Below are 57,029 nucleotides of genomic sequence, written 5' to 3' on the forward strand. Positions count from 1 at the left end.
TGGGCGGATTGCGTTACATCACAGGCGATCCGGACAGTCTGCCCAGCCGGACCGGCATCTCGATCGGCGATTCGCTCGCGGCGGTCTTCGCCACGATCGGCGCATTGGTGGCCCTGCACGGCGTGCAGCGCACCGGCCGCGGCCAGGTGGTCGACTCGGCCATCTACGAAGCCGTGCTCGCCCTGATGGAATCAGTTGTCCCGGAGTACGAACTGACCGGTTACCAGCGCGAGCGCACGGGATCGATTCTCCCGAACATCGCGCCCAGCAATGTCTACCCGACCGCGGACGACAGCAGCATCTTGATCGCGGCCAATCAGGACACGGTCTTCGGACGACTCGTCGACGCGATGGGTCGCCCCGAACTCGCATCCGATCCCCGGTACGTCAACCACACCGAACGTGGGATCCGGCAGACCGAACTCGATGATCTGATCGCCGAGTGGACGCGCACACAGGATTCCGAGAGCCTGCTGGTGCTACTCGAAGAAAAGGGCGTGCCGGCCGGACGGATTTATCAGGCCCGGGACATGATGACCGATCCGCACTTCATTGCCCGCGAGGCGATCGTGAAGGTCCAGCACAAGCTGTTCGGCGAGTTCCCGCTGCAGAACGTGGCTCCGAAATTGTCGTCGACGCCGGGCTCGATCAGGTGGCTCGGCCCGGAACTCGGCGAGCACACGGCCGAAATCCTGACTTCTGCGCTCAACCGGACACCCCAGGAGATCGCGGAGCTACGGAGTTCAGGCGCCATCTGAGGCCGGTTCCCACCCGGATGTAACACAGACGCAACCACGTCTCGATTTTGTATGCAAGACTAATTAAGTAGTTCCCTGCTGCGACATTCCACCGCGAAAAGTCCGCATACACGGGATCGTAGAGAGGACCGATTTACATGCCTGAATGGAAGCAGAATACTGCGGCCGAATTGAGCGCCGAATCGCTGGCGGCACTGATACGCAACGAGATCCCCGCGATCCGTATCGAAGACTTCGCCACCGCAGAGGAATGCGTGGCGTTCTCCGAGGCCGTTCACACCTCCCCCGACCTCAAGTCGTACAGTGTGGCCACACCGACCCACTATCTCGGACTGGTCATGTACGAATACCGCCAGGACGGTGGCCGCAAAGCCGAATTCTTCGACGCCGTGCCTGCCGCCGTTGCCGCCCAGGAAAGGCTCTACACGCAGTCGGTCGATGTGCCGGAGCGCTTCCGTTCGATGCTCGGCGCATACCACCCGCAGGGCGAGATCCGCGTGCCCAGCGAGCCCGGATTCGGTGACTACTGCCCCGTCGTCGTGCGCATCGCCTCCAATGGCGTGCACCTGCACGCCGACTACGCCCCGTACAACTCGCCGGACTGGGCCATCGGTGAGATCGAGGATCAGATCACCTGGAACCTCTACACCCAGTGCCCCTCGGCAGGCGGTGAGACCACCGTCTACAACAGTCCCTGGATTCCGGCCGAGGGTGAAGATCCCGCCCGCGGATTGCCCAGTGGCGACGTCGAAACCGACAGCTCGATCCAGAGTTTCACTTTCGCACCGAAGGTCGGCGAGGTGGTTCTGTTCAACCCCCGCAACCCCCACAAGATCTCGGCCGGCGAAACCGCCGGTGAGGGTCGGGTGTCCATCGGATCGTTCCTCGGCACCAAGGGCAACGACCTCCTGATGTGGTCCTGACCCGCCTGCCCGGTTCGCCGACCAAGAACCACAGTCAAAAGTACGACAGCCAAAAGTACGACAGCCCAGCACTATTGAAGGAGAAACCTCATGGCAATTGACATCGAAGATCGGATGATCAAGCCCAGCGGACGCCTGTTCACCAAGAACTCCGACATCCCGTCGGATCCGGTCAGCCTGATCGAGGATACCGTCGAAGAGGGTGAATTGACCGTCCGCGCACTGATGGTCGGCCAGGACATGATCTTCGTCGAGGCGTTCAAGGGCAAGGGCATGATCGACCCGATGCACCAGCACGACGATCACGAGTCCATCGGATACTGCCTACGCGGCAAGCTTCGACTGGTCATCGGCGGCGAAGAGTTCATCGCCGAAGCCGGTGACACCTGGTTGCACCCACGCGGAGTGCCGCACATGAGCGAAGCTCTCGAGGACACCATCCAACTCGAGATCAAGTCCCCTCCCCGCAAGACCTGGTACACCGACGCCGAGCTCGCAGAGCGCGCCAAGCGATAGCCAACAGGCCAGCCGGAACGCCTCCCCCCCAGGTGTTTTCGGCGGCCAACAGCGCCCCGGCATCCGCCGGGGCGCTGTTGTGTTTCTCCGATACCCGCAGGCGCTTCTCTCGTACCGCAGTCGCCACGAAGTCGGCCCGACCTGATGCAGCCACAAAAGAGCGGGGCCCTTCGAATGCCTGCATCCGAAGGGCCCCGCCGTGATGACGCCTACGCGTCAGATGTTGTTACGCAGCACCATTGGTGGCACCTGAACCGGCCAGGGGGCCGATGGTCTCACCGGTGATGTACTTCGAATCCGGCGACACCAGGAACGCAATGGTGCGCGAGACGTCGACAGGCTCGATCCACGGCACGCCCATCGGGTTGATGACGTAGGCGGATTCGATCTGCTCGATGGTCGGATTCTCGACACCCGGAAGGAACAGTGCCTCACACGATGCGTTACGGATCATGTCGGTATTGACGTTCGTCGGGGTGACGGCGTTGACCGTGACACCACTCTGGGCCATTTCCATCGCAGCAGACTTCACCAGACCGATGACGCCCCACTTGGCAGCACAGTAGTGACCGAGGTTGTTGAATCCGATGTGCCCGCCGCCGGACGAGGTGGCGACAACGCGTCCGTAGCCGGCCTTGGCCATGTGTGGCAGAACCGCACGGAACGAGTTGAATACACCTGTCAGGTTGATGTCGACCGTCTCGCCCCAGACCTCTCCCGACATCTCTGCGATCGGCACCGCCGTCATGATGCCCGCATTGGCGAGCAGGATGTCGATCTTGCCCCACTTCTCGACAACCTCATCAGCAAATGCGATGAGTCCGTCCAGATCTCGCACATCGATCTGTCGCGCCAGGACCTTGCGCCCCAATCCTTCGATGAGGCGGACGGTCTCATCGAGATCAGCCTGCGTGGCCATTGCGTACGGGGTGGTCGCGTTGTCCTTGAGCGAATCGGTGATGACGATGTCAGCACCCTGTTCGGCGAGGTGAACCGCGTGCGAGCGGCCCTGTCCGCGCGCACCACCGGTGATGAAAGCGACCTGTCCGTCAAACTTACCCATGTTCAATCCTGTTCTCATTGGTGATCTTTTCGGTCAAAAATGTTGGGGCCGTGCTGGTCACTGGATTGCCGCCGCGCCTGCGGTTGCCACCTTGATGTCATCTTCGGTCGTTCCACCGCTCACCCCGATGGCCCCAACGAGCGTTCCGTCCACCAGGAGCGGAAGTCCACCACCGAAAGGCGTGAAGCCCGGAACGGCCGTGATCGATCCGGCGAACGATGGACTCGCGGCGCCGGCGTCCTCCCACATCGATGTCGGCTGTCCCATGCCAACAGCCGTGTAAGCCTTGCCTTTTGCCATCGGTTCGGCCATCAGCGGGCTGCCGTCCATCTTGATGAACGCGATGGTCTGACCGGCATGATCGATGACGCTCACAGCCATCGGGACAGTGATCTCGACGGCCTTGGCCCGAGCCGCCGCCAAGACGGCGTCCGCATCTTCCAAGGTCAAGACCGTTCTCTGCATCGCCATGGCTGCTCCTTCTCCTCGCGGGGCGACGACGATCTCCGGCGGATCTGGCGATCCACTTCGAGTGCTCGTGTCGTACACCGATCCGCTGTGCTTCATGTGATCGAACTGCACACAATTATGACTGCGCGGTCGTAGAAGGTCAACCATTATGTATACAACCCTATTTAGATCATTAGCGCAGCTCAGGAGCACAAACGACTGTACAGCAGACCAGATCCGCCGGAATATTTCCGTAAACTCCCTGTAAACACGCGTGCTTACCGCTATTGTTTCGACACAGAACTACCGTAGCTTTCGTTAACAAGCGGCAACACCGCATCTCACGATGTACACAGAATCAGTTTTGGCACACCACACTTTGTGTGCAATCCCCAAAGGAGTCTCATGGTTGACGTGCTCGGCTGGCGCAACGTTTTCGGGGTTCTGGCCCCCTCGACGAATACTGTCGTAGAGCCGGACTACTACCGCATGACGGTGCCGGGAGTGACCCCGCATGTCGCACGGATCCATATCCGGAATCAGACGCTGACAAGCAACGATGACTTCGAAGGTCTGCTCGATCAGATCCGCGCGGAGATCAATGCCGCGTGTGAGCGTGTGCTGACCTGCGATCCCGACTACCTGGTGATGGGCATGTCGGCCGAAACCTTCTGGGGCGGAATCGAAGGCAACCGACTGTTCACCGAACAGATCGAGACCTTCTCCGGCAAGAAACTGGCCACCGGTGCCGACGCCGTGCGCCGTGCGCTCGACCTGTTCGGTGCCCGGCGGCTCGGAGTAATCACTCCCTACCAGCCGATCGCCGATGACATGGTGCGACTGTTCCTCACCGAAGCCGGATACGACGTCGTCAATCTCAAGGGCCTCCAATGCCCGTCCGCGGTCGACATCGCCAGGGTCTCCGAAGATACGCTGCGGCGGAGCATCCTCGAGGTCGACGGCCCTGACATCGACGCCATCGTGCAGGTCGGCACCAACCTGTCGATGGTCGGTCTCGCCGACGAGGCCGAGCGTTGGCTCGGCAAGCCGGTCATCGCCATCAACGCCGCCACCTGGTGGCATGCGCTGCGCACCAACGGGATCACCGATCAGGTCCGTGGTTCCGGAACTCTGCTCCGCGAGCACTGATTCGGACACCCTGCGCTCCGACTTCTCCGTTCCATATCTTCTGCTCCACGGGCCAGTTCCGCGAGCAGAACCAGCATCAGCCCCCACCCCCATACCAATCAGGAGGACTTCGTGAAGAAGACCGCTTCGTGGATGATCACAGCGCTCGCTGTGGGATCCCTACTTGCCGGATGTACCAGTGCCACCGACGACAGCAGCAACGGCGGCTCGTCGGACAAGGCAGCCGGCAACACCGAGTGCACGACTGCCACAACCGATCTGGTGGCCTCGGCCAAAGAGCCTGCACCGCTGGTTGTCCCCCAGTCGACCCTGGATCTCGCCGCCGCCAAGGGCAAGAGCATCTGGATGATCAACGTGGTGACCAACGAGTTCACCACCGCCGCCACCAATGGCTTCAACGAGGCTGCCGCGGCAGCCGGGGTCAAGACCACGATCTTCGACGGTCAGGGTCAGACCAACAAGTTCAACGAGGGTGTCTCGCAGGCAATCGCCCAGAAAGCAGACGCAATCGTTCTGCTCGGTGTCGAGCCCGCACTGTTGGCCGGCGCGCTCGCCGATGCCAAGAACGCCGGGATCCCGGTGATCAACGCGCTCTCCGGTGACGCCAGTGCACCGCTGGCAAATGGTGTGTTCTCCAACATCAGCGCCGACTACACCGCAGACGGCGCCTCGCTCGCCGCGTGGACGTTGGCCGACTCGGGCTGCACCGCGACAACGGTTCTCGCACAGCCGACAGCCATCGAGATCTACGAGAACATGGCCAACGGAGCCAAGGGCGTCTACGACGAGTACTGCCCGGACGACTGCAAGCTGACCGCCCTGGACATCGACCTGGCCAACGCCGCGACCGATCTGCCCCAGAAAGTGCAGACCGAGATGACCCGCGACGCGAACACCGACTACATCTTCACCGCATGGGATTCCGGCGTCACCTTCGTCGAGCCGACCGTCGCGATGAAGAACCCGAACGCAAAGATCCTTGGCCGAGACGGGATCGCCTCGAGCCTCGACGCCATCCGCTCGGGCAAGGGCCAGGACGTCACCGTGGCTGCACCGCCGGAGGCATGGCTCGGCTGGACGATGCTCGACGACGCGATCCGGGCCATCACCGGCGCGCAGCCGTCCGGAATCGTGATCCCCACCCGACTCATCGACAGCACCAACGCCGGTGACTCGAATGACGCGGTGAACCCGAACTACACCGATTTCCAGGCCGCCTTCACCGAGGCCTGGGCGAAGTAACCGTCGCCCTGCGGGCATGGACATGCCCGCGGCCACACACACCGGAGAAATCATGACTAATGACCTTGGTGCCGTCGTCGCCCCGTCCACGGGCAACGCGGCAACTCCCGACAAGCCGGAGAAGCCGGCCACCAACCACAAAGTTCGACAGAGTACGTCGATCGTCGAGCGCTATGCGCTGGTCGGTCTGTTGGTGCTGGCGTTTGCGATCTGCGCGCTGTTCCTGCCCGAGTTCAGGTCCACGGGCATCGTTTCGGCGATGATCAACTCGCAGGCCATCATCCTGTTGTTGGCACTGGCCGCCACCCTCGCACTACGGACCGGGGACTTCGACCTCGCAATCCCGGGTGTGATGGTGACCAGTGCGTGTGTGGTCGCGGTCATGTCGACCAACGGATATTCACCGGCGGTCGTCATCCTGGTCGCCCTCGCCGTCGGCGTGGCGGTGGGATTGATCAACGCCCTGCTGGTCGTCAAGGTCGGCGTCGATTCGTTCATCACCACCCTCGGAATGTTCACCGCACTGTCCGGAATCGGCTATGCCATCACCGATTCCAAGATCGTCACCGGTGTCCCGGACTTCTATGTGGAGCTGTCACGGGCAAAGCTGATGGGCCTGCCGATGACCACCTGGTACGCCTGGATCTTCGTGGCGGTCCTGTGGTTCGTCTACCAGCGCACCCCGGTCGGCCGCTACATGCTGTTCATCGGCGGCAACCGGGACGCCGCACTGCTCGCCGGTATCTCCGTGGCCCGCATCCGCACCGTGACCTATGTGGTGTCGGGTCTGGTCGGCGCCATCATCGGGATCATCCTGGTGGGCAACCTCGGAGCCATCGATCCGGGCATCGGCAACCAGTATCTGCTGGCGCCCTTTGCCGCGACGTTCCTCGGCGCCACCGCGATCACCGTCGGCCGCTTCAACCCGATCGGCACAATGGTCGCGGTGTACCTGCTGGTCGTCGGTATCACCGGCCTGCAACTCGCCGGAGCGGCATCTTGGGTCAGCCCGCTGTTCAACGGCCTGGCCCTGATGATCGCGGTCGCACTGGCCAAGCTGGTCGGCAAGCGGCGGGGCGCAGCGAAATGAGCACCAGCCCGGCACTCGAGATCGAGGATCTGTCAAAACAGTTCGACGGAAACTACGCATTGCACCCGCTGACCTGGCAGGTGCAGCGTGGCGAGGTGCACGCGCTGGTCGGTCAAAATGGAAGCGGCAAGTCCACTTTGATCAAGTGCCTGGCCGGCTACTACCGGCCCGAGACCGGCCGGGTGAAGCTGTTCGGCAAGGAGTTGGACCTCCCGGTCCACAACCCCGCCGACCACGGCATCGCCGTCATCCATCAGGACCTCGGGCTGGCACCGGAAATGACGGTGCTGGAGAACATCGGGGTGGCAACGGATTACGGTGCACGCACCCTCGGCTGGGTGCAGGACCGTAAAGAGGCCAAGGCCTGTCGCGAGATCGCCGAACGCATCGGCATCGAGTTGCCGTTGCACACGATGGTCTCCGATCTCAGTCCCGCACAGCGCGCACTTGTCGGACTGGTGCGTGCGGTGCGGGCTCTCGGTGACGGGCACGAAGGTCACCTGTTCATCCTCGACGAACCGACGGCCTCGCTCTCACACAGCGAAGCCGCCCAGGTCACCGCGATGATGCGCAACGTTGCCGACCTCGGTTCAAGTGTCATCTTCGTCAGTCACCGCCTCGGTGAGGTTCTCGACGAATGCGACAACGTGACCGTGCTGCGCGACGGTGAGCGGGTATTGACCCGGTCCACCGAGGGACTGACCCGTTCAGACCTGGTCGCAGACATCCTCGGACGTCGGTTGACGGAGTATTACCCCGATCCGCCGGCGAAGGCGCAAAAGCCCACACCTCAGCTGGTTCTCGACCGCGTCAGCGGCGGAGTCGTCCGCGACCTGTCGGTGACCGTCCAGAGCGGCGAGATCGTCGGATTCACCGGCCTGGCCGGGATGGGCCACGAGGAACTGCCCCTGCTGCTCGCCGGCAAACTCGCACGGACTGCGGGAACAGTCATGGTGAACGGGACCGCCGTGCCGGCGAACAAGCCCCGTGCGGCAATCGCGGCCGGACTGGCATTGGTTCCAGGAAACCGTCATCGCGACGGTGTCTGGCTCGACGCATCAACCGTGGAGAACGCGACGCTCCCGGCACTGGGCAAGTACACCAGGTTCGGTCTCCTGACCAACTGGCGCAAGGAACGCGAAGATGCGCTGGAACTCGTACAGAACTCCGGTATGGTTCCGGCACAGCCGCATTGGCAGGTTCGACAGTTCAGCGGCGGCAACCAGCAGAAGCTGGTGTTGGCCAAATGGTTGCAGATGAACCCGTCGGTACTCCTACTCGACGAACCCACTCAGGGCGTCGATGCCGGGGCCTCCCGCCAGTTGCTCGATCGGGTTGCCGATCTTGCTGCCGGCGGCGCATCGGTGGTGGTCTTCTCCGGTGACCATGAACAACTCGCGGCGATCTGTCACCGCGTGATGGTCCTGCACGACGGCCAGATCGTGGCCGAACTCCCGCAGGCCGAACTGAGCGAACAGTCGCTGCTCGAGGCGTGCGAGCGGGCGGTCGAGGTTTCGGCATGACCGAGACCGCAGGCCTCGACAAGCAGCAGGACTACGAGAAGGCAGGGTTCGGCGGCTCCCTCGGCTGGGGCCGCCGCCCGGCACTGGTGATGATCGACATGCTGGAAGCCTATTTCCGGCCGGGATCACCCCTGTGCCTACCTGATCCAGCCCTCATCGAGCGGGCTTCGGCATTGCTGGAGGCCGCCAGAGCCGCCGGCGTCCTCGTCGTCCACACCAGAGTCGAATACGGCCCCGGGCTCGTGGACGGAGGGTTGTTCACCAAGAAGGTCGGTGCCCTGAGATTTCTCGAGGCCGGTCATCCGGATGGTTTGGGCGCCTTTGTACCGCAGCTGATGCCGATCGCCGGCGAAACCGTCGTCGTCAAACAGTATGCGTCGGCCTTCTTCGGAACCTCGCTGGCGTCGACGCTCACCGCCAATGGTGTTGACACGGTTCTCATCTCCGGGGTGTCCACCTCGGGATGTGTGCGCGCCAGCGCCACCGACGCGATGCAGCACGGGTTCATACCGAAGGTGGTCAACGAGGCCTGCGGTGACCGGAGCCAGGAAATCCATGATTCCAACCTCTTCGATGTCGGCGCGAAGTATGCCGACGTCATCGACCTGGAGACAGCAACGGCGGCCCTGCGCCTGCCGTGATCGCCTCGACGCCCGAGCTTTCCGGATATCCCGCGGGAGCTCGGGCGTCTGCTGTGTCCGGGCAGCAATCCCTCACGCCGCGTCGTGGGCACGCAACCGATAGGCCTCAAGAAGACGGACACCGGTGTCCGCATCGTCGACCACCACGATCTGCCGACCACCATCAATGCGGTCGACGAGGATCCCGTCGCCGGACTTGAGAACAAAACCTTTGGCGCCCTTCAGGTCCCCGCGGAACCCGAAGCGATAACCGTATCCACCGAAGTCCTTGAGCGCGCTGACCTTCACCGCGCGCACCGCGGCGATCTCCGATGCCGGTGTGGTCATCCTGGGCCAACCGGCGACACTCCGGACCGTCAGGCCCTGCGGACCGACAGTGACACGCATTCCGTACAGCAGCACCGCGACCAGAGCCACGATCGCGGCCAGGACCACGAACAACCATTGACCGGACAGCAACGCGACGGCGACACACATCACCACTCCGGACACCATGAGCACCAACGGTATTCCGCCACTGAGGACCGCTCTGGTCCACACGACACGCTCAGTGGGCTCGATGGCCATCGGAATGGTCGAAGACGTCACAGTCGCCGGAGACGTCCATTTCGGTACCAGCCGATGCAACAGCACACCACTGACGGCACCGATTGCCAACGCCAACACCAGAGACCACCATGGCAGCCCCACCGACGTGGCGTCGACTACACCGAGTTGCTGACCGGTTGCCGATAATGCCAGCGCGGGGATGAACGCAGCCAGCGCCGCGACGCCACTGATTATGGAGACGCACAGCGTGTATTCCCGGCAGAGACCGGCTGCCACCGCCGCCGACACCGTCAGGACGATCCCACCGACAACAAGCGACCACGTCAGACCGGACACCGACATGAATCCGTCGGGTTCACCGCCGGGTCCCCAATGTGTTGCGACCTGATCCGGCAGCTCATCTCGCCACACGGCCAACAGGATCGCCGATACGAGTGTGGCGACAAGTGGAATGGCCACCGCCACAACCATCAACCGCACCCTCGGTCGCTTCGTTTCGATCTCGGACGAGCCCATTGTCAGTAACCTTCCCGAATCATCGCTGCCAGATCTTCGCCGCCCAGGCCCAGCTTTCGTGCGGCCGCATGCACCGCCTCGATCGCCGATCTCAGGTCGGCTTCATCCGGCACCGCGGTCTGCGCCACGACCGCACCTCGGCCCCGACGGAGTTCGACCAAACCCTGATCACGCAACTCCTGATAACCGCGCAACACGGTGTGCACATTCACTCCAAGCGACTCGGCCAGCTCTCGCGCTCCCGGAAGCCTTTCCCCCGCAACCACTTCGCCGCGGACAATAGCACCCCGGATCGCCGCCGCGAGTTGCTCATAGAGCGCTTGCGGCGCTGTCGGATCGACGCGTATCAGCACAAGCCGATCATATAGTTCTAGTTAAACTAGAACAAGTCACGCTAGGAATCGGCGGTACGGGCGTGGAAGAACTCTCGAACGTCGGCGGCAAAGAGGTCGGGCACTTCCATGGCCGCAAAGTGCCCACCCCGCCCGAACTCCGACCAGTGCCTGATGTCGTAGAGCCGCTCGGCAAGCGGCCGCACCGGCAGTGTGATGTCGTGCGCGAACACCGCCACACCCGTCGGCACCGGGCACGGCTCGACCCGCCGGGGCGCGTCGTGGTGGAGCCGCGCGGATGACGCAGCGGTGCCGGTCAACCAGTACAGCGAGATATTGGTGAGCATCCGATCGATATCGACCCTCGAATCCGGGTCGGTCCACTCCTCGAACCTCTCGGCAATCCAGGCCAGCTGCCCTACCGGGGAATCGGTCAATGCGTAGCCGATGGTCTGAGGCGTCAACGCCTGCAGCGCCTGAAACGGCGGACGTTGTGCCATCAATTGCCGGACCCTTTCCAGCCGGGCACGGTCCGAGTCGGACAGCGCGATGGCGCCTTCCGGATCCGGCGGGGTCGGCAGGTAATTGACATGAACCCCGACGACCCGCTCCGGTGCCATTGCGCCGAGCGCCAGCGAGATCCCTGACCCGAAGTCGCCACCCTGCGCGCCGAAACGGTCATACCCCAGACGACGCATGAGCTCCGCCCAGGCTCGGGCGATCCGGGCGACGTCCCAGCCGCGTTCGTGGGTCGGCCCAGAGAAGCCGAAACCCGGAATCGACGGGACGACGAGATCAAAGTCGCGCGAGAGCGGCTCGATCACGTCACGAAATTCGAGAAACGAGCCAGGCCACCCATGGGTGAGAATCAGCGCCGGCGCGTCCGGCGTCGACGACCGGACATGAATGAAATGTATGTTCTGGCCGTCGATCTCGGTGGTGAAGTGCGGAAACTCGTTGAGCTTGGCTTCTTCCTTCCGCCAGTCGAAGTCCACGCGCCAGTGATCGGCCAACTCTCGAAGGCGCGGCATCGAGAAGCCGTAGTCCCAGCCCGCGTCGGCCACCTCGTTGGGCCATCGGGACCGAAGCAGCCGATCCTCCAGATCGTCGAGGTCGGCCTGGGGGATGTCGATACGAAAGGTCTTGATCATCCTCGTACTCCCTGAACATCAAGTTTTGGTCAGTAAACGTTTGGACGCCAAACGTTTGTGCTCCAAACGGTATCCTAGACCGTTGGTGCTGTCCAACGATTCGACTAGACTTTTCCCATGGAGAACCCGTCCGAGGACACGGCCGCGCCATGGAAAGCTCTACCGAGCTGGTTGCTCACCCGGACTGCGGACCATGCGCACCATCTGGTGTCGGAGGGATTCAACGCCGTTGAGGCCCGTGGATACCACTACCGACTGCTCGCGACGCTGGAGGGCGTGGGACCGTCCAGCCAGGCCACGTTGAGCCGCCGAAGCGGTATTCACGTCAGCGACCTGGTTGCGACGATCAACGAACTCGCCGAACGCGGCCACGTCGAGCGGACTCCGGACATGACGGACCGGCGACGCAACATCATCTCGTTGACCCCCTCGGGCAAACGGCAGTTGCACCGTCTCGAGAAGCGGCTGTCGAAGACACAGGACGAGTTACTGGCACCGCTCACGGCGGACGAGCGAGATCAGTTGACGGAGTTACTGTCCCGGCTGCTGAGTTATCACAACAGCGTCACCGGAGCCCCCGGAGAAGACTGGCAGGGCTCCTAGGTACGACTGGCCACAAGTCGACACTCCCCCGGGTGCCCGCCGATCACCGACCGTTCTCGCCGACGAACTCGCTCAGCGGGCGTCCTGTTGCCCACGGCATGCGCGGCCTGGAGCAACCGCTCCAGAACATCGGTGGGTACGGTCGCATCGGCGGCGAAGATGCGCATGTCACGGCGCTCGGCCATGACGCGATAGACCGCGGCCCGTTCGGCTTCGGTGAACGCGTGGTCGGCGATCACAGGCCGAACGCTTCGTGAAGGAGCGGAATGAACGCCCGCACCGCCGGACTCGTCGGCGTCGACCACACCGCCGACAACTGCGCCGGGACATCGACACCCACGATCGGCATCACCTGCACCCGTCCACGATCGTCCGCACCCATCGACTCGCTCAGGATCCCGATTCCCAGTCCCCTGGCCGCACACTCCGATACCGCTTCCCCGGCGCTGGCCTCGATCACCACCATCGGCGAGAACGTGGCCGCAGCGCAGGCGACGTCGAGAACCGCCCGGACACCGGTCCCCACCGGCATCGCCACCAATGCCTCACCGGCAAGATCGGTCACCATCATGCGCTTTCGATCCGCAAGGTGATGGCCAGGCGGCACCAGCGCCACCAGTCCCTCACTGACGATCACGGATGCCTCCAGCTCATCGTCGACCGGACCCGCGGTGCCGACGATCGCGACGTCCAGCCTCCCGGCGCGGACGTCGTCGATCAACTCGTTCGAGTTTGCCTCTTGCACAGCGATTTCGATGCCCGCGTAGGACGTCCGGAACTTCTCGATCGCAGCGAACAGGGGTGTGATCGTGCAGCCGACAACCATCCCGATCACCAACCTGCCCCGCAACAGTCCGCTCACGTCGTCGACCGCCCGGCCCACTTCACCGGCCGCCGCGAGAGCGGTCCGAGCCGGGCCGAGGGCAGCCTCACCCGCGGGGGTGAGCCTTGCGACGCGACTCGACCGATCGAACAGTTGCGCGCCGAGTTCTCGTTCGAGTTGCCGGATCTGGGCACTCACCCCGGACTGGCTGATCCGGACCCGCTCGGCCGCACGCGTGAAGTTGGCTTCCTCGGCCACCGCGACGAAGTACTCCAACTGCCTCAGTTCCATAAGCTCTGATTCTAGTATGTGTCAGAACAATGTATTGGACTTCTTGTGCAGGTGGAGCGAGGCTGGGATCACACCTACGGAAGGATGAACAATGTCACCCCGAGAGACCGCGCGTCGTCCCGAAGACCTGACCCGACTGTTCGTGGAACGATCGAATGCCGGCGACGCCGAGGGTGTCGCCCTGCTCTATGAAGAGGATGCGGTGATGGCGTACCCACCTGGCGAGCAGACTGTGGGACGGGCAGCGATCCGAGAACTGTGGACTCAGGTGCTGTCACATCAACCCCGTTTCCAGGCGGAAGAACCTCTGCCGACGCTGGTCAGCGGCGATATCGCCTTGACTTCGACCCCGCCGCGAGACGGTGCCGGGGCCCGCGCCCAGGTGGCGCGCAAGCAACCCGACGGCAGCTGGCTACGAGTGCTCGACCAACCCGAGTTCGTACCCGTGAGGTCATGACAGCGCAGGGCTGACCCGTCGAAACCCGCACGGGAGGCCCCGGTAGCGTTGTGTTCATGTTGCGCACCACCATCGAGATCGAGGCCGGACACGGCGTTGCGGAAGCCTATGTAACCCGACCAGCTGAGAATTCTCATCCCGGCGTCCTCTTGTATATGGATGCTTTCGGTCTTCGCCCGCGCATCTACGAGATGGCTGACCGAATCGCCGGTTGGGGTTTTGTCGTCATGGCCCCCAACGCGTTCTACCGCCATGGCACCATCGAAGATCTCGCGGTCCAGGGCGATCTGAGCGATCCCACCTACCGTGATGAGTTCATGGCCGGCGCGATGGGTCGAGTTCGATCGCTGGGCTCGGGTCTGGCCACCGCGGACGTCGGAGAGTACGTTGATCGACTGCTCGAGCTCCCGGAGGTCAGCGGTGACGGGATCGGTGTCACCGGGTATTGCATGGGTGCGGCTCTGGCATTGCGTACCGCCGGCGCACGACCGGAACAAGTCAAGGCAGCTGCCGGATTCCACGGGGGCAATCTTGTGACGGACGCCGTCGACAGCCCACATACCGTGGCCAAGAACGCGCGAGCGCGCCTGTACCTCGGACATGCCGACAACGATCGGTCGATGCCCGCCGAGAAGATCGAGATCCTGGAACGGGCTTTCGACGCTGCCGGGTTGCTGTACACCTCCGAGGTGTATCCAGAAGCGCCGCACGGCTTCACGATGTCCGACCTACCGTCCTATCGTCGCGATGCCGACGAACGTCACTTCAGCACCCTCGAAAGCCTCTTCCGGGAGAACCTCACTCCCTGACCGTCAGCCGGTCGACACCCCGACCCCTGTCAGGCCCCTGCGATTTCACAAATTCGCAGGGGCCTGCCGCTATTCGTATCCGAATCACCGCAGCGGGACGCTCGCGATCACGAAACATGTGTTCGAGTTGATGACTATTCGACCCGGTCAGGATTGATGAAGTCCGCGTCGGGCCCTGATTCCGGATCGAGTTCGGATTTGGAGTTGTCGTGATCGCGGGAGAGTTTTTGTCGGTGTTGTGCGAGTGAGTCCTGGCGGTCGGCCAGGACTTTCTGCCAGGCTGCTGCGAGGGTTTCATTGACATGCTGGGCCCGGTTGACCCGCGGTTTTCTTTCCGGATCCACCGACGCCGGCGGTATCCACCCGACCCGGCCTGCATCGGGGCCTTCGGTGATCATGATCGTCTGCCACTGATGCGGTCCGTCACCGATGAGTTTGTGGTGCGGCGGGCAGGCTGATCCCATCATGTTGATGTCGGTCAGGCCCCCGTTGATCCAGGCAAGTAGGTGATGGGCCTCGACCCAGGTCGCCGGATTGGTACAGCCAGGATGCGAGCAGCCTCGATCCCGGACGAACAACGCCAACCGTTGACCTTTTTGGGCGGTCCGTTTGGTCCGGCCGAGATACAACACCTCAGCGGAGTGGTCAGCGAAGACGGCCAGATATTTGTCCGACCGGGCGGCCAGATTCAGGGCCTCGTTGACCGGAATGTCCACTCCCGACGCCGTTCTGGCGATCCCCGCACACTCGTCAAGCTGCTGCTTGGTCATCGTGACGATCAACTGGGCCGGCAAACCACGATGCGACTTGCCCAGCAGATTGCACTCCAGAATGGTTTTCAGGATCGCCTTGAGCGCGTCGTGGAATTGTTGGCCCTTCGAACGGGTATCACGCTCAGCAGCAGCCTTGATCAGCTCTTTGTCCTGTTTCGGGTCATCACTGGCTCCGGTCGGCGAGTTGGGGTCGGCCGGGTTGTTCATCCCCGGCGCCGCCCACACATCCATCACCGTCCTCAACAGGGCCAGGGTTTCCGGGTCCAGGGTGCCGGTGATCTTGGCCATCAGATCCACCCCCTGAACCCCGATACCCATCGACCGTTTACGGGCCCGATCGGAATCATCAGTCAATCGGCCATCAGGGTCGACCCGGGCCAACACCGCGCGACCGGCGGCGGTCAGCTGGGTGGGATCTTGGCCGACGGCCTCTTCGGTCATCCAATGATCGACCACGTCATAGACTGCCGGATCAGAGGCCGACGGGATCTGCTTACGCACATCCAACATGACATCCATATGCGCCGCCCCGATCAAACCGCGTGACCAGGCCTGCTCGGCGGCAGGGCATTTCGGCGCCAACTCCTCCCCCTGCAACGTGTGAAACCGGCCGACCGCCTCCAGGGCCCGGATCCGGGACATGGTTTGCCCTTTGGTCAGCCGCAACTCGCTACGGGTGAAACCGAACAGTGACGAATACCCGGCTTCGGTAAACGATGACCGATCCGAGACCCGCAACAGGTGACGCAACCCGGTGAACTCGACCTTACGGGCGATCCGTTCATGCACCCGCACAAGCTCATTGACTTCCGCGCCAGACATATCGGAATCAGCGCAGTCCGCGATATCGGCAACGAGCAACTCCAACTCGAGGTACTTGCGCACCAGTACCGGAACCGGCGAGGAATCAACCGAAGAGTCAACAGGTGGATCGTCAGACATCATGCCCCCCAGCACATCTGATCAAAACGCTTACGATCAGAATACACCGGAAATCTTAATCTGTCGAATGTTTGTTCGAGCAACGGGTTTAGGTGTCCTGCTTTGACAAACCACCTGTGGGACAACGCCTTGCGCGTGTCGGACACGCGGTCCGATCCGTTACCCGAGCGCTGGTGCAGAATGATCAGATGCCAACGTTGCTGCACATCGATTCGTCCGCCAATCCGAAGACGTCGGTCTCCCGCGAGCTGACCGGACTCTTTGCCACCACGTGGCTCGGACGCGGAGAAGAACGGACGGTCACGTACCGAGATCTGCATGCACAGCCGGTGCCGCACATTTCCGATGCCGGATTGCATTACGCCCCGCGACTCCGGGTTGATATCGAGGATGTCGCGCCGGAAGCAGAAGCGCTGCAGGCTGAACTGATCGCGGAGATATCCGCCGCGGATGCGGTGGTCATCGGCGCACCGATGTACAACTGGTCGATTCCCTCGACGCTCAAGGCCTGGGTCGACCACATCCACGTTCTTGGGACCACCGCGCCGTACGACACTGCCGATCAGCCATTCGCCGGGATTCCCGTGGTGGTCATCTCATCACGTGGCCTGACATACGGACCCGGGTCGAACGACGAAGGTCTTGACCACACCGTTCCCCCGCTCATGCAGGTCCTCGGTGTGGCTCTGGGTATGAAAGTCGAGGTGGTGACGTCGGATCTCACTCTCGTCGGACGGATCCCGGCTCTGGATCCGTTCACCGAACAGGCCACCACCTCTGCGGCCGCCGCCCGTGACAGAGTTGTCGAGATCGCACAACAGATTTGAGTGGCGGCCAGCCATAAATCGCCTACGGAGCCGGCGCAGCAACCTCATGACGGGCGTTCGTCACCGGGCAGGACTTTTGGTGTCGCTACCCGGTGACGGCTCCTACTTGATGTCGGCCATGGTTTTGCCGACATCAGCGAGTGTCATCGCCTTGCCGTAGTCATTCTGATACTTGAAGGCCGGAATGTTACAGCGATACGGACCATTGTCAGGTTTGAAGTCCGCGGCCATCCAGCCGTCCGGCGTCACCTGCTCGACGTTGAAACAGGGTGACGGCGCAGCGCCCGGCGTCAGATCGATCGGCGCGGTGAGGCCACCACCCGTCCACGCCGTTTCTTTGACGGCTGCCTCATAGGTACAGGTACGCGTCAGATCATCCCCACAGCTTGCCGCCGACTTGGCGAACAGCAGCCACGAAGAGAATGCTTTAATCGATGGCAACGTCAATTCTGCGTCGGGCGCATAGCGGTTGTAGAGGTCATGGATCTGCTGCATCGCCGGCACCTCGTCTGCACTCTCCAACGGCGCAACTCCGCCGAGTTCCACTACATTATTCTGTTCGCCGGCCGACGTACCCAATGCCTCGATGAACGAATCGTTGTACGCATTGTTACCCGGGTTGATCCAATCCAACTTGTAATCCATGTCGGTAAGCGAACTTTCGAGCTTTGCCAACTGCTCGGGCACCCCATAGAAGAACAGACCCTTCACGCCCTTGTTCTTGATGGCTTGGGCATAGGGCGTCCAGTCGGCAATCCCTGTCGGAGGATATGAATCGCGATAGATGATGGTGCCCCCGGCTGCCGTGAGAGCTTCCTCCGACTGGTCACCCGTCGTTTTCACAACCGGAGAATCCCCACTGATGATCCCGATCGCGCCGGCAGATTCAGGGTAGGCATCTTGAATGAGCCACTGGCCCATGCCGTAGAACGGGTCATACCCGGCGACCCGACTCGGCGAAGCGCTGACCTCCAGGTCCGACCCTACAGACTGTGGTTGAGCCACCTGAGCCGGGAAGCTGGGCAACCCGCACGCAAGACGTTCCTTGACGCCCAGCCCATCGAAGGCATGACCTCCGCCGACCAGGGCGAAGTCCTCACGGCAAGCCGTCACCATTTGCTGACGCACTTGCAACAAATTCGAATCGCGGGTGGTCGCGACGATTTTGCGCCCATTGATTCCACCCTGTTCATTGCACCAGGACGTGAAAACCTTTGCTGCATCCGGGAATTCGGAGACCTTTGTGAAACCGATGTCCGATGCCACACCGACATGAATCTCGGTCTCGGTAACTCCCTGCGCAGGAGAACCTTTCGGTGATCCCGTGTCACAGATCTCACCCAGGTCACCGAATACGGCCGTCGAGGTCCCTCCGGATGCGGACGTACCACCGGCGTCGTTCTTTTCACCACCATCACGGCTACTACAGCCGACGACGATCAGCGCAACGGCCACCAATGCGATGCCCGAAAGGTGTGATTTCAACTTGCTCCTCCTGTGTCGAAATAGCACATTTGCAAGGATGTGCCACTGAATCTGTAACCCAACCGCGGAGTTCCTGCGCCGCGCCGCCAGTGGATCAGCCAGAACGTGCGGCGTTTACCGTCGCCGCCCGCTCACGGAATAGGTGTGAAGTCGAAGTGCAACACGGCCAGACCGCGCACGATGTAGGTCGGCTCGCAGGAGGACTGGCGGACCTCGGCCCCTTCTTCGAGGCCGGTCACCGTCATCGCGTCATGACCCGACGCGTGCCGAACGGACATTTCGACCGCAAATGGTCGTAGTAGGGGTATGGGCCATCGACGATCCAAGTGTCGGTGAAGTAGTTGATCGAATCGAAGTCGCTCATGAAACTCCTGGGATCATTGGGTTCGCCTGATGGAACATTCCCCAGCAGTCGAGTGCGCTGCGACGCCGGTCGATCGCATCACGAAGAAGGCTCCGCCCCTCCTGACCTGCACATATGGTGCGAGGTGTGACGAGCATAACTCCGAGTATCGACTATGTACACGAAACCGGATATTTAAAGTTTTAGGTAACCATCAGCCGGCACCACCGGCCCGCCATGCGTGGCGACCAGCCCTGACCAGTGATCAGCGAGGCAGCATTCCATACAGAAACAGCGTGACCGCGTGCTGAAGGCGCAGTTCCTCTTCCTCAGGTGAGCGGAAAACCCCGAAGTCGGCAAGCCGACCGGGGAGGACCACAACGATGGCAAGAAACTGCTCCGCCGCCAGTTCGACATCACCGATCACGAGGCCTTCTCGATCGCGGTGAAGACGCAGCGCGTCGGCGACTGCTTGATGCTGCGCCGACCAAGCCATGGATTCCGGCTTGACATCGAACTCCGGAAACCGTGACCTCTCGTACATGGCCAACCGCATGAGCTGCGTGGTCTTCGGGTCCACGGCGCGGGCGATCGCCGCGCGACCGATCGCGATGAGCGACGCAGCGACGTCGTCACCCTCGGGTTCGCGGACCACGTCCTGCTCGTCAAGACGCGAAAGCGCCCAGGGAATCACCGTCACAAAGAGCTCATGCTTGTCCGCATAGCGGGCATAGAGCGTTCGCTTGGTTATCCCCGCAGCTCGCGCGATCGCTTCCATCGTGGTGCCGTCGTACCCGTGCTCCAGAAAGGTCGCAACTGCCGCCTCGCGCAACTGCCGGTCCAGCTCCTTGGCCTCGGCATGGGTCGGCCGTCCTCGACGTGTTGTCATCGGTCCCAAAATAGCGCGGTTGCGACTTCGACGTGCATCGACACGTCGGTGTCCGAATTGGCCCGAGACCTGATTTTCCAAATAAGTATACGGCTCTGGTGCCAATACGGTTAAGTGCAGTCCACCAGCAATCCATGACCAAAGGGGAATCAGATGGCCACACCTCTCGATACGGGGTCAGCCCTGACGAGGTTGACGAGCATGGTGGATGTTGAGGAATGCTACGACGTTCCCGCACCCGAGTTGCTGCCACTCCAGTTGGAGGCAGCGAACGACTTGTTTCAGGATCGACTCGGACGAATCCGATTGCTGCAGAACCGTGCCGACGAGGCAGGCATCACCGAGGTGAAGACGCGGGAAGACCTTGTTCCTCTTTTGTTCGCACACACCGCATACAAGAGTTATCCCGAAGGCTGGCTTGTCGAACAGAAGTGGGACAGGCTCGGAAGATGGCTCGAGACAATCTCTACCAATCCGGTGAAAAATGTTGATCTGGAGGATGTTTCCGATATCGACGAGTGGCTCGGTAGGTTGGAACAAGCCGGGCATTTTCTGTGCTGTTCCAGTGGAACCACCGGTAAGTCGGCGATGATGAACTCCTCAAAAGCGGATCTCGATTGGAACAGGCGTGAGGCGATTCGCTCGTTCGCCTGGGGTTCGGGATCGACGCCGGGCGACGGCCGCAAGCTGTATGGCCTGGCTCCGACGGCGACAGCGCCGCGCAATCTCACGATCCGCGATGCGCTCATCGAGGGGTTCACGTCCCCGGACTCCGAGCCCTTCCTATATCCGGTCCCGCCGATCACGATCGGCCAGATCACCAGCATGGTGACCTTGCGCAAAGCCATGGCAGACGGCAACGCACGGCCCGCGGACATGGCCAGGTTCGAGGCGACGTCCGCCGCGCGTCAGCAGATCATGGAACAGGCGTTGACCATCTCTGCCGAAGCCCTCGTGGCCGGCCGCAACGAGAAGATGCTCCTATCCGGGATGTTTGCCTCCCTCTATCCGATCGCGGTGGCAGTACGCGAAATGGGATTCTGTGGCAGCGACTTTCACCCGGAGAACACCATCTACATCGGCGGCGGGCTAAAGGGTGCGAACCTGCCGCCCGACTACTTCGAGTACATCGTGGAGACGTTCAACCTGGCGCCTGAGCGCGTGTTCCAGATGTATGGCATGCAAGAGATCAACGCTGCCATGCCACGTTGCCAAGCCAAGCGCTATCACGTCCCGCCGTGGTTGATGCTGCTACTCCTCGATGAGACGGGTGAAAACCTCCTTCCCCCGTCCACCGGGGAAATCGAAGGGCGCGCAGCGTTTTTCGACCTGTCCCTCGACGGCCGCTGGAACGGGGTCATCTCAGGCGACAAAATCGTCGCAGACTACAACCCCTGCGCCTGCGGGAACCGCAGCCCCTCCATCCGAGACAACATCGGCCGATACTCCGATCTGCCCGGCGGCGACAAGATCAGCTGCTCGGGCACCACCGACGCCTATGTTCGGGGGATCTCATGAGTGTCGACCTCAATGCGGCGCCGACCGACCGCGAACCCGCTGTTGCCGCACCCTTTTTCGTTCGCGGAAAACTCGTCACCGACACCACGGTCCGGCACCGGTCACGGGATCTCGGCGTCGACTTCACGACGCCCGAAATCGATTTGGACGAACTGATCCAGCCGCGTTCGGAGCTTCCACCCCTGCTCGACGTCAAGGTCGACGACATCATCGACTTTCTGGTCGAGACCGGCGAACAGCTTGCACTGGACCGGAACCCGTATATGCAAGAGGCACTCGAACGGGTCGTGGAGACCAATCCACTGCCGCGTCGCGTCGTCGAAAACCTCTACCGAGGCGCACCGTACCTCCTCGAGCGGGGCATGCTCACCTCGATGATCGAGTCGAACTTCGCGAACCCCGCCGCCCTCGATGGCTGGGTGTCCCGGACCGACATCAACGGCAACTCCGGTGCGATCCGCGCATTCCCACCGCGCATGGTCCACATGCTGGCAGGCAATTCTCCGGCGGGCTGCGTCTCCTCGATTGCCCAGGGCGCGTTGGTCAAGGCGGTCAACCTCTTCAAGATGCCGTCAAGCGATCCGTTCACCACCGTCGCCGTACTACGCACCATGGCCGGCATCGATCCCGACCATCCGGTCGTCCGTTCCATGTCGGCCATCTACTGGCGCGGCGGCGACGAGACCATCGAACGAACCCTGTACCGCCCCCAGTACTTCGACAAAATCGCAGCATGGGGCGGCGGACCGGCCATCGACAACGTCATCCGCTACCTCGGACCAGGTCTGCAACTGGTCTCGTTCGACCCCAAGACGTCGATCTCCATGCTCGGCAGAGAAGCTTTCGCCGACCAGGCGACCATCGAAGCGGTGGCCGAACAAACCGCGGAAGACGCCACACTGTTCAACCAGGAAGCCTGCCTCGCGAGCCGATTCGTCTATGCCGAAGGCGACCGCACAGGCATCGAACAATATTGTGAAGCACTCGTCGAACGCCTCGGTGTCGACCGCGAGACCGCCTCCGCCACCGCGCCACCGATCCCCTCCGAAATGCGGGAAGAGATCGAGATGCTCCAGATGATGGGGGGCGAGTACAAGGTGTGGGGCACGTTTGACGGAGCCGGCATGGTCGTACTCTCCGATGAACGAGTCTCCTTTCACCCCAGCGGCAAGACCGTCAATGTTGTCCACGTCGAATCACTCGATGCCGCAGTGCCGTTCGTCAATGTCGCGACCCAGACGATTGGCATATACCCGTATGAACGCAAAACCGCGCTTCGCGACCGCCTCGCGTGCGCCGGCGCTCAACGCGTCGTCCGTCTCGGATCTGCGGCCAAACATGTCCTCGGAAGCCCCCACGACGCCATGTACTCGCTCCAGCGCTTCGTCCACTGGATGTCCGACGAAGACGCATGACTGTTGGATACAGCGGTCGCCGGGCTACCCCCTACAGACAGATCCGAAGGTACGTATCCGATGAGTAATCGATGGACCGCGACCGATGTGCCTGACCAAAGCGGCCGCGTCGCGATCATCACCGGCGGTAGCGGCGGCCTGGGGTACCGGACTGCACTCGTGCTCGCCGGCAACGGAGCACACGTGGTCCTCGCCGTACGTGATACGACCAGAGGTGAACAGGCGTCCGAGCGGATTCTCACGACTTATCCCCACGCGAAAGTCTCTGTCCAGGAACTGGATCTGGCATCACAGCGATCAGTCGCAGACGCCGCCGCTGCGCTCGGCTCCATGTACCCCCGGATCGACCTGTTGATCAACAATGCCGGGGTGATGTTCGGTCCCAAGACCGTCACCGAAGACGGTTACGAACTGCAATTCGCCACCAATCACCTCGGACATTTCGCACTGACCGGACTACTCCTGGACCATCTACTCACTGTCAAGGGATCACGCGTCGTGACGGTCAGCAGTCTGGGCCACAAAGTGCGGGCCGACGTCAACTTCGGCGACCTGAACTCCGAACACACTTACTCCGCTGCCGCAGCCTACGCACAGTCAAAATTGGCCAACCTCATGTTCACCTACGAACTCGACAAGCGCCTCGCGGCCGCGGCCACCCCCACCATCGCCGTCGCGGCACACCCTGGCGGTGCGAATACCGATTTGACCAGACACACCCCGGCGAAGCTCCGCTGGATTCAGGACCTGGCCGCGAAGTTTCTCTTCCAGTCCGCAGAGATGGGGGCGTTACCGATTCTGCGCGCCTCGACCGACCCCGACGCCCGGGGAGCCCATTACTACGGCCCCAGTGGCTTCATGGAGCAACGCGGACATCCCGTGCTGGTCACGTCCAGCGCGAAGTCTCATCAGGTAGATGTCCAGCAACGGCTATGGTCGGTTTCGGAGGAGTTGACCGGGGTCGCCTTTCCGATCTGACACACCCCATGCTCCGAACACTGCCGGTCATCCGCCGGCCAACAACGAGCGGACCGCATCGATCGAATCGGCTTGCGCCGCAGTCTTGTCCGGTCGGTAGCGGAGTACGCGGGCGAACCTGAGCGCCACACCACCCGGGTAACGCGAGCTGACCTGCACACCATCGAGCTCGATCTCGACGACCAGCGTCGGTGTCAGATAGACCGCCTGGCCGTCGCGATCGCGTTCGTGTTTCGGGAATTCCTCTGTCTGCCACCGCAGCAACTCGTCGGTCAATCCCTTGAACGTCTTGCCGACCATGATCGGGTCACCTCCGTCGGGATCCCTGGCGCCCAGATGCAGGTTCGACAGGAAGCCCGTGCGGCGGCCGTAACCCCACTCGGCACCGAGCACCACCAGGTCCAACGTGTGTTCCGGCTTGACCTTCTGCCAGGTCTTGCCGCGTCGCCCGGCCGCGTACACCGAATCGAGGGACTTGATCATGATGCCCTCGTGGCCGGCAGCGAGGGCGGCGTCGAGGTGCATCTCGGTCGCCGCGAGGTCTGGGGCCACCAACGACGGGATGCGGTGCGCGGACGCGACACGATCGAGCGCATCCAGTCGATCCGACAGCGGCTCGTCGAGCAGGTCGACACCGTCGAGATGGAGGCAGTCGAAAAAGTACGGGTGCAGTAGGAGTTCACGTTTGGACGTGGCACCGAAGCGGCTCATCGTCTCCTGGAACGGACGTGGCCGACCCGAGTCGTTCAACGCCAGTGTTTCACCGTCGAGAACCACCGATTCACAGGGCAATTCACGAATCAGCTCGACCAGCTCAGGCACCCGATCGGTGATGTCATTGAGCGTGCGGGTGTAGATGGCGACCTCATCGCCTTTTCGATGCACTTGGATCCGGGCGCCGTCGAGCTTGTATTCCACACTCACCGCGCCGCCGAGCGCGGCGTGGGCATCGGCAAGCGAGGTGGCCGGAGACGCCAGCATGGGCCGCACCGGACGCCCCACGCTCAACGCGAACTCTCCCAACGCCTGCGCCCCACCACTGATCGCGGCGGCAGCTGTCACCGCCAGGTCCCCGGACAGCATGAAGGCACGCCGGACCACGTCGACCGACAGGCCGGCCGCGACCGCGATCGCGTCGGTCATCACGCCTTCACCGGCGCCCTGCCTCATATCGCCGGTGAGCAGACGGATGAGGAACGTCTGTTCGTCATCGGTGGCCGCCGACATCAACCGCGTGAGGAGTTCTTTGCGCCGGGCCACCGACCCTGCGCCGGAGGTCTGGGCCAGGTCGGTCAAGAGCTCGTCCACCTCGGAGACGGTCCACCCCGAATCCGGCACGGGCTCGGTCCGTGCACCGGCCAGGGTCCGCCATCCGATACCCAGACGTCCCTGCGGTACTTCTCCCGACAACCACGACACGACAATCGGGACATCGTCGGGCGCGCACGCGCTGATCAGCGCAGCAAGTGCGGCGGACTTGGACTTCCGCGACCGGGTGCCGGCCACCGCCGCACTCGTGGACACAACCTCTGCGAGCAACACACACCCACGGTAACGATCAGCACCGACACCTCGGTGGCTTGGTTGCTCAGCCCGCAGACACGACCTCGTCGACAGCCGACTTTCGTGGCTGCCATCCCGGCGGCCCGAAGATGAATCCGAGTTTGTCCTGCCACCGGGCGGCCCGGCGGACGTCGGCGGCGATCGCGACATACTCGCGCGTTTCCAGACGCCAGATGTTGTAGGTGTCCACCGGCTTGGTCAGCCCGTAGTGCGGACGATGCAACTCTTTCTGGAAGGTCCCGAACATCCGATCCCAGATGATCAGGATGCCGCCGTAGTTCTTGTCGAGGTACTCCTGATCGCGGCCGTGGTGGACGCGGTGGTGCGACGGGGTGTTGAAGATGAACTCGACCGGACGCCCCAGGTGCCCGATGCGTTCGGTGTGAATCCAGAACTGGTACACCAAACTCACCGAGAACGCGAAGAAGACCATCCACGGCGGCACACCCAAGAGCGGCAACGGCAACCACATGACGATCTCGCCGCTGTTGTTCCACTTCTGCCGCAGGGCCGTCGAGAGGTTGTAGTACTCGCTGGAGTGGTGGGCCTGATGCGTGGCCCAGATCAGCCGAATCCGGTGGGCACATCGGTGATAGGTGTAATAGAGCAGGTCGACGCCGACCAGCGCGATGACCCATGTGTACCACCGGTCTGCCGGCAGCTGCCACGGCGCCACATATGCGAACAGCGCGGCGTAGACGACAAGCGCCAGCGCCTTCCACAGCGCAGTGGTGACGATGGAGACCACCCCCATCGAGATACTCGCTCGGGCGTCGGCCTTCAGGTATGCGCCGGGACCCGGTCGCCCGGCCGCGCCTGGATCAGCTGCCTCCCGGTGCTCGAGGATGCGGGCTGCCGCGATCTCGAGCAGCAGGAAAAGAATGAAAAACGGAATCGCCAGGGCCACCGGGTCACGCAACGGCTCAGGTAATGCCGTCAACACCGGCACAGCGGTGTCCATACTGTTCCCCTTCTCAGCTGGTCAACCCTAGATGCACATATCGACGTTACACTGTGATCCAGGATGTAACCCATGATCGGTACGTGAGCGTACAGGATCACCACGGCATGTTGGCATCATGTACGAGTGAGCATTCGCCTGGTGGCAACCGACCTCGATGGAACCCTTCTCGACTCCGACCGCGCGGTGAGCGCGCGAACAGCCGCGGCGATGGCCGCGGCTGCCGAGGCCGGCATCATCGTGGTGTGGGCGACTGCTCGGGCCCAGCACTCGGTCCAGACATTGGCGGCCTCCTGCGGCTTTCGCGGATTCGCGGTGGCGGCCAACGGCGCAGTCCTCCTCGACCTCGCCGACGGCACACCGAAAGTCATTGACGTACAACCATTACCGGCGCACATTGCGCACGACACGATGTCCCGGGTTCGCACTCTGGTCCCCGGAACGGTTTTCGCTTCGGTCGGGCCCACTAGGTTTGTCGCCGATCCCGACTACGCGGCGCTGTGTGAGTTCACCGATCATCACCGGGACCCGGCGACGATGGAGCTGTCGGATTCGTCTGCGCTCGACACCGAACCGATCGTGAAGATCGTAGCCCGGCATCCCGAGGTGACCAGTGAGCACCTGTTCCGTGCGGTCGCCGCGGCAGGCATACCCCAGGTGACTCCCACCCATTCCGGCGCCCCGTATCTGGAGATGGCGGCCGACGGTGTCTCCAAGGCCACCGGACTGTCGAGACTGTGCACGCAGTGGGGTATCGATCCGTCCGAAGTCGCCGCCTGCGGCGACGCGATCAACGATCTGCCCATGCTGCGCTGGGCCGGGCTGGCACTGTGTCCGGCCAACGCCGCCCCCGACACTCTCGCGGTTGCCGACACGATCTTGCCGAGCAACGACGACGACGGTGTCGCGGTCTACCTGGAATCTCTCGTCGCCGGCCGCTGACACAGGTTCCCGATCGACCCGACAGATCCGGGCACCGATTGTCGGGCGGACGGGCTCCCTGAGCCCCTAGCGTGACTCCCATGGAACGCTGGAATCGCGCAATGGACGCCATCGAGGAACATCTCGAGGGTGCCATCGACGTGTCCGAACTGGCTCGCCTGGCACTGACCTCCGAGCATCACTTTCGACGGGTCTTCTCCGCACTCTCCGGAATGTCCTTGTCTGATTACATCCGACGTCGTCGACTCACGGTTGCCGCCCCAGCGGTCGTCGGTGGCGACGAGTCCATCATCGACATCGCCGTGAGGTACGGCTACACGTCCGCCGATGCGTTCACCCGGGCCTTCAAACGGATGCACGGTGTGGGACCCGCCGAAGCGAGACAACCCGGTACCCGCCTGCGTTCCCAACCGCGACTGACATTTCACCTCACCATCGAAGGACGGACAGATATGCAATACCGCCTTGTCCAGAAGGACTCGTTCCGGATCGTCGGACGCAAACGCCGCATTCCCTTGGTGTACTCCGGACCCAACCCGGCGATCATCGAGTTCGAACGCAGCATCCCAGACTCGCTCGATGCGGCCCTCACCGAACTCTGCGACCAGGATCCACTCGGAATCATCTCCGTTTGCACAGACTTCGACGAGACGCGTGCAGAGGGAACCGAACTCGACTACTACCACGCGATTGTCACGAGTCGCCCCGCCCCAGAAGGCCTCGACAACCTCGACGTCGCGGCCGGACTCTGGGTCGTTTTCGAATCCTCCGGCCCGCTCCCCGAATCCCTCCAGCAACTGTGGTCCGCCGCTTATTCGGAGTGGTTCCCTGCCAACCCGTTCCAGCTCATTGATGGACCTGAAATGGTTCGGGTCCAACTCTCCGACGACAAGCCGACCGGCACCGGGGAACTGTGGCTACCCATCGAACCTGCCCGCGACCACAGCCCGGCCGCGCTCAGCTGACGAACACGCGTCCACCGAGCGCGACCGCAAGATCCGTCGCGGTCGCCAGATCGACATCGACGACGTGATAGGCCTTCTCACCCGAGGCGGTGGTCGCGATGACCGATGCCAGACCGACCCGTCGTTGAAAGATCGTCTGGCACACCGCGACGCCGCTGACACCGCGCAATTGCACCGCGTCGAATCGCCGAAAGAAGTACCCGCGGCGGCTGAACAGGTAGCCGTCCTCGATCCGATGGCCCAGACCGGAAAAGTTGCCGATCGCCGCCGGATAGAGCGCTGCCGCGGCGACCACCGGAATCACGAACAGCCCAGGCGGCCATGACCACAGGTGGACGGCCACCGACAGTGCCGCCGCGACGACAACCACGGGTCCGAGGTAGCGGAACATGATCCGCCGCCGAGCCGCCGGCGGATGCCCGTGAAGCCAGTGGTTCCCGAATCTCTCATCACTGAGCACCTGCTGCGACAACAGGGTGTTGGCCAACATGATCGGAACGTCGCGGGTGGTGGTCGGTACCAGCACCCCAGATTTCGTGTTCTGCTGGTCCGCGCTGACGCCCGTCAGGATCGGAACGAGCCGAGCCCCTCCCAGGACCCGCGTCGTCAGCGGATCGGACACCGTCACACCACGCAGCCTGGACTGGTCGACGGTGAACGACCGCGTCGTCAACAGCCCGCGGGTGGCCACGAAACGTCCGTGCTCTTCATGCACCAGCGTGTAGTTCCACCACGCCTCCACAAAGAGGGCTGCGGCACCGACGACACCGATCAGCACAAAGACCCCGACCGTGGTCGACAACCACTGCGTGAACGACACCTGCTCGAGGTATTCCGAAAAGTACCAGCCCACAACGGTGTCGGGACTACGACCCACAACCTGTAGACCCTGGTACGCAAACCCGAAGATCGCCGCCGGGGCAACCAGCGACCACACCCCGACGATGGCGTAGACCATCCACAGCCACCGCAACCGCAGGACCACCGGCCCGGGATCAACCGTCGACGTGTCGGTGCCGGGTGACGCGGAGTCAGGTGTCCCGGCGCGCTGCATGCCGGCGGCGGCCAGCAGGTCGGCGCGCAGCGCTGCCGCGACGCGGGCGCTCACCGCATCCAGCCGCAACGCCGAATTGCCCGCGGTGACCTGCTCCCCCGTTCCGATGGTCACGATCGCGAGCGAGAGCAGTCGCAGCACGGGTTTGGCGATGATGTCCACGGTCCGGACCCGGTGCAGCGGGATCCGTTGGGTACGGCGGACGAACAGCCCGGAGGTGATCTGTAATTCGGTGGCGGTCAGCCGATATCGAAATCGCAGGTACTGCAAGATGTAGAAGCTCGGCACCAACACCGCCATTGCGGTCAGGACGATCAGAGTGCCGGCGACCGACGGATCACGCTGTCCCAGGAACACCCACCCGAACACCACCGGGGCGATGAGAATGACCATCCTGATCAGCGCCGCGCCGATCATCCCCCGGTCGAGGCGCTGCCACCCCTGCTCTGCCGTGATCTCTTGAGCCGGAACCTCACTCACGTCGCGTCTCCGAGAGTTCCCTCCGTGGCCACGGTCAGCTCGGCCACCAGGTCGTCGGCGACGTCCTTGTCGAGACCCTGAATGACGATGTCGCCGTGCGCAGATGCCGTTGTCACCGAGACCTGCGCCAAACCCAGCAACTGGTGCAGCGGATTGCGTTTGGCCTCCACCGATTGGATCCGCGACAGTGGCGCGACCTTCCACTCCCGGGAGAGCCATCCCGTCTTCGCGTAGACCGCTGTGCTCGTCGCCTCCCACCGGTGGACCCGGTACCGCAAGATCGGCATCGTCACCGACCAGCACAGCAGCACCGTCCCGACAACGGCCGAGGCGATCAGGAAGCCGGGCCGTACCGCGGTCCAGATGATCGCCGGCAGGAGCAGAGCGATCACGCTCACGAGCAACCAGAGACCACATTCGATCAGCCAGTACCACCGGGCCCGCGGATCGATGCGATGTCGTGGTGCCCGTGGCGCGCGATCCATGTCGCACAGCATATTCGTTGTGGACCTGAGGAGATTTCAGGCCGCGCCACGAAACGTCAGACAATCGCGAAGGCCCATCCTGCTAACGGAAATTCAGGACATCGTCCCCCCAGGCCTGACGCAGCGCCTTGTCCAGGTCGTCGACGACCTCGTCCTTCCGATCGATCACGAGCGTCGCGCGTCTCCCGGATTCGTAGGGTGGCCACTCCGGATCTCCGGGCATGCCTTCCGGAGTTCCGGCGACGGCGAACGACACCCAACGCTTCAACATGCGGGCGCTCAACTCCTTACCCACCTTCATCCCACCGAGTTTGAAGGTGATGTCCTTGGTGCCGATCACCAGGTTTCCCCACATGTACGGCAACTCGGTGGCGTGCGTGGCACCGACCCGAAGCACCCGCAACATCGGTGTGGCCCAGTCGAATCGGTAGAGATAAACCGGAGCCACCGCGCTGTGCGCGTCGGCCAGCCACAGCGTCGGCATCCGAAACCCGATATCCCGCGCCACGGCGAGACCGGCGGCCTTGAGTTTCATACCGGTATAGGCCGAGCCGATCTCGGCTTCGGACGGCAGGGCCAACCCTGGCTGCTCACTGGCGATCTCGGCGAACATCGCACGGATCGCGTCCGGGGTGACCGGCATCAACGGCGATTTCATCCACCTGAACAGGGACGCTTCATCTTTGTTGGTGCCGATGATCAGCGGCACGGGATGAGACCGTCCGGCCCGGTAGGCCTGCAACGGGTAGTCCGGCAGGAGGTCACGATCGACCGTCGGCGCAAACGCCAACGTGCCCGGGGTTCCGGCCGGTACATCGTTGAACAATGCCAGACCGGCGGCGACGACCCGGTTCACCGCGAGACCCTCCAGAGCCGCGGCATCACCCGCCTCGACCCCCACGTTCTCCAAGAACATCCCCGCGATCCGCGCCGCGCGGGCACTGTCGTACACCGATGTCGCCGGGGCACTCTGAGCGATCGCCCGGGCGAACAGGCCACGCGCCGACGGGATGGTCAACAACGTGGTCACCAGCGAACCACCGGCCGATTCACCGAACAGCGTCACCCGATCGGGATCACCACCGAATTCCGCGATGTTGTCGCGGACCCATTCCAGGGCCAGGATGATGTCGCGCAGAGCCAGATTCGAGTCGAACGTCCGCTCGTCGGTGCTGTAGGACGACAGATCGAGAAACCCCAGCGCACCGAGGCGGTAGTTCACCGTCACCAGCACCACATCGCCGCCCGCAACCAGGGCACGTCCGTCGTAGAGCGGCTGGCTGGACGACCCGAAGACGTACGCGCCTCCGTGCAGCCAGACCATCACCGGACGCCGGTCGTTGCGGTCGACGGTCGACGCCGACCAGACATTGAGACTCAGGCAGTCCTCGTCCTGGCTGACGTCCGGACCGAGTCGGATCACCGGGTTGCTCGGTTGTGGTGCCACCGCGCCGAACACCGTCGCGTCGGCAACATCGGTCCACGGCTCCGGAGGCACGGGCGCTCGCCACCGCAGGCGCCCAACCGGCGGTGCGGCGTAACGGATCCCACGCCACGAGGTGGTGGTTCCGTCATCGAGTCCCCGAACCGGACCATTCGTGGTCGTCACCACGGTGTGATCTTCAGTCATCTCAGGTGTCTCCCGCTCGGCGCCACAGTGCGCGCTCTGGTCACGTCAGATGATCCACAGTAGGTGTTTCCCTGGAGCCATGGCCGGTACAAGCCGGGCCTTTGGCGCACAATAACCAGCATGCCCAGCGACAACCATGGGACAGCGGCGCTGCCCGTCGGCCCGGGTCCGACCACGCGGCTGCGGTCGGCGAGGCGGCCGACCTCCCCCCGCACACTGCAATTTCTGTCCAAGGAGTCGGGTAGCGCGGGTCTGCTGCTCGCCGCCACCGTCCTCGCACTGGTGTGGGCGAACCTGCCCGGGGACAGCTACTTCACGTTCTGGCACACCGAAGTGGTGCTGCAGGTGGGCAGCTGGTCCACCGAACTGGATCTGCAGCACATCATCAACGACGCGGCGATGGCGATCTTCTTCCTGGTTGTCGGACTGGAGATCAGCCGGGAGGTGACCGTCGGCGATCTGCGTGATCGCAGCACCGTCATCATCCCGGTGCTCGGTGCGCTCGGCGGGTTGTTCCTCCCCGCACTGATCTATCTGGCCTTCCAGCCGACCGGTCCGGCGGCGGCCGGCTGGGGTATCCCCATCTCCACGGACACCGCGTTCCTACTCGGGATCCTGGCCTTGTTCGGTCCGCGTTGCCCCGACCAGATCCGGCTTTTCCTGCTCACTCTCGCCATCGTCGACGACATCGGTGCGATCACCGTGCTGGCGGCGTTCTATACCGATGACATCTCGCTCCCGGCCCTGGCCGTGGTCATCGTGGCGGTTGCCGCGCTGGCCGTGATGCGGTGGGCCGGGGTCTGGATGTTGCGCCCGTACATCCTGGTCGGACTCGTGTTGTGGGCTGCCGTCTACGAGTCGGGCCTCCATCCCACGTTGGCCGGGGTCATCCTCGGGATCTTGATCCCGACGGCTGCGGTCGAACCCGAACAGCAGGTGCGCGTCCGGATCTATGGCCGACTGGCGTTGCAGCGGACCGATGCCCGACGAGCCAGACTGGCCGCGACCGCCCTGCGGGCGACGGTCCCGGCCAATGAACGGCTGCAAGATGCCCTGCACCCGGTGAGCGCACTGGTGGTGGTGCCCCTGTTCGGTCTGGCGAACGCCGGGGTCCTGCTCAACGCGGACGCACTGTCGGCGGCGGCCTCCTCGTCGGTGACCATCGGCATCATCGTGGCACTGGTGGTGGGCAACGGCGTGGGCATCTCGGTTGCCGCGGGCATCGCACTCAAACTCGGCTGGGGCCGCCTACCCGGGCAGGTACGGTACGGGCATCTGATCGGCGGTGCCGCGCTGGCCGGCATCGGATTCACCATCTCGCTGTTCATCACCGACCTCGCGTTCACCGATCCGGTGCTCCGGCAGGACGCCAAGATCGGGGTCCTGGCCGGCTCCGCCATCGCCGCGATCCTCGGGTCGGTCCTGCTCCGCTATCTCGGTGAGCGACTTCCGCTGTGCAGTGTCGACGACGTCGACAACCCGCCGGGTCTCCCGGACGGACCATGGCTCGACCCCACGGGGCGCTGAAGCGATCAGTGGCCGGCGGCGGCTGCTCGCAGGGCGTCGAGTTCGAAGGGTCCCTCGTATCGGACCCCGTTGATGAACAATGCCGGGGTCGCACGCACCCCTTCGTCGATCCCCAGCGTGTAGTCGGCCGAGACGCCCGCCTTGTACTGCTGCGCCTGCAGACCGGTCACCGCACCGGCGACACCGGCGCGCGCGGCGTACTCGGCCAGACTGTCGTCATCGAGATGGTCTTGGTGGCTGTAGAGCTGCTCATGCATCTCCCAGAACCGGCCGCCGGAGGCCTCCGCGGCAAGCGCCGCCGTCAGGGCGAAAGGATGTACCTCGAACACCGGAAAATGCCGGAACACCAGGCAGATCCGGCCACCGGACTCGTCGACCAGCTGCTTGAGGACCGGGGCCAGCATCTTGCAGCCGGGGCACTGGAAGTCGCCGTATTCGACGATGCGAACAGAAGCGCCGGCATCTCCGTATAGATGCCGGTCGGGGTGGAAGTCGCTCACCGCAACATTCTCACAAAGAAACTCCGTGTCCGACCACCTTTGTGGCCGGACCGGACCACAACGGAGAATGAACACACCCCGCACCGACCCTCCAGGAGCAGACAATGACCGACCCGGACCTCGCCACCACCGCGCAGGGACAGATCGACGCCGTGAGCAGGACCGTCACCGTCACCGACAACGGATCGGTGGTCAGGACGGTGGCGTCGTTGCAGCAGTACTACCCCACCTCGATCGATGAGCTGTGGGATGCCTGCACCGACCCCGAGCGTCTGGTGCGGTGGTTCGCACCGGTCAAGGGCGATCTCCGCCTCGGCGGTACCTATCAGATCGAGGGCAACGCCGGCGGCACCATCAAGAGCTGCGAGGCACCGCGCGGCTTCACCGTCAGCTGGGAGTTCGGCGGCGAGGTCAGCGAACTGTCCGTCCGCGTCGAGTCGGACGGCGCAGCGCGCTCGCGACTCGTCCTCGAGCACACCGCGGACGTCGAGCCGCTGCGGTGGCAGGCCTTCGGCCCCGGCGCCGTCGGTATCGGGTGGGACCTGGGCCTGCTCGGCCTGGCGCACCATCTCGCCAACAGCGGCGCGGCGCCGGCTCAGGACACCGCCTGGGCACAGACCGAGCAGGCCCAGACCTTCCTGTCCGACAGCAGCCGGCGTTGGGCCGATGCCTCGATTGCGTCGGGAACCCCGGAGGAACTCGCTCGGGCCGCTGAGATGCGTACCACCGCCTTCTATCTCGGCACCGGAACGCCCGACGCCTAGCGGAGCGCGGGAAGGACTTCTTTCTCGAAGAGTTCGATGCCCGACAGATCATAAGCGGCTTCCGGGAAGTAGCAGATGCCGTAAGACAGGCCCTGATCTTTGAGTGCGCCGAGCTTGTCGATGATCTGGTCGGGCGTCCCGACGCCCGGCATGCCGCGGAATGCACCCAACGAGGCCTCGGCCTTTTCGGGGCCGACGTACGGGGTCAGACGCTCGACCAGGGTGTCCAGTCGTTGCTGCACCTCGGCCTCGGTGCTGCCGATCGCGATGTTGTAGTTGGCCGAACGCACGATGGCATCGAAGTCGGTACCGACGTTGTCGCAGTGCTCACGAAGGATCGCCGATTTGTGCGCAAAACCTTCTGGTGTGCCATCGAAGTTCGTGTACTGCGCATACTTTGCGGCGATCTTCAGCGTGACCTTCTCGCCGCCGCCGGCGATCCACAACGGAATACCGCCGTCCTGCAACGGAAGTGGGCGGCAGATGGCCCCGTCGACCTGATAGTGCTTGCCGTCGAGTGTCGCCGATCCGGTCGTCCAGGCCTGTTTCATGATCTGCACGCCCTCGTCCAGCCGACCGAGACGTTCTCCGGCAGAGGGGAATCCGTAACCATATGCACGCCATTCGTGTTCGTACCAGCCGCCGCCGATTCCCATCTCCACCCGCCCACCGGAGATGAGGTCGGTGGTGGCCGCCACCTTCGCCAGATATGCCGGGTTGCGGTAGCTCATCGCTGTACACATCTGACCGAGCCGGACCCGCGAGGTCGATGCCGCCAGTGCCGCCATCAGAGTCCACGCTTCGTGCGTGGCCTCCTCGGTGGGCGCCGGAACTGTGTGGAAGTGGTCATAGACCCATAACGAATCCCATTCGCCCTGGTCGGCACGGAGCGCGAGGTCACGCATCACCGTCCACTGCTGTGCGGGGTCGATACCGACCAGATCCAAACGCCAACCCTGGGGAACGAACATTCCGAATCGCATCCCTTGATCCTAGCCAGGCAACACTGAACCGCCAGGCAACGAAAACTGGTCCGGGTGCCAAACGTGCGCTCACAATGGGCGGATGCCGCAGAATCAATCAGTCCCACAACCGCGCCCGGTCATCGTGGTCGATGCGGCCAACGTGGTGGGGTCCAAACCCGACGGATGGTGGCGTGACCGAAAAGCGGCGACCGAGCGACTGCGCGACGGCCTGGCAGACCTTGCCGATAATGGGGTCTCCGAACCTGGATTCACCGGAGCCGACCACCCACAGGTCATCCTCGTCGTCGAGGGACAGGCCCGCGGGGTCGATTCCTCACCGACCGTGGAGGTGGTGAACGCCCCGGGATCCGGCGACGATCAGATCGTCGCGCTCGTCGCCACCAACTCGGATCGACCCTGCGCCGTGGTCACCGCCGACCGGGAACTGCGCACGCGGGTGACCGCGCTCGGTGCGCAGGTCCTGGGCCCACGCAGCGTCCGAGACTGAACACCGCGGTGACCGGCTGCCTTTTGGTGCAGCAATCGGTGCCCGGACGGCTGACTGTGAACGATTCGTGAGAGCCCGGACCAGGGCGTTGACTTGCCATACCGATCGCGCGAAGCCGGTCGTCCACACCGCCGAGGAGGACAGATGAGCGCTACATTTGAGTGGGTGTCCTCCAAAACCACATCGGTGGAAGAGATCGGGTCGCTGGTCGGCAAGCTGTGTTCCGAACACCGCTTGTGGGGCCCCGATGCCCGGTATCGGATCTTGTCCCGGGGGGACGAAAATCTGGTGATCGATGTCGCCGACGAGTTCATCGTTCGCGTCAATGTGCAGCCCACACCACACCGAGCCGTTGCCGTGGCAACCGAGAGCAGACTGCTCGCACGTCTGGGGCCCGAACTGGACGTCGCCGTCCCCGATTTCCTCGTCACCGATGAAGTCGCCGGAGTGGTCGTCTACCGAAAGCTGCCGGGACAGCCGTACCTGCTTTCGACACGACGCTCGTACAGTCAGCTCGGTTCGCCTGCCTTGACCGACCGGCTGGGGACCGTTCTGCGCACCCTGCACCGACTGTCCGATGACGTCGATCTGCCACACGATGACCATCCGCTCGAGCTGTGGCTTGTGGAGACGAGATCCATCGCGAACCGGATCGACCCCCACCTCCCTGCGGACCAGCGTCCACAGATCCGGCGTTTCCTGGCCACACCGCCACCGGCGAACCCGGCCTATCGGACCTTGTGCCACAACGACTTGGGTGCCGAACACCTTCTCGTCGACCCGGCTTCAGGGGTGTTGTCGGGAATCATCGACTGGACCGACGCCGCTCTCACCGATCCGGCCCGGGACATCGCGCTGATCTATCGGGACCTCGGACCCGGCGCGGCCAAGGCAGTCGCCCGCATCGCCGGGATCGGCGAGCGCAGTCTTCTCGAACGCGCCGCATTTCTGGCCAGGTGCAAGTGGATCGAGGACTACGCCCACGGCATCGACGAACCCGGCCGGTCACTCTATCTGGACAACGCGCACAGGACATTTCGGCACACGTTTGTCACCGAGTGAGCCGTCAAACCCCGCGCTCGACCAGTTCGGAGAGCTGGCGCGTGACGGTCCCCCACCCATCGTGAAACCCCATCGAGTCGTGCATCTGTCGGTCCGCGCCGTCCTTGTGCATCGCGGTGGCCACATACTCCGTGCCGTCGGGATGATCGGCGAACGTGATGACAGCGGTGATGAAGGGTTCGGGCGCCGGCCGCCAGCCGGCGACCAGCGCGGTGGTGAAGACGATGCGTTCCCGATCGTCGACCGCGAGAAAGCAGCCGGTAATGTGCGGCGTGAAGTCGATCCCGTCCTCGCTCATCTCGGTTTCGAACGCGCCACCCGGGCGCAGATCCATGTGCGCGACCCGGCACGTCGCCGGCGCGGGCAGCCACCATTGGGCGAACTTCGCGGGGTCGGTCCAGGCCGACCACACGGCGTCTCGCGGTGCCTTGATGATTCGGGACACGGTGAGGTCGAGGGCAGAATCGGTGGTGATCATGATGCGGTCTCCTCGTTTTCAGGGGAATTCTGGTCGGGGGAAGTACCTGCTTGATCGGGTTGGTCACTCTGGTCGGACAGGACGAATTGTTCGAGTCGGTCAGTGCGGCCCTCCCAGAGTGCGCGCTGCTCCGCCAGCCAGCTCTCGGCGACCGTGAACTGCTCCTTCTCGATTGCGCAGGTCCTGACCCGTCCGACTTTCTGCGTACGAATCCACCCAGTGCTCTCGAGCAGGCGGATGTGTTTCATGAATGACGGCAGCGCCATGTCGAACGGCTGGGCCAGCTCCGTGATGCCGGCCGGCCCCTGGCCCAGTCGCCCCAGCACCGCTCGACGGGTCGGGTCGGCGAGGGCCTGAAATACGCCGTTCAAATCCTTCTGATACTGAGCCATAAGGCAAACTATCAACACATGGACAGTTAGCGCAAGGGCTAAGTATACCGGGCTCGAAGGACCGGCCGTCCGGTTCGATCAGCGACGAGAGGGTTCACCGGTACCGGTGACCGTTGTCAGGATGAAGACGGAGTCTTCGATCGCGGTGAGGCTATGCCGGTGATGCGGAAGCCCACGAAGTTCGCCCGCACCGATCACGACGTCCCCTGCCCCACTCGACACCCTGATCGAGCCGCGAAGTACCAGCAGACTGGCAGCGGGCGGCGAATTGTGTTCTCCGAGTTCAGAACCAGCGATCATTGCGACGACGCTCTGCCTCAGCGGGCCATCGTGAACCAGGATGTCGGCGCTCCGTCCGTGCGCATCGTCGCGGGCCAGATCCAGGCGTTTGGCGGAGAGCACTTCCAGGGTCGAATCTGTGTCGTCCATACTCGAACCTCTTTCAGGTCGTGGCGGCGGAGCCTCAGGCAAACACGCTATCCGACCCCGAGCGTTACGCGATCCGATCGACGGAGGCAAAGTCGGCAAAGGCTCCTCCGACTCGTCCGTATGCGAACGAACAGTGGGTGACGGTGCGACGACGAGCGTAGATTCCAGTGCACACCGCCATCCGCCGACGACTCACCTGGGGGGTCGACCAATGCGCCCGACTGTTCGTGCATTCACCGGCCTGACAGCCTCGGTCACGGCTGTCGTCGCCCTCATCTTCGGCGCCACGTCGGCCGACAACCCCCGATCCGCCGGTGCGGTGTCACACGGCGTGCGGCCGGCGGCAGTGATCACCGGCGAGATACCGGCCGCGGTGATTCGCAATCAATCTCTGTATTGCAGTCTCATCTGCCCGTACCTCATCGCGGGTGTGACCACCGTACCGATCGCTGCTGCCAGGTCACCCGGAGTCTTTGCCGCAGCATATGAGACCACCGAATCGGTTCCGAGTTCCACTGGCGTTGCGGCACATTCGGTCACCGAACCGGCACATGCGGCGATGACGGGAATCATCGTCAACGACCTGACCCTGGTACTGCCCCGCGCGCAGAACGCGCTCACGGTCGCCGTCGTCGAAGCGATGAAAACCGCGGACGGGCAGGACATCGACACCGGACGCGCGCGGGTACTCGAGGCGCTCGATCGACCGGTCACACCGAACCCGCCATCGACGGCCATCGTCACCACAGAGCAACAGGCCGCCGCGGTCGACGGCATCAACACGGCGTCGGCAGTACTGTTCGGTGCACCCGAACTGCTGCTCCTCGGGACGACCGAGACCGCGAACGCGGCCGCCGACGTGCTGGCGACGACCGGGGACGTCGACGCCGCCGCGGCAACCGGTCGAGCGCACGCCGCCTTCTGGGTCGACCAGGCCGCCGGCGTGATCGACCAGGCGACCGACTGAGTCCGTCACGAGATGTTCAGCCGCCGTCCGATCGACGGAACACCGTGGGTGCCAACCACACACAGCAGGTACCAGCCGGCCCACACACTCCAGCCGTCGACGCGATGTCCGAAGACGGTCAGACCCCAGCCGACGGTGATCTGACCGGAACTGGGCCCGTTCGAATCGTCGACGGCCCGCGCCGTCCCCGCCGCCGATATCACCGACCGCGACCCCACCGTCCTGGTTGATGGACGAGAACCACCCGGGTACGGGTACTGCAGCTCCGGCCATGACGAGCACCCTCGACAGCAATACACGGGCTTTCCGAGTTCAGTCGGGTGTGATGCACATCATGTCGTTCAGCCGAATGGCACGGCTGTGCGGGAATTGATCGGACCACGCTCATGTTAATTGAGTCGAATGCACTCAACTCTTCACAGGGAGGCTTCCGAATGGCAGTATTCTTCGGGCCCGAAGGCCCGCGCCGCATCGACATCAGTCGATTGATGAGCAAATCCACCCAGGCCCTCGTCGCTGACGCGGCCAAGTTCGCAGCCGGGCGCGGCGATTCTGAGCTCGACAACCTGCACATTCTGCGGATCATGGCGGACCAAGAGCCCACCCGTGACCTGATGGAACGCGCCGGTGCTGCGCCCGCCACCGTCATCTCCGCCGTGGAGGAGAGACTGCCCAACCGCGGCACCATCACCGGTCCCGGCACCACCACACTGAGCCCGGCTGTACGAACCACCGTGTTCGAGGCCCATCAGCTCGCCCAGGCCTTCGGCTCGACGTACATCGATCCCGAGCACCTGTTCCTGGCACTCGCCGGGGATCAGGATCGTGCACCCGGAAGGCTCTTGGCATCTGCCGGGATCACCCCTCAGGGTTTGCAGGAGGCGCTGCAGGGCCGATCGGCAGCGACCACAAAGTCCGATAACGCCACCCCGAATCTCGACAAGTATGGCTTCGACCTGACCGACCGGGCACGTTCGGGCGGTGTTGATCCGGTGGTCGGCCGGGCCGACGAAATCCAGCAGACCATCGAGATCCTGTCTCGGCGCACCAAGAACAACCCGGTTCTGGTCGGCGAGGCCGGTGTCGGCAAGACCGCCATCGTGGAAGGTCTCGCCCAGCGGATCGTGGACGGTGACGTGCCCGACCGACTGGTCGGCAAACGGATCGTCCAACTCGATCTGTCGAGCATGGTCTCCGGTACGCGGTACCGCGGCGACTTCGAGGAACGACTCAACAGCGTGATCGACGAGATCGTCGCGCACTCCGACGAGCTGATCGTCTTCATCGACGAGGTCCACACCATCGCCGGCGCAGGTGCCGGGGCCGACGGTTCAATGGATGCCGGAAACATCCTCAAGCCCAAGCTGGCCCGCGGTGAACTGCACATCGTCGGTGCCACCACACTCGACGAGTACCGCAAGCACATCGAGAAGGATCCGGCACTCGAACGCCGGTTCCAGCCAGTCACGGTTCCCGAACCGAGCGTCGCCGACGCCATCGAGATCCTCACCGGTCTGCGTGGCCGGTACGAGGAACACCACGGTGTGCGCTACTCCGATGACGCGATCACCGCCGCGGTCGAGTTGTCCGCCCGCTACATCGGTGACCGCTTCCTACCGGACAAGGCGATCGACCTGATCGACCAGGCGGGAGCCCGGATGCAGCTGACCACGCCGAGCGCGGACAGCGAAGGGATTCGCAAGCAGCTCGCCGCCATCGAATCCGCCAAGGAAAAGGCGGTCGCCGACGAGGACTACGAGAAGGCATCCGCGCTGCGCGACCAGATCACTCGGCTGCAGGCACGGCTCGAGGGTCACGGCGACAAGCCGACAACCAGGCTCGACGTGACGGCCGAGGACATCGCCGATGTGGTGTCGCGGGCGACCGGCATTCCGGCCTCTCAGATGACCGAAAAAGAGAAGGAACGGCTGCGCCGACTCGAAGACGAACTGCACAAGCGGGTCGTCGGGCAGGACGACGCCGTCAGGGCGATCGCCCGAGCGGTACGTCGGAACCGGACCGGGATGAATGATCCCGATCGTCCGGTCGGCAGCTTCCTGTTCCTCGGACCCACCGGCGTCGGCAAGACCGAGCTGGCAAAGGCGTTGTCCGCCTCGCTGTTCGGCGACGAATCGAAGATGCTGCGCCTGGACATGAGCGAGTACGGCGAGCGTCACACCGTCAGCCGGCTCATCGGTGCCCCTCCGGGCTACGTCGGGTACGGCGAGGCCGGACAGCTCACCGAGCAGGTCCGTCGCAATCCGTATTCGGTGATCCTGTTCGACGAGATCGAGAAGGCCCACCCGGACATCTTCAACACGCTGTTGCAGGTCCTCGACGACGGCCGCCTGACCGATAGTCAGGGTCGCACCGTCGACTTCAAGAACACCGTGTTGATCATGACCAGCAACCTGGGGTCCGACATCATCTCGAGCAAGTCGGGCGGACTCGGGTTCACCTCCGGTGACGCCGAAGCCGCGGAGAAGCCGATCCGTGACCGGATCATGAGTCGGTTGCGGGAATCGATGCGGCCGGAGTTCCTCAACCGGATCGATGAGATCGTCATCTTCCGCAAGCTCGACGAGGCACAGCTGCACCAGATCACCGATCTGTTGTTGGAGGACAGCCGGAAACGGCTCGGCGCCAAGGGCATCGAGATCGATTTCACCGATGCCGCGATCGATTGGATCGCCGAGCACGGACATCAACCGGAGTTCGGAGCGCGCCCGTTGCGGCGCTCGATCCAGCGGGAGGTCGACGACCGCATCGCCGACCTGCTGCTCGACGAGGTCCTCACCGACGGCGGCAAGGTCTTCGTGGAGGTCCATGACGGCGAGCTGGAACTCAACGTCAGCTGACCTGATCGGGTCGACCCCCCAGCGGTCGGCTTTGCATCACACGATCCGCCCCACGTGCAGTTCGCTGCACGTGGGGCGGATCGTCTGCATCCGGGGCAGATCTGGGTCAGTCGGCGTGCAGCGTCAGATCCACTACCAGCGGATAGTGATCGCTCGCGCGGACCGAACCCTCTGGGGGCACGAGCTTTCGAGGATTCGAAGCGGTGAAGTGGGCCGACGCGTACACCCGGTCACTGTTGGGTGGTGCTCCGGCGGTGGATTCGGTCAGACCGGCTGCGGCGAACATCTCGTGTTCACTGGCGAACTCGGGCGATCCGTCCCGAATGTTGAAGTCGGCACCGAATATCGTCGGCCCCGGCCATCTCCGGATCGTGGCGACCACCGGATCGACTTGACGTTTCGGCTCGTCGATCCCGTGTTGGGGCGGACTGAAATGTCCTGACAGCACCCGAATGTTGTTGCCGCCCGCGGTGCGCACCAGGACATCGCCGGCAACCCGCGGCTGGTATTCCTTCATACCCCCGAAGGGTTGCCAGGTGTGTCCCAGCCTGGTGCTCACCATGGCGGCCCACGCATCGGCGGTGGCCCGGAAGCGCCGCCCACTGTTGTCTCCGAGTGCATCGCCGATCCGCAGGCCACGCGCGTCGGTGATGGTCGCGCCGTGGAACGTCATGACGCCGGTGCCTTCCCGTCGTCCATTGACCTTCTCGATCGCCGCCGTCATCACGGCCCCGGTGGGCCGCAGGCGCTTGACGAGCGCACCGAGTGTGTCGACGAAGTTCGAGCGCACTGCCCAATTGTCGAGCTCTTGGAGCAATAGGATGTCGGGCCGCTCCCGGTTGATCGTCTCGGCGAGGAGGTCGAGTTTTGCCGGGGTGGCGAAGAACTCCCCCGGACCGCCCATGCCGCCGTGCACGTTGAACTCCATGATCCGCAGCGTTTCGCTCGCGACGACCGTCGGCGACGCCTCTTCGACAGCCCCCACCACCGAATGCAACCGGACACCACCTACCCGCACCCCGAACAAGGCGCCGGTGGTCGCACCGAGTAACAGCCCCCGCCGCACCCCGAGGCCGGTCATCCCACCCACCGCGGCGCCGACACCCGAACCCCCGACGACATACGCGGTCTGATCACGCAATTGGGCTCCGACGCTGTCGATGGCGCTGCGGACATACGCAGGTTCGGCCAGCGCGGGAAGGGCGGCGCCGATGGTCATCGGACATTCCTTCACCGCATGCACGTGCTGATCCACCGAAAGCGTCACGCCACCGCCCTCCCCTGCTGCCACGGACCCGCTCGGCCACCGATTTCTTCCTCTGGGAGCAAGACTAGCGTCGGCCGATCGCACGTCGTCCACGAACACGGAGATCGTGCGCTGCGGACCCACTCGTGGTCAGGCAATTCACTTCATTGCGGCAATGCTCGCATCACGCCAGCCGGCGAGCACGGCATGGACGGCTTCGGCACCGTGCAAATGTCCGGAGGGCACGGGTAACACGTTGGGGCACAGCAGGAATGGCGCGCTCTGCGGACCGCCCATCCCCCCGTGTGAGCCGACCTGTTCCTCGAATGCGGCCACCTCATCGGTTTCGGGCCAATACGCGCCGCCGACCATGATGTCGGCGACATTGTCGAATGTGTCGGTCCGGCGGATCTTTTCCAGAGCATCCGGTCCGAAATCCACCAGGGGATCGACACCGTCGACGGTGCCCGTGGTGACATCCACCGTGCCGTCGGCCCCGAGAACCACAGATCCGCCCGCTATCCGGGCAACCAACAGAAACCCGATGCCCGGATGAGCGCGCAACGCGTCGAGTAGTCCGGGGTGCGCGGACTCGATGGCGTCCATGTCGGCGCGCCCGGGTATCGCCGGGAAGCTGATCAACCCGAGATTGCCCGAGCCGAGTACCACCGGTTTCCCCTCTTGGGGTGCCGGCGTCTGCAAGCTTTTCGGTGACCGCACGCTGGCGGCCGCGTACTCGGCGCCCTCGGCACCGGCATGCTGGTCCGCAGAGCTGCCGACCTCTGGTGATTCACCACAGAGTCGCAGGACGAGGTGTTCCAGACTCATCCCGTAGCGCTGCAAGAACGTTGCACCCTGACTTTGCCCGTGGTCGGACAGGATGGTGACGTGATAGGGGCGGTCCGCCTGTTCGAGCACGGCGACGAGCATCTGGATCTCCTCGTCGATCTTGGTCAGCACCTTCAGCGTTTCGGGTCGAGAGATCCCTGAGTGGTGTGACACCTCGTCGTACCCGATCAGGTCCGCGTAGATGATGCTTCGACCGTGGATCAGGTCCCGGACGACCGCTGCCACAGTGACATCCGTGGCCAGCACCGTGGCGAACGCGCGTACGAACGGATAGGTCCCACCGCGCGGCACACGTGGTCGAATGTCGGCGCGACGCTGATGCCACGCCTGCCGCAACTCGCGTTGCACCTCGGCGACCATCCTGATCAGGGTGCGCAGGGCACTCGAGGGATCGACGAAATACGACGAATAACCTGCACCACCGCCGAGGCGCGCCCCGTGCATCCGGCTCACGACGAGAACATTGTCTTCCGCACCTCCGGTGAACAGGTTGCCGCGACTCGCGCCGTCCACCGCCAAAAGCCCGGGGCGGTCGGCGCGTTCGAACTCGCGGTCCTCGTTGTCGCGCGGATTGCTGAAGACGTTGATCTTGCCGTTCGTCTTGTCATACCAACGAAAGGCGGGCACGTTGCGGTTCGAACCGTGCAAGATCCCGAGTTGGCTTGCCCCCGTCTGACTGCTCCAGTCGGTATGCCACGGGATCAGCGTGTGTGTCTGTCTGACCAGTGCCGCCAGACCCGGGGTGACGCCGTCCGCGATGGCTCGGCGCAGCACCTCGTGCCCGAGGCCGTCGATCTGAATACAGAGCAGCCCGGGTTCACCGGAAACGGTCGCGTGATTGCGACGCAGTCGCTGCCTGCGTACCTGCATCAGTCGATACGCGGTATTCGAGCGGGACGCGATGGCGCCGCCGACCACGGACGTGAACAACGACAGCAACGTCGCCATCAAGACTGCGTCCCAGGCTCTTTCGACCGAGGCCACCGGGACGATGTTCAGCGTCAACAGCATGATCGCACCGCTGGCAAAGAAGACCAGCAGGAAGAGCACCGCGGGCCCGACCCACGACATCAACCGAACGAACAGCGGCCACAGCACGGCGCTGAGCACACCGAACACCAAGGCAACCACCAAAGCCGACGGCAATTTGGACAACGCCGGGATCCCGATGTTCACCGAATCCAAGGAGATGCCGTCAAAGACCGCGTCGAGCACCAGGATCGCCACCGCCGACGACAACCACAGCACGACGAACTCGACGAGAAGGCCGACCAGCCGGGCTGTGGTGCGCATAGGGCACCCCTTTCGCGTGATCTCTGGGATCGTAATGCGTGTGGGGCCGACACCGGGCACAGACGACGAGGACCGTGTCGGCGTGGCGCTGCGCTGGTTGGGGCATGCGAGCGCGGTGATCAAAGACCGTGGCACCACCGTGATGACCGATCCGGTCCTCACCTCGCGGGTCGGTCATCTACGACGCCGTCGGGGGCCGGCCCCGTCCGGGTCCGAGGTTCACAGTCCTGACGTTGTCGTGCTGTCCCACCTGCACGCCGATCACACCCATCTGCCGTCGCTGCGGCTCCTGTCCGAGGATGTGCCGCTGATAGTGCCCGCCGGAGCGCCCGACGCGCTACCCGCCCTGCGTGACGTCGGCGACCGGCTGATCGAGGTGCGCCCCGGCGACGCGGTGTCGATCGGCGAATTGTCGATCCGGGCGGTACCCGCCGAGCATGACGGCCGCAGGTGGCGCCGCGGGCCGCAAACCACTCCGGCATTGGGCTATGTGATCACCGGCGACCGGCGCACCTATTTTGCCGGCGACACCGATCTCTATCCGGCTCTGGCCGATTGGGTGTCCGACATCGACCTGGCGCTGCTCCCGGTCGGCGGTTGGGGGCCGACGTTGGGTGCCGGGCACATGGATCCGTCCCGCGCGGTACGAGCCGCGGAGATCGTCTCGGCCCGTCACGTGGTGCCCATTCACTTCGGAACGCTGTGGCCGGTCGGCATGGGCCGGGTGCGCCCCGAACGGTTTTTCGGTCCCGGCGGCGAGTTCGTGCAACTCGCCACCGAGACCGGACTGCGTGCGACCGAGCTGGAGCCCGGCGGTTCGCTCCGCGAGTAGCCCTGCCGTAAGGCGGTTACTTGTTACCGAACCCCGCGTCGCGGAGGGCCTGGGCAAGCGAACCGTTTGCCGGAATCGGAGTGGACGACTTCCGACCGGAATTGTTGTCGCGCTTGGGATTACCTCGCTGATCGGGGCGAGGTCCGCGGCGCGGTCCACCCTGAGTGCCGCCACCCTGCTTGCCACCGCCCTGCTTGCCACCGCCCTGATTAGCCGCACCTTGATTGCCACCGCGCTCGGGCTTGGCCTTGCCGGCACCGGGCTCGTCGTTCAGGCGTAGCGACAACCCGATCCGCTGGCGCTCGACGTCGACCTCCATCACCTTGACCCGGACGACCTGTCCGGACTTGACCACTTCGTGGGGGTCGGAGATGAACTTGTCGGACATCGCGGAGACATGCACCAGTCCGTCCTGGTGGACACCCACGTCGACGAAGGCACCGAAGGCGGCCACGTTGGTGACAACACCTTCGAGCACCATGCCGGGCTTGAGGTCGGCGACCTTCTCGACGCCCGCGGCGAATGTGGCGGTGGTGAAGGCCGGACGTGGGTCACGGCCGGGCTTTTCGAGTTCGGCGAGGATGTCGGTCACCGTCGGGACACCGAACCGGTCGTCGGCGAACTCTGCCGGGCGCAGCGCGCGCAGTGCACGCTCATTGCCGATCAGTTCCGCGAGGGTGACACCGGACCGGTCGAGGATCTTGCGGACCACGGGGTATGCCTCGGGGTGCACGCCTGATGCGTCGAGCGGATCGTCGCCCTCCCGGATGCGCAGGAAGCCGGCGCACTGCTCGAACGCCTTGGGCCCCAGTCGCGGAACCTTCAGCAGCGCTTTGCGGCTCGGGAATGGTCCGGTCGCATCACGATGCGCGACAATGGATTCCGCGAGTGTGTTCGTCACACCGGACACCCGCGCGAGCAGCGGCACCGACGCGGTGTTGAGGTCGACGCCGACGGCGTTGACGGCGTCTTCCACCACAGCGTTGAGGCTTCGGGCGAGGATGCCCGGGGTGATGTCGTGTTGGTACTGCCCGACACCGATCGACTTCGGCTCGATCTTCACGAGCTCGGCCAGCGGATCCTGCAGACGGCGGGCGATCGAGACCGCACCACGCAACGAGACATCCATGTCCGGGAATTCATGCGAGGCGTATTCCGAGGCCGAGTAGACCGAGGCGCCTGCCTCGCTGACCATCGCCTTGGCCGGGGCTTTACCGGTGGCCTTGCCGATCTCGGCGATCAACTCGCCGGCCAGGGCGTCGGTTTCGCGGGAGGCGGTGCCGTTGCCGACCGCGATCAGCTCGACGCCGTGACGGGCCACCAACGCCGCCAGGGTCGCCTTGGACTTGTCCCACTGGTTCTGCGGCTGATGCGGGAAGATGGCGCAGGTGTCGAGGACCTTGCCGGTGCCGTCGACCACCGCGACCTTCACACCGGTCCGGAACCCGGGGTCCAGGCCCAGGGTCGTGCGCGCGCCGGCCGGGGCGGCCAGGAGCAGGTCACCGAGGTTGCGGGCGAACACCGCCACCGCGTCTTCTTCGGCAGCACAACGCAGCCGGACGCGGGCGTCCACCATCGCGGTGATCATCAGCTTGGTGCGCCAGGCCAGACGGGCCGTTGCGATCAGCCACGGGGTGGCCGGGCCGGAGTTTGCGACATCGACCCCCAGCGAGGCCGCTGCCATCGCCTGATAGCCCTCGTCCTCGCCACCGTCGAGGGTCAGCGACAGCATTTCTTCTTTCTCACCACGCATGACGGCGAGCACCCGATGTGACGGCATCTTGTCGAGGGGTTCACCGTACTCGAAGTAGTCGCGGAACTTCTGTGCCGCAGGGGTATTCGCCACCGCTTCCGACTTGGCAGCAGTGCGCAGCGTTCCCTCTTTCCAGAACTTCTCCCGAACCGCGCCGACCAGCTCGGCATCTTCCGAGACCTGTTCGATCAGGATGTGGCGGGCACCCTCGAGAGCGGCTGCGGCATCGGCGACATTCTCGGACACGAATCCGGCCGCAACGTCTTCAGGAACCAACGACGGATCGGCCAGCAACTGTTCGGCCAGCGGAGCCAAGCCGTTCTCGCGAGCGATCTGCGCCTTGGTGCGCCGCTTGGGCTTGTACGGCAGGTAGATGTCCTCGACGCGCGACTTGGTCTCGGCGGCGTTCAGCGCGGCCTTGAGTTCGTCGGTGAGCTTGCCCTGCTCCTCGATCGAGGCCAGCACCGCTGCCCGACGCTCATCGAGCTCCCGCAGGTACCGCAGGCGTTCGTCGAGAGTACGGAGCTGAGCGTCGTCGAGACTGCCGGTGGCCTCTTTGCGGTAGCGGGCGATGAACGGCACCGTCGAGCCCTCATCCAGCAGCTTTACCGCTGCCGCCACCTGTTCTTCCCGAACATCGAGTTCTTCGGCGATACGAGCATTCACGGACTTCACAGCTGGGGTCGATATCACCCGGTGAACCCTACCGAAACAGGCCGACAACGGCCGACAGCGGCCGGTTGGCCACGTCGCCACCATGGGGCGAGGCCGACGATTACGGCGACAACAAAGGCCCGAATAAGGGCAACGGGCCTGCCACAGAACAGGTTCGACGTCCATGGCAGGAAGCGCCCCACGTGGAGGCGGCACCCGTCACTGCTGCGGCTTCGAGAACACCGCCACCAAGAAGTCGGAGTTGTCGGTGAACGGCCGCAGGTCCCAGGTCGACATCAACAGGTCGACCACCAGACCGCTCGCCTCGGCGTCGGCAAAGAAGTCGGAGAACTCGTAGTCGCGCCCGGCACCGAACCCGATGACCACCCGGCCATTTGGGGCCAGATGCCGCACGAACGCACGGAGCACATCACGCCGGGTCGACGGCGCAACAAAGGTGACCACGTTGCCCGCACACAGGATGACGTCGAAGTCCGCCGGTATCCCCTGGCTCGGCAGATCGAGTTCGGCAAGATCGCCGACAATCCAGGTCGGACCCGGATAGTCCGCTTCGGCCTCGGCGATCAGCACCGGGTCGACATCGACCCCCACCACCTGATGTCCGGTCGCATACAGGTGCCCACCGAGACGGCCCGGTCCACATCCTGCATCGAGGATCCGCCCGCCGCGGACGAGCATCGCATCAATCAACCGCGCCTCGCCGACGATGTCCTGACCTTTCGCGGCCATCGCCCGGAACCGCTCGGCGTACCGAGTCGAATGTGTGGGATCAGCCGCGGTGATCTCTTCCCACTTGGTCGGCACACGATCACGTGGCACGTCGTCGCTCACTTTACGTAACTCCCTGGGATCAGACCGGTGCTCGAACAACGCCGGCCCGAGTAGGACGACGTTGCCACTCCCCTACAAGCCTAGTGCCATGAGGGCCCGATCAGCCGCTTCCGCACGTCCCCGGGGCAGGTCGTTCAACTCCCCACGTAGGCCGCGAGGTGTTCACCGGTCAGCGTCGACCGATCGGCGACGAGGTCGGCCGGTGACCCTTCGAAGACGATTTGTCCGCCGTCATGACCAGCCCCGGGACCGAGGTCGATGATCCAGTCGGCGTGCGCCATCACCGCTTGGTGGTGCTCGATGACGATGACGGACTTGCCGGAGTCGACGAGCCGGTCGAGCAGACCGAGCAGGTTCTCGACGTCGGCAAGATGCAGGCCGGTGGTCGGCTCGTCGAGCACGTAGACCCCGCCCTTGCCTGCCATCTGGGTCGCCAGCTTGAGTCGCTGCCGTTCACCGCCCGACAGGGTCGGCAGCGGTTGTCCGAGTTTGATGTACCCGAGTCCGACGTCGGCCAGCCGTTCCAGGATCTTGTGCGCGGCCGGTAGTTTCGCGTCTCCCTCGGCGAAGAACGTCTCTGCCTCGGCAACGGACATCTCCAGCACCTGGCTGATGTCGCGGCCCCCGAGGAGGTAGTCGAGTACCGCGGCCTGAAAACGCTTGCCCTCGCACTCTTCACAGGGTGTGGCCACACCGGCCATCATCGCGAGGTCCGAGTAGATGACGCCGGCGCCCTTGCACGTGGGACAGGCGCCCTCGGAGTTGGCGCTGAACAATGCCGGCTTCACATTGTTGGCCTTGGCGAATGCCTTGCGGATGGGCTCCAGCAGTCCGGTGTAGGTGGCCGGGTTGCTGCGCCGTGAGCCGCGGATCTCCGACTGGTCGACGGTGACCACGCCATCGCTGCCGGCCACCTCCGAACCGTGGATCAGTGAACTCTTGCCCGACCCGGCCACGCCGGTGACCACAACCAACACGCCGAGTGGGATGTCGACGTCCACATCACGCAGGTTGTGCGTGGACGCGCCCCGCACCGGCAAGACGCCGGAACCGGAGCGCACCTCCGTCTTGAGCGAGGCCCGGTCGTCGAGGTGATGGCCGGTGATCGTGTCACTGGCCCGCAGACCCTCCACGGTGCCCTCGTACATCACCTGGCCGCCCTCGCTACCTGCGCGCGGACCAAGATCGATCACGTGGTCACCGATCGCGATGGTCTCCGGCTTGTGCTCGACGACCAGGACCGTGTTCCCCTTGTCCCGCAGTCGCAGCAGCAGGGTGTTCATCCGCGCGATGTCGTGGGGATGTAGTCCGATGGACGGTTCGTCGAAGACATAGGTGGTGTCGGTCAGCGACGATCCGAGATGACGGATCATCTTGGTGCGCTGGGCTTCACCACCCGACAGCGTGCCGGACGGCCGGTCCAGCGAGAGATAGCCCAGGCCGATCTCGACGAACGAGTCGAGGGTCCGCTGCAGGTTGGCGAGCAGCGGTGCGACGGACGGTTCTTTGAGTCCGCGCACCCAGTCGGCAAGGTCGCTGATCTGCATCGCGCAGGCATCAGCAATGTTGACCTCGTTGATCTTCGACGAGCGCGCGCCGTCGTTGAGACGGGTGCCGTCGCAGTCGGGGCAGGTGGTGAACGTGACCGCGCGCTCCACAAACGCCCGGATGTGCGGCTGCATCGCGTCAACGTCCTTGGACAGGAACGACTTCTGGATCTGCGGAACCAGACCGGCGTAGGTCAGGTTTATCCCGTCGACCTTGATCTTGGTCGGCTCGCGGTAGAGCAGGTCGTTCAACTGCTTCTTGGTGAACTTGTTGATCGGCTTGTCGGGATCGAAATATCCACAGCCTCGATAGATGCGGCCGTACCAGCCGTCCATGCTGTAACCCGGGATGGTGATGGCACTTTCGTTGAGCGACTTGGTTTCGTCGTACAACGCGGTCAGGTCGATGTCGGACACGGATCCGCGACCCTCGCATCGTGGGCACATACCGCCGGTGATCGAAAAACTCCGCCGCTCCTTGGTCTCTCGTCCACCCTTTTCGATGGTGACCGCGCCGGCACCGGAGATCGAGGCGACGTTGAACGAAAACGCCTGGGGTGAGCCGATATGCGGCCGGCCGATCCGGCTGAAGAGGATGCGCAACATCGCGTTGGCGTCGGTGGCCGTGCCGACCGTGGACCGCGGATCGGCCCCCATCCGTTGCTGATCGACGATGATCGCGGTGGTCAGGCCGTCGAGAACTTCGACCTCGGGCCGCGCCAGGGTGGGCATGAACCCCTGCACGAACGCGCTGTAGGTCTCGTTGATCATCCGCTGCGACTCGGCGGCGATGGTGCCGAACACGAGTGAGCTCTTACCGGAACCGGACACGCCGGTGAAGACCGTCAACCGGCGCTTCGGGATCTCGACGCTGATGTCTTTCAGATTGTTGACGCGCGCGCCCTGCACCCGGATCATGTCGTGGCTGTCGGCCACGTGAACCTGCCGCAACTGGGACTGCTTACTGGTGGCCATGTTTGGTCAAGTCTCCATATCTGCGGACAAGCGTCGTTTCTCAGACTACGGCCATGTTGCCTGACCGCTGCTCGGTCGAACAGGCATAGCCATCTGAAAACCTCCTGGCAGAACAACCTCGATGCCCCGAGCAAATGAGTGCACGGATCACCGACGAGGACGGCGCTCAGCGCACTTCTTGGATGCGCACCATGTTGCCCGACGGATCCCGCAACGCGCAGTCACGAACGCCCCACGGTTGTTCAGTCGGTTCCTGGACGATCTCGGTGCCACTGGCTTGCACCTTGTCGAAGGTTGCATCAAGGTCGTTGGTCGCCAGCATCACGCTGGCGTAGGTGCCTTTGGCCATCATCTCTTCGATGGTGCGCCGCTCCTCGTCGGTGATTCCGGGGTCGGCTCCGGGCGGAGACAGAACGATGTTCACCCCGGGTTGGCCGACCGGGCCGATCGTGAGCCAACGCATGTCGTTGTAGCCAACATCGTTGCGAAGCTCGAAACCGAGGGTGTCGCGGTAGAACGCCAGCGCGGCGTCAGCGTCGTTATGCGGAAGGAAACTTGAATGAATGGTGATGTCCATGGGAATCACGTTAGGACGACGCAGCCACCGACGCTTCTCGATTCCTGATCGGTCGGGTCACCTGTTTTTCCACGCATGACGGCATCCCGGTGGGCGCCGCCGTCGACGCCTCCCGCCGGTAGACGCTCGGCGGCATTCCGACCAACTCGGTGAACCGCGTGCTGAACGTGCCCAGCGAGGAGCACCCCACCTCGAAACAGACCTCGGTGACGCTCAGGTCACCGCGCCGCAGCAACGCCATCGCACGCTCGATGCGCCTCGTCATCAGATAGGAATACGGGGACTCACCGTAGGCCCGCTTGAACTCGCGGCTCAGATGACCGGCCGACACGTTCACGCCCCGAGCGAGCGCTTCGACGTTCAGCGGCTGCGCGTGTTCGCGGTCGATGCGGTCACGCACACGGCGCAGCAGCGCGAGGTCGGTCAGCTTCTGCGAATGAGTGGGCGCGCTGGTCACGCAACCAATCGTGCCACGCGCTCACTTCCCGGTCGAGACCAAAACCCCCCTACTCGTGCGGGGGTTCGCCGGTGACGACGTGATCCGCATGGTTCATACCCTCGGCGACCAGACGCGCCAGATGGCCGTCGCGGATCCGGTAGATGACCCGCCGGCCTTCTTTCCGGGTGTCGACCAACCCGGTCAATCGCAGCTTTGCCAGATGCTGACTGACCGCCGTCCGCGATGCCGCCGAGGACTCGATGAGCGCTGAGACGTCGGCCTCGCCGTGGCTGAGTAGCCACAGGATATGCAGCCGGGTGGGATCCGAGAGCATCCGAAAGGTGTTTGTCGCGGCGTCCAGATGTGCTTGGTCAGGCGCGACCGGGTGCGCCAGGCTCGACGGCACGTCCTGCACCGTTGGTGACTTCCTTGCCATCGCAGTCATCGCTCTTTTCACTTCGCGCCGGTCCTGACGTGCTGCCTGTCCCCTACTGGGTGATGCCCCGGATGTACCGGACGCGCCGGCCAGATCCGCGCCGCCCCAATGGTGGCAAGTGTAGCCAGCAGGGCCAGCACGATCGCGGCGGTCGACTGGCTCACCTGCGATCCAACCCAGCCCGCGATCAGATAAGTCAGCAGAAAACACGCGTGGGACAACGAGAACTGGGCTGCGAACACCTGCGCCCAGTTCTGCTGCGTCGACCCATCCCGGACCAATCGCGCCGAGGGAGTGTTGACCAGGGAGGTCCCGGTACCCAACATCACCCACACCGTGCCGAGCACCGCCCATCCCACCGCGGGAGGCGGCGACGACAACAGCATCACCCCGATCACCGTCAGTCCGAACGGCAGAATCGCTGCCCCCCAGAGCATCACCCGGCGCACCGAAAACATGGTCAGCAGAGTAGGTACACAGATCGCCGCTGTCATGGACCCGGCGCCGAAGCAGGCCAACGCCACGGCCACACCCGCACCGGAGCCGTCAAGCACGTCGTGCACGTAGACGACCGTGTTCACCAGAACGATCGCCGATGCGCAGGCCACCACCATATTGAGCGCAAGCAGCGAACGTAAGGCCCTGTGTGCCAGCATGATCCGAGAACCCGCGGCCATCCGGCGCATCAACGGGCCTGACGGATCCGCCGAAAGCACAGCCGGGAGCACCGTGGCGGAAACCAATAGTCCAGACAGCACGAACCCGAGTGCAGTGCCGACAAACAGCGAGTTATAGGTGATCACCGTCAACAACCCCGCCGCGATCACCGGACTCGCCAACGACTCCAGGTCGTAGGCCAACCGCGACAACGACAACGCCCGCGTGTAGTCGTCTTCCTTGGGCAGCACCAACGGAATCATCGATTGGAACGCCGGGGTGAACGTCGCCGACGCCGCCTGCAACACGAAGATCAGCCCGTAGATCTGCCAGACCTGATCCACGAACGGCAGACTCACCGCGATCAACGCGCGCACACCATCTGCGGAAACCAGCAGCGCTTTGCGGGGAACGCTCACGGCCACCGCCGACATCACCGGCGCCACAATGACATACGCAACCATTTTGATCGCCAACGCGGTTCCCAACACCGCGCCCGCATCGCTACCGGCGATGTCATATGCAAGCAGACCGAGCGCGACCGTCAGCAGGCCGGTGCCCACCAAAGCGACGAGCTGTGCAGCAAAGAGTTTGCGGAAGGTCCGCACACCCAAGACTTCGAGCACGGTGTCCCACCTCAACCGGGTTCGTCGGACAATAGGTGCGTACTTGCGCAACTATACCGCCCATGGCGGGGGCGTCAACGCACTGATCTGGGCGCGGGCAATGTCTGCCCGATCGGGCAATGTGAGAGCGTCGAACTGGGGCATACTCATCAGCTGAAGCACGTCGCCCCCGATCGGCGAAACACCAACGAATACAGCCGGCAGATTGCCACACGACCCGGACAGCCGAAAACTGCAAGGGACATCTGATGTCGCGACTTCGGGTTGGCGTGATGGACAACATCACAGCCTCGAGATCACGAGCCGAATTGGCTGCGCGAGCAAGCTACCTCGGGGCAGCAGTAAGTCGTGCCGACTCATTCTGGGTCCCAGACCACCTGAACGGTTTGTTTCCTCGATCGCTATGGGACGCGGAGTACGTCGGCGCCACCAAGCTCGTCCCCCGGTCGGACGCTTGCCTCGAACCATGGACCATGCTCGGATACCTGGCAGCACGCAACCGGATTGGCCGCCTGGACTTGGGTGTTGGCGTGACCGACTCCGGACGTCGCAATCCCGCTGTCACCGCCCAAGCTGCCGCCACGTTGCATCTGTTGAGCCGGGGCCGCGCGATACTCGGCGTCGGGACAGGCGAACGCGTGGGTAATGAGCCATACGGCGTCGATTGGTCGACGCCGGTCGCAAGGTTCGAGGAGGCCCTCGCAACCATTCGGGCGCTCTGGGACTCCAAAGGCGAACTGGTCAACAGGGACTCACCCTTCTTCCCGCTGCGCGACGCGTTGTTCGATCTACCGCCCTATCGCGGGAGATGGCCGCAGCTGTGGATTGCCGCACACGGTCCGCGAATGCTGCGAACTGTCGGGCGCTTCGGCGACGCCTGGTTCCCGGGACTGCTGACTCGACCCCACGACTATGCCGAGCGCCTCGATGTCGTTCGCTCCGCGGCTTCCGATGCCGGTCGCGACCCGATGTCCATTACGCCCGCATTGTGGATCACCGTCGTCACCGGTCGAAGTCGAGAGTCCGTCGATGCCGCCTTGGACGCGCCGGCAATGAAAGCCCTCGCGCTGTGCGTGCCGAGTGACAGCTTCGCGCGCCACGGTGCGCAGCATCCTCTCGGCGCCGATTTCACCGGTATACAGGATTACCTACCGTTCAAACTGGACAAGCAGACAGCACTGTCCCACGCAGCAGAAGTCCCTTCATCGGTTATGCGGGAAGTATGTCTGAACGGCACACCGAATGAGGTTGTCGACCAAGTCGCACAGTTGCGTGACTCCGGATTGCGTTACATCGTCCTGCTCAACATCAGCTTCACGCAACCGAGTCTGGGGAGATCGATGGAGTCGAACGTGCCCTTCCTCAAGATCGTGCGCACCCTGAAGAAGCTCTGACAAACACAAAAGCAGGTCGGTTGCCCGGTCCCTGCCTCTTTCAACATATAGCGCAACCCGGGGCTTGCCGCAAGGCCCCGGTGGTGCTGCAGAATGTCCCGTCGTAGCCAGAACACGCCGTGCTTGAGAACTTCGCGAGACGTGAAAGATGGCTCTTCCGAAGGGAATTCCATGATTGATGTGATCGTTGCCGGTGCGGGTCCGACCGGACTGATGCTCGCGGCCGAACTCCGATTGAGCGGCGTACACACCGTCGTCCTCGAGAAGGACACCGCGCCGACGGACATCGTCCGCGCGCTCGGTCTACACGCCC

Annotated in this window: 57 protein-coding genes (2 of these 57 only partly in view); 26 read left to right on the forward strand and 31 right to left on the reverse strand. The window is 63.8% G+C overall.

Translation table 11 applies throughout. The features are described 5' to 3' along the window. The 3 genes from AC51GR_RS16790 to AC51GR_RS16800 form a co-directional block, all read left to right on the forward strand. Window positions 1-758: the 3' portion of a CaiB/BaiF CoA transferase family protein gene (locus tag AC51GR_RS16790; protein WP_496325762.1), read on the forward strand. It extends 475 nt beyond the left edge of the window; only the last 758 of its 1,233 coding nucleotides appear in the window; its start codon lies off the left edge, out of view; it ends in the stop codon at window positions 756-758. A gap of 137 nt (window positions 759-895) precedes the next feature. Then, complete coding sequence (locus tag AC51GR_RS16795; protein ID WP_496325763.1) at window positions 896-1,681, forward strand: 2OG-Fe(II)-dependent halogenase WelO5 family protein; 786 nt, start codon at window positions 896-898, stop codon at window positions 1,679-1,681. A 90-nt stretch (window positions 1,682-1,771) separates the two neighbouring features. Beyond that, window positions 1,772-2,197, forward strand: a complete 426-nt coding sequence (locus AC51GR_RS16800; RefSeq protein ID WP_496325764.1) for a cupin domain-containing protein — start codon at window positions 1,772-1,774, stop codon at window positions 2,195-2,197. A gap of 226 nt (window positions 2,198-2,423) precedes the next feature. Here the strand turns inward: AC51GR_RS16800 and AC51GR_RS16805 are convergent, their stop codons facing one another. Further along, on the reverse strand, window positions 2,424-3,260 hold the full coding sequence (locus tag AC51GR_RS16805; RefSeq protein WP_496325765.1) for a mycofactocin-coupled SDR family oxidoreductase: 837 nt from the start codon (window positions 3,258-3,260) through the stop codon (window positions 2,424-2,426). A 57-nt stretch (window positions 3,261-3,317) separates the two neighbouring features. Then, window positions 3,318-3,731, reverse strand: coding sequence for a GlcG/HbpS family heme-binding protein (locus tag AC51GR_RS16810; protein WP_496325766.1), 414 nt, complete (start codon window positions 3,729-3,731; stop codon window positions 3,318-3,320). A 384-nt stretch (window positions 3,732-4,115) separates the two neighbouring features. Between AC51GR_RS16810 and AC51GR_RS16815 the strand changes: the two genes are divergently transcribed. From AC51GR_RS16815 to AC51GR_RS16835, 5 genes are all read left to right on the forward strand, one after another. Next, a complete protein-coding gene (locus tag AC51GR_RS16815; protein WP_496325767.1) occupies window positions 4,116-4,859 on the forward strand; it encodes a maleate cis-trans isomerase family protein in 744 nt (247 codons plus the stop codon). Between the two features lie 111 nt (window positions 4,860-4,970). Beyond that, the gene (locus AC51GR_RS16820; RefSeq protein ID WP_496325768.1) at window positions 4,971-6,101 is read left to right on the forward strand and encodes a substrate-binding domain-containing protein; all 1,131 of its coding nucleotides are present in this window, start codon (window positions 4,971-4,973) and stop codon (window positions 6,099-6,101) included. 52 nt (window positions 6,102-6,153) lie between these two features. Further along, window positions 6,154-7,191, forward strand: a complete 1,038-nt coding sequence (locus tag AC51GR_RS16825; RefSeq protein ID WP_496325769.1) for an ABC transporter permease — start codon at window positions 6,154-6,156, stop codon at window positions 7,189-7,191. Further along, a complete protein-coding gene (locus AC51GR_RS16830) occupies window positions 7,188-8,714 on the forward strand; it encodes a sugar ABC transporter ATP-binding protein (RefSeq protein ID WP_496325770.1) in 1,527 nt (508 codons plus the stop codon). The genes AC51GR_RS16825 and AC51GR_RS16830 overlap by 4 nt, the downstream gene beginning before the upstream one ends. Continuing rightward, complete coding sequence (locus AC51GR_RS16835) at window positions 8,711-9,355, forward strand: isochorismatase family protein (protein ID WP_496325771.1); 645 nt, start codon at window positions 8,711-8,713, stop codon at window positions 9,353-9,355. Before AC51GR_RS16830 ends, AC51GR_RS16835 begins: the two co-directional genes overlap by 4 nt. Before the next feature lie 72 nt (window positions 9,356-9,427). Here AC51GR_RS16835 and AC51GR_RS16840 read toward each other — a convergent pair whose 3' ends face one another. The 3 genes from AC51GR_RS16840 to AC51GR_RS16850 are packed head-to-tail and all read right to left on the reverse strand — an operon-like array spanning window position 9,428 to window position 11,903. Further along, window positions 9,428-10,375 carry a DUF1648 domain-containing protein gene (locus tag AC51GR_RS16840; RefSeq protein ID WP_496325772.1) on the reverse strand — a complete coding sequence of 316 codons (948 nt, stop codon included), beginning with the start codon at window positions 10,373-10,375 and terminating at the stop codon, window positions 9,428-9,430. A 47-nt stretch (window positions 10,376-10,422) separates the two neighbouring features. Continuing rightward, complete coding sequence (locus tag AC51GR_RS16845; RefSeq protein WP_496325773.1) at window positions 10,423-10,773, reverse strand: GntR family transcriptional regulator; 351 nt, start codon at window positions 10,771-10,773, stop codon at window positions 10,423-10,425. 41 nt (window positions 10,774-10,814) lie between these two features. After that, entirely contained in the window at window positions 10,815-11,903 is a 1,089-nt protein-coding gene (locus tag AC51GR_RS16850) for an epoxide hydrolase family protein (protein ID WP_496325774.1), read from the reverse strand. Window positions 11,904-12,020: 117 nt separating this feature from the next. Here AC51GR_RS16850 and AC51GR_RS16855 point away from each other — a divergent pair, with 117 nt between their 5' ends. After that, a complete protein-coding gene (locus AC51GR_RS16855; RefSeq protein ID WP_496325775.1) occupies window positions 12,021-12,506 on the forward strand; it encodes a MarR family winged helix-turn-helix transcriptional regulator in 486 nt (161 codons plus the stop codon). Here AC51GR_RS16855 and AC51GR_RS16860 read toward each other — a convergent pair. Together AC51GR_RS16860 and AC51GR_RS16865 are read right to left on the reverse strand one after the other, a co-directional pair. Beyond that, complete coding sequence (locus AC51GR_RS16860; protein WP_496325776.1) at window positions 12,503-12,745, reverse strand: hypothetical protein; 243 nt, start codon at window positions 12,743-12,745, stop codon at window positions 12,503-12,505. The genes AC51GR_RS16855 and AC51GR_RS16860 overlap by 4 nt on opposite strands. Further along, complete coding sequence (locus AC51GR_RS16865) at window positions 12,742-13,620, reverse strand: LysR family transcriptional regulator (protein WP_496325777.1); 879 nt, start codon at window positions 13,618-13,620, stop codon at window positions 12,742-12,744. The genes AC51GR_RS16860 and AC51GR_RS16865 overlap by 4 nt, the downstream gene beginning before the upstream one ends. 91 nt (window positions 13,621-13,711) lie before the next feature. Here AC51GR_RS16865 and AC51GR_RS16870 point away from each other — a divergent pair, with 91 nt between their 5' ends. Together AC51GR_RS16870 and AC51GR_RS16875 are read left to right on the forward strand one after the other, a co-directional pair. Beyond that, entirely contained in the window at window positions 13,712-14,077 is a 366-nt protein-coding gene (locus tag AC51GR_RS16870) for a YybH family protein (RefSeq protein WP_496325778.1), read from the forward strand. Window positions 14,078-14,133: 56 nt separating this feature from the next. Beyond that, window positions 14,134-14,886: a dienelactone hydrolase family protein gene (locus AC51GR_RS16875; RefSeq protein WP_496325779.1), complete on the forward strand. Its 753-nt coding sequence runs from the start codon at window positions 14,134-14,136 to the stop codon at window positions 14,884-14,886. A 134-nt stretch (window positions 14,887-15,020) separates the two neighbouring features. Here the strand turns inward: AC51GR_RS16875 and AC51GR_RS16880 are convergent, their stop codons facing one another. After that, on the reverse strand, window positions 15,021-16,604 hold the full coding sequence (locus tag AC51GR_RS16880) for an HNH endonuclease signature motif containing protein (RefSeq protein ID WP_496325780.1): 1,584 nt from the start codon (window positions 16,602-16,604) through the stop codon (window positions 15,021-15,023). 185 nt (window positions 16,605-16,789) lie between these two features. Between AC51GR_RS16880 and AC51GR_RS16885 the strand changes: the two genes are divergently transcribed. Further along, window positions 16,790-17,428: an FMN-dependent NADH-azoreductase gene (locus AC51GR_RS16885; protein WP_496325781.1), complete on the forward strand. Its 639-nt coding sequence runs from the start codon at window positions 16,790-16,792 to the stop codon at window positions 17,426-17,428. A 102-nt stretch (window positions 17,429-17,530) separates the two neighbouring features. Here the strand turns inward: AC51GR_RS16885 and AC51GR_RS16890 are convergent, their stop codons facing one another. The 3 genes from AC51GR_RS16890 to AC51GR_RS16900 all read right to left on the reverse strand — a co-directional run bounded on the left by AC51GR_RS16890 (window position 17,531) and on the right by AC51GR_RS16900 (window position 20,226). Further along, entirely contained in the window at window positions 17,531-18,913 is a 1,383-nt protein-coding gene (locus tag AC51GR_RS16890) for an ABC transporter substrate-binding protein (RefSeq protein WP_496325782.1), read from the reverse strand. 131 nt (window positions 18,914-19,044) lie between these two features. Further along, complete coding sequence (locus AC51GR_RS16895) at window positions 19,045-19,191, reverse strand: hypothetical protein (protein WP_496325783.1); 147 nt, start codon at window positions 19,189-19,191, stop codon at window positions 19,045-19,047. A gap of 330 nt (window positions 19,192-19,521) precedes the next feature. Next, complete coding sequence (locus AC51GR_RS16900) at window positions 19,522-20,226, reverse strand: TetR/AcrR family transcriptional regulator (RefSeq protein WP_496325784.1); 705 nt, start codon at window positions 20,224-20,226, stop codon at window positions 19,522-19,524. 120 nt (window positions 20,227-20,346) lie between these two features. Here AC51GR_RS16900 and AC51GR_RS16905 point away from each other — a divergent pair, with 120 nt between their 5' ends. The 3 genes from AC51GR_RS16905 to AC51GR_RS16915 are packed head-to-tail and all read left to right on the forward strand — an operon-like array spanning window position 20,347 to window position 24,056. Further along, window positions 20,347-21,663, forward strand: coding sequence for a hypothetical protein (locus AC51GR_RS16905; RefSeq protein ID WP_496325785.1), 1,317 nt, complete (start codon window positions 20,347-20,349; stop codon window positions 21,661-21,663). Beyond that, window positions 21,660-23,078, forward strand: coding sequence for an acyl-CoA reductase (locus AC51GR_RS16910; RefSeq protein WP_496325786.1), 1,419 nt, complete (start codon window positions 21,660-21,662; stop codon window positions 23,076-23,078). The genes AC51GR_RS16905 and AC51GR_RS16910 overlap by 4 nt, the downstream gene beginning before the upstream one ends. 60 nt (window positions 23,079-23,138) lie before the next feature. Continuing rightward, window positions 23,139-24,056: an SDR family NAD(P)-dependent oxidoreductase gene (locus AC51GR_RS16915; RefSeq protein ID WP_496325787.1), complete on the forward strand. Its 918-nt coding sequence runs from the start codon at window positions 23,139-23,141 to the stop codon at window positions 24,054-24,056. 27 nt (window positions 24,057-24,083) lie between these two features. On the opposite strand, the gene AC51GR_RS16920 is transcribed toward AC51GR_RS16915, so the two are convergent. Both AC51GR_RS16920 and AC51GR_RS16925 read right to left on the reverse strand, forming a co-directional pair. After that, complete coding sequence (locus tag AC51GR_RS16920) at window positions 24,084-25,598, reverse strand: ATP-dependent DNA ligase (protein ID WP_496325788.1); 1,515 nt, start codon at window positions 25,596-25,598, stop codon at window positions 24,084-24,086. 46 nt (window positions 25,599-25,644) lie between these two features. Then, a complete protein-coding gene (locus tag AC51GR_RS16925) occupies window positions 25,645-26,580 on the reverse strand; it encodes a sterol desaturase family protein (RefSeq protein ID WP_496325789.1) in 936 nt (311 codons plus the stop codon). A gap of 126 nt (window positions 26,581-26,706) precedes the next feature. Here AC51GR_RS16925 and AC51GR_RS16930 point away from each other — a divergent pair, with 126 nt between their 5' ends. Together AC51GR_RS16930 and AC51GR_RS16935 are read left to right on the forward strand one after the other, a co-directional pair. After that, on the forward strand, window positions 26,707-27,522 hold the full coding sequence (locus AC51GR_RS16930) for an HAD family hydrolase (protein ID WP_496325790.1): 816 nt from the start codon (window positions 26,707-26,709) through the stop codon (window positions 27,520-27,522). Window positions 27,523-27,602: 80 nt separating this feature from the next. Continuing rightward, on the forward strand, window positions 27,603-28,487 hold the full coding sequence (locus tag AC51GR_RS16935) for an AraC family transcriptional regulator (protein WP_496325791.1): 885 nt from the start codon (window positions 27,603-27,605) through the stop codon (window positions 28,485-28,487). Here AC51GR_RS16935 and AC51GR_RS16940 read toward each other — a convergent pair. The 3 genes from AC51GR_RS16940 to AC51GR_RS16950 all read right to left on the reverse strand — a co-directional run bounded on the left by AC51GR_RS16940 (window position 28,480) and on the right by AC51GR_RS16950 (window position 32,136). Beyond that, the gene (locus tag AC51GR_RS16940) at window positions 28,480-30,021 is read right to left on the reverse strand and encodes a PH domain-containing protein (protein WP_496325792.1); all 1,542 of its coding nucleotides are present in this window, start codon (window positions 30,019-30,021) and stop codon (window positions 28,480-28,482) included. The two genes, AC51GR_RS16935 and AC51GR_RS16940, sit on opposite strands and share 8 nt — an antisense overlap. Beyond that, window positions 30,018-30,506, reverse strand: a complete 489-nt coding sequence (locus AC51GR_RS16945) for a PH domain-containing protein (protein ID WP_496325793.1) — start codon at window positions 30,504-30,506, stop codon at window positions 30,018-30,020. Before AC51GR_RS16945 ends, AC51GR_RS16940 begins: the two co-directional genes overlap by 4 nt. Window positions 30,507-30,588: 82 nt before the next feature. Further along, window positions 30,589-32,136, reverse strand: coding sequence for a carboxylesterase/lipase family protein (locus AC51GR_RS16950; RefSeq protein WP_496325794.1), 1,548 nt, complete (start codon window positions 32,134-32,136; stop codon window positions 30,589-30,591). Window positions 32,137-32,256: 120 nt separating this feature from the next. On the opposite strand from AC51GR_RS16950, the gene nhaA reads away from it, so the two are divergent. Further along, window positions 32,257-33,663: a Na+/H+ antiporter NhaA gene (nhaA, locus tag AC51GR_RS16955; protein WP_496325795.1), complete on the forward strand. Its 1,407-nt coding sequence runs from the start codon at window positions 32,257-32,259 to the stop codon at window positions 33,661-33,663. A gap of 5 nt (window positions 33,664-33,668) precedes the next feature. Here the strand turns inward: nhaA and AC51GR_RS16960 are convergent, their stop codons facing one another. Further along, window positions 33,669-34,163, reverse strand: a complete 495-nt coding sequence (locus AC51GR_RS16960) for a DsbA family protein (RefSeq protein WP_496325796.1) — start codon at window positions 34,161-34,163, stop codon at window positions 33,669-33,671. A gap of 104 nt (window positions 34,164-34,267) precedes the next feature. Between AC51GR_RS16960 and AC51GR_RS16965 the strand changes: the two genes are divergently transcribed. After that, the gene (locus AC51GR_RS16965; protein WP_496325797.1) at window positions 34,268-34,927 is read left to right on the forward strand and encodes an SRPBCC family protein; all 660 of its coding nucleotides are present in this window, start codon (window positions 34,268-34,270) and stop codon (window positions 34,925-34,927) included. Here AC51GR_RS16965 and AC51GR_RS16970 read toward each other — a convergent pair. Next, window positions 34,924-35,910, reverse strand: a complete 987-nt coding sequence (locus AC51GR_RS16970; protein ID WP_496325798.1) for an LLM class F420-dependent oxidoreductase — start codon at window positions 35,908-35,910, stop codon at window positions 34,924-34,926. The genes AC51GR_RS16965 and AC51GR_RS16970 overlap by 4 nt on opposite strands. 82 nt (window positions 35,911-35,992) lie before the next feature. Here AC51GR_RS16970 and AC51GR_RS16975 point away from each other — a divergent pair, with 82 nt between their 5' ends. Continuing rightward, window positions 35,993-36,400, forward strand: coding sequence for an NTP pyrophosphohydrolase (locus tag AC51GR_RS16975; RefSeq protein WP_496325799.1), 408 nt, complete (start codon window positions 35,993-35,995; stop codon window positions 36,398-36,400). Window positions 36,401-36,544: 144 nt separating this feature from the next. After that, complete coding sequence (locus AC51GR_RS16980; RefSeq protein WP_496325800.1) at window positions 36,545-37,462, forward strand: phosphotransferase family protein; 918 nt, start codon at window positions 36,545-36,547, stop codon at window positions 37,460-37,462. Window positions 37,463-37,466: 4 nt separating this feature from the next. On the opposite strand, the gene AC51GR_RS16985 is transcribed toward AC51GR_RS16980, so the two are convergent. The 3 genes from AC51GR_RS16985 to AC51GR_RS16995 form a co-directional block, all read right to left on the reverse strand. Beyond that, window positions 37,467-37,940, reverse strand: a complete 474-nt coding sequence (locus AC51GR_RS16985) for an SRPBCC family protein (protein WP_496325801.1) — start codon at window positions 37,938-37,940, stop codon at window positions 37,467-37,469. Next, the gene (locus tag AC51GR_RS16990; protein ID WP_496325802.1) at window positions 37,937-38,332 is read right to left on the reverse strand and encodes an ArsR/SmtB family transcription factor; all 396 of its coding nucleotides are present in this window, start codon (window positions 38,330-38,332) and stop codon (window positions 37,937-37,939) included. The genes AC51GR_RS16985 and AC51GR_RS16990 overlap by 4 nt, the downstream gene beginning before the upstream one ends. Before the next feature lie 78 nt (window positions 38,333-38,410). Next, a complete protein-coding gene (locus tag AC51GR_RS16995) occupies window positions 38,411-38,761 on the reverse strand; it encodes a cupin domain-containing protein (protein ID WP_496325803.1) in 351 nt (116 codons plus the stop codon). Between the two features lie 211 nt (window positions 38,762-38,972). On the opposite strand from AC51GR_RS16995, the gene AC51GR_RS17000 reads away from it, so the two are divergent. Continuing rightward, window positions 38,973-39,728 carry a hypothetical protein gene (locus tag AC51GR_RS17000; RefSeq protein WP_496325804.1) on the forward strand — a complete coding sequence of 252 codons (756 nt, stop codon included), beginning with the start codon at window positions 38,973-38,975 and terminating at the stop codon, window positions 39,726-39,728. A gap of 5 nt (window positions 39,729-39,733) precedes the next feature. Here AC51GR_RS17000 and AC51GR_RS17005 read toward each other — a convergent pair whose 3' ends face one another. Beyond that, window positions 39,734-39,931, reverse strand: coding sequence for a hypothetical protein (locus AC51GR_RS17005; protein ID WP_496325805.1), 198 nt, complete (start codon window positions 39,929-39,931; stop codon window positions 39,734-39,736). Window positions 39,932-40,162: 231 nt separating this feature from the next. On the opposite strand from AC51GR_RS17005, the gene AC51GR_RS17010 reads away from it, so the two are divergent. Continuing rightward, window positions 40,163-42,586 (forward strand): ATP-dependent Clp protease ATP-binding subunit, encoded by a 2,424-nt coding sequence (locus tag AC51GR_RS17010; RefSeq protein WP_496325806.1) that lies wholly within the window; start codon window positions 40,163-40,165, stop codon window positions 42,584-42,586. Between the two features lie 106 nt (window positions 42,587-42,692). On the opposite strand, the gene AC51GR_RS17015 is transcribed toward AC51GR_RS17010, so the two are convergent. Together AC51GR_RS17015 and AC51GR_RS17020 are read right to left on the reverse strand one after the other, a co-directional pair. Continuing rightward, window positions 42,693-43,805 carry an endonuclease/exonuclease/phosphatase family protein gene (locus AC51GR_RS17015; RefSeq protein ID WP_496325807.1) on the reverse strand — a complete coding sequence of 371 codons (1,113 nt, stop codon included), beginning with the start codon at window positions 43,803-43,805 and terminating at the stop codon, window positions 42,693-42,695. Window positions 43,806-43,991: 186 nt separating this feature from the next. Next, window positions 43,992-45,974, reverse strand: a complete 1,983-nt coding sequence (locus AC51GR_RS17020; RefSeq protein WP_496325808.1) for an alkaline phosphatase family protein — start codon at window positions 45,972-45,974, stop codon at window positions 43,992-43,994. 34 nt (window positions 45,975-46,008) lie between these two features. On the opposite strand from AC51GR_RS17020, the gene AC51GR_RS17025 reads away from it, so the two are divergent. After that, on the forward strand, window positions 46,009-46,806 hold the full coding sequence (locus AC51GR_RS17025) for an MBL fold metallo-hydrolase (RefSeq protein WP_496325809.1): 798 nt from the start codon (window positions 46,009-46,011) through the stop codon (window positions 46,804-46,806). A 16-nt stretch (window positions 46,807-46,822) separates the two neighbouring features. Here the strand turns inward: AC51GR_RS17025 and AC51GR_RS17030 are convergent, their stop codons facing one another. The 7 genes from AC51GR_RS17030 to AC51GR_RS17060 form a co-directional block, all read right to left on the reverse strand. Further along, window positions 46,823-49,318: a Tex family protein gene (locus AC51GR_RS17030; RefSeq protein WP_496325810.1), complete on the reverse strand. Its 2,496-nt coding sequence runs from the start codon at window positions 49,316-49,318 to the stop codon at window positions 46,823-46,825. Window positions 49,319-49,432: 114 nt separating this feature from the next. Continuing rightward, on the reverse strand, window positions 49,433-50,065 hold the full coding sequence (locus AC51GR_RS17035) for a class I SAM-dependent methyltransferase (RefSeq protein WP_496325811.1): 633 nt from the start codon (window positions 50,063-50,065) through the stop codon (window positions 49,433-49,435). 134 nt (window positions 50,066-50,199) lie between these two features. Next, on the reverse strand, window positions 50,200-52,587 hold the full coding sequence (locus AC51GR_RS17040; RefSeq protein ID WP_496325812.1) for an ATP-binding cassette domain-containing protein: 2,388 nt from the start codon (window positions 52,585-52,587) through the stop codon (window positions 50,200-50,202). 166 nt (window positions 52,588-52,753) lie between these two features. Continuing rightward, a complete protein-coding gene (locus tag AC51GR_RS17045; protein WP_496325813.1) occupies window positions 52,754-53,164 on the reverse strand; it encodes a VOC family protein in 411 nt (136 codons plus the stop codon). 10 nt (window positions 53,165-53,174) lie between these two features. Beyond that, window positions 53,175-53,621: a helix-turn-helix transcriptional regulator gene (locus AC51GR_RS17050; RefSeq protein WP_496325814.1), complete on the reverse strand. Its 447-nt coding sequence runs from the start codon at window positions 53,619-53,621 to the stop codon at window positions 53,175-53,177. A gap of 49 nt (window positions 53,622-53,670) precedes the next feature. Then, window positions 53,671-54,048: an ArsR/SmtB family transcription factor gene (locus AC51GR_RS17055; protein ID WP_496325815.1), complete on the reverse strand. Its 378-nt coding sequence runs from the start codon at window positions 54,046-54,048 to the stop codon at window positions 53,671-53,673. 8 nt (window positions 54,049-54,056) lie between these two features. Next, window positions 54,057-55,322, reverse strand: a complete 1,266-nt coding sequence (locus tag AC51GR_RS17060) for an MFS transporter (RefSeq protein ID WP_496325816.1) — start codon at window positions 55,320-55,322, stop codon at window positions 54,057-54,059. Window positions 55,323-55,570: 248 nt separating this feature from the next. Here AC51GR_RS17060 and AC51GR_RS17065 point away from each other — a divergent pair, with 248 nt between their 5' ends. Together AC51GR_RS17065 and rox are read left to right on the forward strand one after the other, a co-directional pair. Beyond that, window positions 55,571-56,716, forward strand: a complete 1,146-nt coding sequence (locus AC51GR_RS17065; protein ID WP_496325817.1) for an LLM class flavin-dependent oxidoreductase — start codon at window positions 55,571-55,573, stop codon at window positions 56,714-56,716. A gap of 171 nt (window positions 56,717-56,887) precedes the next feature. Further along, a protein-coding gene (gene rox, locus AC51GR_RS17070; RefSeq protein WP_496325818.1) for a rifampin monooxygenase crosses the window boundary here: on the forward strand, window positions 56,888-57,029 show its beginning. Its footprint extends 1,283 nt past the window's final position; the window shows 142 of its 1,425 coding nt (coding positions 1-142); it begins with the start codon at window positions 56,888-56,890; its stop codon lies off the right edge, out of view.

This window comes from Williamsia sp. z71 (assembly GCF_059553375.1).

Coding starts and splice junctions, on each gene's coding strand:
- AC51GR_RS16795 (WP_496325763.1), top strand. CDS start 896: ATGCCTGAATGGAAGCAGAATACTGCGGCCGAATTGAGCGCCGAATCG.
- AC51GR_RS16800 (WP_496325764.1), top strand. CDS start 1,772: ATGGCAATTGACATCGAAGATCGGATGATCAAGCCCAGCGGACGCCTG.
- AC51GR_RS16805 (WP_496325765.1), bottom strand. CDS start 3,260: ATGGGTAAGTTTGACGGACAGGTCGCTTTCATCACCGGTGGTGCGCGC.
- AC51GR_RS16810 (WP_496325766.1), bottom strand. CDS start 3,731: ATGGCGATGCAGAGAACGGTCTTGACCTTGGAAGATGCGGACGCCGTC.
- AC51GR_RS16815 (WP_496325767.1), top strand. CDS start 4,116: ATGGTTGACGTGCTCGGCTGGCGCAACGTTTTCGGGGTTCTGGCCCCC.
- AC51GR_RS16825 (WP_496325769.1), top strand. CDS start 6,154: ATGACTAATGACCTTGGTGCCGTCGTCGCCCCGTCCACGGGCAACGCG.
- AC51GR_RS16830 (WP_496325770.1), top strand. CDS start 7,188: ATGAGCACCAGCCCGGCACTCGAGATCGAGGATCTGTCAAAACAGTTC.
- AC51GR_RS16835 (WP_496325771.1), top strand. CDS start 8,711: ATGACCGAGACCGCAGGCCTCGACAAGCAGCAGGACTACGAGAAGGCA.
- AC51GR_RS16840 (WP_496325772.1), bottom strand. CDS start 10,375: ATGGTTGTGGCGGTGGCCATTCCACTTGTCGCCACACTCGTATCGGCG.
- AC51GR_RS16850 (WP_496325774.1), bottom strand. CDS start 11,903: ATGATCAAGACCTTTCGTATCGACATCCCCCAGGCCGACCTCGACGAT.
- AC51GR_RS16855 (WP_496325775.1), top strand. CDS start 12,021: ATGGAGAACCCGTCCGAGGACACGGCCGCGCCATGGAAAGCTCTACCG.
- AC51GR_RS16865 (WP_496325777.1), bottom strand. CDS start 13,620: ATGGAACTGAGGCAGTTGGAGTACTTCGTCGCGGTGGCCGAGGAAGCC.
- AC51GR_RS16870 (WP_496325778.1), top strand. CDS start 13,712: ATGTCACCCCGAGAGACCGCGCGTCGTCCCGAAGACCTGACCCGACTG.
- AC51GR_RS16875 (WP_496325779.1), top strand. CDS start 14,134: ATGTTGCGCACCACCATCGAGATCGAGGCCGGACACGGCGTTGCGGAA.
- AC51GR_RS16880 (WP_496325780.1), bottom strand. CDS start 16,604: ATGATGTCTGACGATCCACCTGTTGACTCTTCGGTTGATTCCTCGCCG.
- AC51GR_RS16885 (WP_496325781.1), top strand. CDS start 16,790: ATGCCAACGTTGCTGCACATCGATTCGTCCGCCAATCCGAAGACGTCG.
- AC51GR_RS16895 (WP_496325783.1), bottom strand. CDS start 19,191: ATGTCCGTTCGGCACGCGTCGGGTCATGACGCGATGACGGTGACCGGC.
- AC51GR_RS16905 (WP_496325785.1), top strand. CDS start 20,347: ATGGTGGATGTTGAGGAATGCTACGACGTTCCCGCACCCGAGTTGCTG.
- AC51GR_RS16910 (WP_496325786.1), top strand. CDS start 21,660: ATGAGTGTCGACCTCAATGCGGCGCCGACCGACCGCGAACCCGCTGTT.
- AC51GR_RS16915 (WP_496325787.1), top strand. CDS start 23,139: ATGAGTAATCGATGGACCGCGACCGATGTGCCTGACCAAAGCGGCCGC.
- AC51GR_RS16925 (WP_496325789.1), bottom strand. CDS start 26,580: ATGGACACCGCTGTGCCGGTGTTGACGGCATTACCTGAGCCGTTGCGT.
- AC51GR_RS16935 (WP_496325791.1), top strand. CDS start 27,603: ATGGAACGCTGGAATCGCGCAATGGACGCCATCGAGGAACATCTCGAG.
- AC51GR_RS16945 (WP_496325793.1), bottom strand. CDS start 30,506: ATGGATCGCGCGCCACGGGCACCACGACATCGCATCGATCCGCGGGCC.
- AC51GR_RS16950 (WP_496325794.1), bottom strand. CDS start 32,136: ATGACTGAAGATCACACCGTGGTGACGACCACGAATGGTCCGGTTCGG.
- nhaA (WP_496325795.1), top strand. CDS start 32,257: ATGCCCAGCGACAACCATGGGACAGCGGCGCTGCCCGTCGGCCCGGGT.
- AC51GR_RS16965 (WP_496325797.1), top strand. CDS start 34,268: ATGACCGACCCGGACCTCGCCACCACCGCGCAGGGACAGATCGACGCC.
- AC51GR_RS16970 (WP_496325798.1), bottom strand. CDS start 35,910: ATGCGATTCGGAATGTTCGTTCCCCAGGGTTGGCGTTTGGATCTGGTC.
- AC51GR_RS16975 (WP_496325799.1), top strand. CDS start 35,993: ATGCCGCAGAATCAATCAGTCCCACAACCGCGCCCGGTCATCGTGGTC.
- AC51GR_RS16980 (WP_496325800.1), top strand. CDS start 36,545: ATGAGCGCTACATTTGAGTGGGTGTCCTCCAAAACCACATCGGTGGAA.
- AC51GR_RS16985 (WP_496325801.1), bottom strand. CDS start 37,940: ATGATCACCACCGATTCTGCCCTCGACCTCACCGTGTCCCGAATCATC.
- AC51GR_RS16990 (WP_496325802.1), bottom strand. CDS start 38,332: ATGGCTCAGTATCAGAAGGATTTGAACGGCGTATTTCAGGCCCTCGCC.
- AC51GR_RS16995 (WP_496325803.1), bottom strand. CDS start 38,761: ATGGACGACACAGATTCGACCCTGGAAGTGCTCTCCGCCAAACGCCTG.
- AC51GR_RS17000 (WP_496325804.1), top strand. CDS start 38,973: ATGCGCCCGACTGTTCGTGCATTCACCGGCCTGACAGCCTCGGTCACG.
- AC51GR_RS17010 (WP_496325806.1), top strand. CDS start 40,163: ATGGCAGTATTCTTCGGGCCCGAAGGCCCGCGCCGCATCGACATCAGT.
- AC51GR_RS17015 (WP_496325807.1), bottom strand. CDS start 43,805: ATGACCATCGGCGCCGCCCTTCCCGCGCTGGCCGAACCTGCGTATGTC.
- AC51GR_RS17020 (WP_496325808.1), bottom strand. CDS start 45,974: ATGCGCACCACAGCCCGGCTGGTCGGCCTTCTCGTCGAGTTCGTCGTG.
- AC51GR_RS17025 (WP_496325809.1), top strand. CDS start 46,009: ATGCGTGTGGGGCCGACACCGGGCACAGACGACGAGGACCGTGTCGGC.
- AC51GR_RS17030 (WP_496325810.1), bottom strand. CDS start 49,318: ATGGTGGCGACGTGGCCAACCGGCCGCTGTCGGCCGTTGTCGGCCTGT.
- AC51GR_RS17040 (WP_496325812.1), bottom strand. CDS start 52,587: ATGGCCACCAGTAAGCAGTCCCAGTTGCGGCAGGTTCACGTGGCCGAC.
- AC51GR_RS17045 (WP_496325813.1), bottom strand. CDS start 53,164: ATGGACATCACCATTCATTCAAGTTTCCTTCCGCATAACGACGCTGAC.
- AC51GR_RS17055 (WP_496325815.1), bottom strand. CDS start 54,048: ATGACTGCGATGGCAAGGAAGTCACCAACGGTGCAGGACGTGCCGTCG.
- AC51GR_RS17065 (WP_496325817.1), top strand. CDS start 55,571: ATGTCGCGACTTCGGGTTGGCGTGATGGACAACATCACAGCCTCGAGA.